General features: G+C 72.1%; 52 protein-coding genes and 1 rRNA gene. 17 read left to right on the top strand and 36 right to left on the bottom strand.

The window, feature by feature from the left end:
* Window positions 1–67: 67 nt before the first annotated feature.
* A complete protein-coding gene (sepF, locus tag AB0I54_RS15940) occupies window positions 68–508 on the top strand; it encodes a cell division protein SepF (RefSeq protein WP_363296580.1) in 441 nt (146 codons plus the stop codon).
* Window positions 509–551: 43 nt separating this feature from the next.
* Here sepF and AB0I54_RS15935 read toward each other — a convergent pair whose 3' ends face one another.
* The gene (locus AB0I54_RS15935) at window positions 552–1742 is read right to left on the bottom strand and encodes an acyl-CoA dehydrogenase family protein (protein ID WP_363296579.1); all 1191 of its coding nucleotides are present in this window, start codon (window positions 1740–1742) and stop codon (window positions 552–554) included.
* Between the two features lie 142 nt (window positions 1743–1884).
* On the bottom strand, window positions 1885–3519 hold the full coding sequence (locus AB0I54_RS15930) for an MFS transporter (protein WP_363296578.1): 1635 nt from the start codon (window positions 3517–3519) through the stop codon (window positions 1885–1887).
* A 261-nt stretch (window positions 3520–3780) separates the two neighbouring features.
* Between AB0I54_RS15930 and AB0I54_RS15925 the strand changes: the two genes are divergently transcribed.
* The gene (locus AB0I54_RS15925; RefSeq protein ID WP_363296577.1) at window positions 3781–5055 is read left to right on the top strand and encodes a glycosyltransferase family 39 protein; all 1275 of its coding nucleotides are present in this window, start codon (window positions 3781–3783) and stop codon (window positions 5053–5055) included.
* 238 nt (window positions 5056–5293) lie between these two features.
* A complete protein-coding gene (locus AB0I54_RS15920; RefSeq protein ID WP_363296576.1) occupies window positions 5294–6316 on the top strand; it encodes a phosphatase PAP2 family protein in 1023 nt (340 codons plus the stop codon).
* 101 nt (window positions 6317–6417) lie between these two features.
* Here AB0I54_RS15920 and AB0I54_RS15915 read toward each other — a convergent pair whose 3' ends face one another.
* The 4 genes from AB0I54_RS15915 to AB0I54_RS15900 all read right to left on the bottom strand — a co-directional run bounded on the left by AB0I54_RS15915 (window position 6418) and on the right by AB0I54_RS15900 (window position 9837).
* Window positions 6418–6633 (bottom strand): I78 family peptidase inhibitor, encoded by a 216-nt coding sequence (locus AB0I54_RS15915; protein ID WP_263207083.1) that lies wholly within the window; start codon window positions 6631–6633, stop codon window positions 6418–6420.
* 358 nt (window positions 6634–6991) lie between these two features.
* A complete protein-coding gene (locus AB0I54_RS15910) occupies window positions 6992–7960 on the bottom strand; it encodes a YafY family protein (protein ID WP_363296575.1) in 969 nt (322 codons plus the stop codon).
* 43 nt (window positions 7961–8003) lie between these two features.
* Window positions 8004–9296 carry an ABC transporter substrate-binding protein gene (locus AB0I54_RS15905; RefSeq protein WP_363296574.1) on the bottom strand — a complete coding sequence of 431 codons (1293 nt, stop codon included), beginning with the start codon at window positions 9294–9296 and terminating at the stop codon, window positions 8004–8006.
* On the bottom strand, window positions 9265–9837 hold the full coding sequence (locus AB0I54_RS15900; protein ID WP_363296573.1) for a hypothetical protein: 573 nt from the start codon (window positions 9835–9837) through the stop codon (window positions 9265–9267). Before AB0I54_RS15900 ends, AB0I54_RS15905 begins: the two co-directional genes overlap by 32 nt.
* A 123-nt stretch (window positions 9838–9960) precedes the next feature.
* On the opposite strand from AB0I54_RS15900, the gene AB0I54_RS15895 reads away from it, so the two are divergent.
* Genes AB0I54_RS15895 through AB0I54_RS15885 form a run of 3 tightly spaced genes read left to right on the top strand, consistent with a single transcriptional unit; the run spans window position 9961 to window position 13732 of the window.
* Window positions 9961–10449, top strand: coding sequence for a hypothetical protein (locus tag AB0I54_RS15895; protein ID WP_363296572.1), 489 nt, complete (start codon window positions 9961–9963; stop codon window positions 10447–10449).
* A complete protein-coding gene (locus tag AB0I54_RS15890; RefSeq protein ID WP_363296943.1) occupies window positions 10437–13091 on the top strand; it encodes an ATP-binding cassette domain-containing protein in 2655 nt (884 codons plus the stop codon). Before AB0I54_RS15895 ends, AB0I54_RS15890 begins: the two co-directional genes overlap by 13 nt.
* Window positions 13088–13732 (top strand): ATP-binding cassette domain-containing protein, encoded by a 645-nt coding sequence (locus AB0I54_RS15885; protein ID WP_363296571.1) that lies wholly within the window; start codon window positions 13088–13090, stop codon window positions 13730–13732. The genes AB0I54_RS15890 and AB0I54_RS15885 overlap by 4 nt, the downstream gene beginning before the upstream one ends.
* A gap of 79 nt (window positions 13733–13811) precedes the next feature.
* On the opposite strand, the gene AB0I54_RS15880 is transcribed toward AB0I54_RS15885, so the two are convergent.
* Window positions 13812–14513, bottom strand: a complete 702-nt coding sequence (locus AB0I54_RS15880; RefSeq protein ID WP_363296570.1) for a transglycosylase family protein — start codon at window positions 14511–14513, stop codon at window positions 13812–13814.
* Between the two features lie 542 nt (window positions 14514–15055).
* Here AB0I54_RS15880 and AB0I54_RS15875 point away from each other — a divergent pair.
* Entirely contained in the window at window positions 15056–15841 is a 786-nt protein-coding gene (locus AB0I54_RS15875) for a hypothetical protein (protein WP_363296569.1), read from the top strand.
* A gap of 76 nt (window positions 15842–15917) precedes the next feature.
* The gene (locus tag AB0I54_RS15870; protein WP_363296568.1) at window positions 15918–16334 is read left to right on the top strand and encodes a hypothetical protein; all 417 of its coding nucleotides are present in this window, start codon (window positions 15918–15920) and stop codon (window positions 16332–16334) included.
* A gap of 61 nt (window positions 16335–16395) precedes the next feature.
* Here AB0I54_RS15870 and der read toward each other — a convergent pair whose 3' ends face one another.
* The 5 genes from der to aroH form a co-directional block, all read right to left on the bottom strand.
* Window positions 16396–17874, bottom strand: a complete 1479-nt coding sequence (gene der / locus AB0I54_RS15865; RefSeq protein ID WP_363296567.1) for a ribosome biogenesis GTPase Der — start codon at window positions 17872–17874, stop codon at window positions 16396–16398.
* Between the two features lie 72 nt (window positions 17875–17946).
* On the bottom strand, window positions 17947–18594 hold the full coding sequence (locus AB0I54_RS15860; RefSeq protein WP_363296566.1) for a lysophospholipid acyltransferase family protein: 648 nt from the start codon (window positions 18592–18594) through the stop codon (window positions 17947–17949).
* Window positions 18591–19286, bottom strand: coding sequence for a (d)CMP kinase (gene cmk / locus AB0I54_RS15855; protein ID WP_363296565.1), 696 nt, complete (start codon window positions 19284–19286; stop codon window positions 18591–18593). Before cmk ends, AB0I54_RS15860 begins: the two co-directional genes overlap by 4 nt.
* Window positions 19287–19443: 157 nt before the next feature.
* Window positions 19444–20529 carry a prephenate dehydrogenase gene (locus AB0I54_RS15850; protein WP_363296564.1) on the bottom strand — a complete coding sequence of 362 codons (1086 nt, stop codon included), beginning with the start codon at window positions 20527–20529 and terminating at the stop codon, window positions 19444–19446.
* A complete protein-coding gene (aroH, locus tag AB0I54_RS15845) occupies window positions 20526–20888 on the bottom strand; it encodes a chorismate mutase (protein ID WP_363296563.1) in 363 nt (120 codons plus the stop codon). The genes AB0I54_RS15850 and aroH overlap by 4 nt, the downstream gene beginning before the upstream one ends.
* Window positions 20889–21127: 239 nt before the next feature.
* Here aroH and AB0I54_RS15840 point away from each other — a divergent pair, with 239 nt between their 5' ends.
* The 3 genes from AB0I54_RS15840 to AB0I54_RS15830 are packed head-to-tail and all read left to right on the top strand — an operon-like array spanning window position 21128 to window position 22605.
* On the top strand, window positions 21128–21562 hold the full coding sequence (locus AB0I54_RS15840; RefSeq protein WP_363296562.1) for a hypothetical protein: 435 nt from the start codon (window positions 21128–21130) through the stop codon (window positions 21560–21562).
* A 24-nt stretch (window positions 21563–21586) separates the two neighbouring features.
* Window positions 21587–22162 (top strand): DUF6529 family protein, encoded by a 576-nt coding sequence (locus AB0I54_RS15835; RefSeq protein WP_363296561.1) that lies wholly within the window; start codon window positions 21587–21589, stop codon window positions 22160–22162.
* Entirely contained in the window at window positions 22159–22605 is a 447-nt protein-coding gene (locus tag AB0I54_RS15830; protein ID WP_363296560.1) for a Rieske (2Fe-2S) protein, read from the top strand. Before AB0I54_RS15835 ends, AB0I54_RS15830 begins: the two co-directional genes overlap by 4 nt.
* Here AB0I54_RS15830 and AB0I54_RS15825 read toward each other — a convergent pair.
* The 12 genes from AB0I54_RS15825 to AB0I54_RS15770 form a co-directional block, all read right to left on the bottom strand.
* Window positions 22577–23350: a nucleotidyltransferase domain-containing protein gene (locus AB0I54_RS15825; RefSeq protein ID WP_363296559.1), complete on the bottom strand. Its 774-nt coding sequence runs from the start codon at window positions 23348–23350 to the stop codon at window positions 22577–22579. The two genes, AB0I54_RS15830 and AB0I54_RS15825, sit on opposite strands and share 29 nt — an antisense overlap.
* A 3-nt stretch (window positions 23351–23353) precedes the next feature.
* Window positions 23354–24373, bottom strand: a complete 1020-nt coding sequence (locus tag AB0I54_RS15820; protein ID WP_363296558.1) for an ADP-ribosylglycohydrolase family protein — start codon at window positions 24371–24373, stop codon at window positions 23354–23356.
* Window positions 24370–25119 carry an NUDIX domain-containing protein gene (locus AB0I54_RS15815; RefSeq protein WP_363296557.1) on the bottom strand — a complete coding sequence of 250 codons (750 nt, stop codon included), beginning with the start codon at window positions 25117–25119 and terminating at the stop codon, window positions 24370–24372. Before AB0I54_RS15815 ends, AB0I54_RS15820 begins: the two co-directional genes overlap by 4 nt.
* Window positions 25120–25269: 150 nt before the next feature.
* On the bottom strand, window positions 25270–26337 hold the full coding sequence (locus AB0I54_RS15810; protein WP_363296556.1) for a pseudouridine synthase: 1068 nt from the start codon (window positions 26335–26337) through the stop codon (window positions 25270–25272).
* Between the two features lie 12 nt (window positions 26338–26349).
* Window positions 26350–27000 carry an SMC-Scp complex subunit ScpB gene (gene scpB / locus AB0I54_RS15805; protein ID WP_363296555.1) on the bottom strand — a complete coding sequence of 217 codons (651 nt, stop codon included), beginning with the start codon at window positions 26998–27000 and terminating at the stop codon, window positions 26350–26352.
* A complete protein-coding gene (locus AB0I54_RS15800; RefSeq protein WP_363296942.1) occupies window positions 26997–28115 on the bottom strand; it encodes a segregation/condensation protein A in 1119 nt (372 codons plus the stop codon). Before AB0I54_RS15800 ends, scpB begins: the two co-directional genes overlap by 4 nt.
* A gap of 803 nt (window positions 28116–28918) precedes the next feature.
* Window positions 28919–29506 (bottom strand): hypothetical protein, encoded by a 588-nt coding sequence (locus AB0I54_RS15795; protein WP_363296554.1) that lies wholly within the window; start codon window positions 29504–29506, stop codon window positions 28919–28921.
* Window positions 29491–30666, bottom strand: coding sequence for a ParA family protein (locus tag AB0I54_RS15790; protein WP_363296553.1), 1176 nt, complete (start codon window positions 30664–30666; stop codon window positions 29491–29493). The genes AB0I54_RS15795 and AB0I54_RS15790 overlap by 16 nt, the downstream gene beginning before the upstream one ends.
* 370 nt (window positions 30667–31036) lie before the next feature.
* Complete coding sequence (gene ald, locus AB0I54_RS15785) at window positions 31037–32161, bottom strand: alanine dehydrogenase (protein ID WP_363296552.1); 1125 nt, start codon at window positions 32159–32161, stop codon at window positions 31037–31039.
* Between the two features lie 136 nt (window positions 32162–32297).
* Window positions 32298–34364 (bottom strand): tetratricopeptide repeat protein, encoded by a 2067-nt coding sequence (locus AB0I54_RS15780; protein WP_363296551.1) that lies wholly within the window; start codon window positions 34362–34364, stop codon window positions 32298–32300.
* A 205-nt stretch (window positions 34365–34569) separates the two neighbouring features.
* Window positions 34570–35196 (bottom strand): NUDIX hydrolase, encoded by a 627-nt coding sequence (locus AB0I54_RS15775; RefSeq protein ID WP_363296550.1) that lies wholly within the window; start codon window positions 35194–35196, stop codon window positions 34570–34572.
* Window positions 35197–35294: 98 nt separating this feature from the next.
* Window positions 35295–36983 (bottom strand): CTP synthase, encoded by a 1689-nt coding sequence (locus AB0I54_RS15770; protein ID WP_363296941.1) that lies wholly within the window; start codon window positions 36981–36983, stop codon window positions 35295–35297.
* Window positions 36984–37492: 509 nt separating this feature from the next.
* Between AB0I54_RS15770 and AB0I54_RS15765 the strand changes: the two genes are divergently transcribed.
* The 3 genes from AB0I54_RS15765 to AB0I54_RS15755 all read left to right on the top strand — a co-directional run bounded on the left by AB0I54_RS15765 (window position 37493) and on the right by AB0I54_RS15755 (window position 42500).
* Window positions 37493–39295 (top strand): glycoside hydrolase family 15 protein, encoded by a 1803-nt coding sequence (locus tag AB0I54_RS15765; RefSeq protein ID WP_363296940.1) that lies wholly within the window; start codon window positions 37493–37495, stop codon window positions 39293–39295.
* Window positions 39296–39426: 131 nt separating this feature from the next.
* Window positions 39427–40770 carry an FAD-binding oxidoreductase gene (locus AB0I54_RS15760; RefSeq protein WP_363296549.1) on the top strand — a complete coding sequence of 448 codons (1344 nt, stop codon included), beginning with the start codon at window positions 39427–39429 and terminating at the stop codon, window positions 40768–40770.
* A 50-nt stretch (window positions 40771–40820) separates the two neighbouring features.
* Window positions 40821–42500 (top strand): PucR family transcriptional regulator, encoded by a 1680-nt coding sequence (locus AB0I54_RS15755; RefSeq protein WP_363296548.1) that lies wholly within the window; start codon window positions 40821–40823, stop codon window positions 42498–42500.
* On the opposite strand, the gene AB0I54_RS15750 is transcribed toward AB0I54_RS15755, so the two are convergent.
* From AB0I54_RS15750 to AB0I54_RS15725, 6 genes are all read right to left on the bottom strand, one after another.
* Complete coding sequence (locus tag AB0I54_RS15750; protein WP_363296547.1) at window positions 42497–43633, bottom strand: glycosyltransferase family 4 protein; 1137 nt, start codon at window positions 43631–43633, stop codon at window positions 42497–42499. The genes AB0I54_RS15755 and AB0I54_RS15750 overlap by 4 nt on opposite strands.
* A gap of 272 nt (window positions 43634–43905) precedes the next feature.
* A complete protein-coding gene (locus AB0I54_RS15745; protein ID WP_363296546.1) occupies window positions 43906–44661 on the bottom strand; it encodes a hypothetical protein in 756 nt (251 codons plus the stop codon).
* Between the two features lie 25 nt (window positions 44662–44686).
* On the bottom strand, window positions 44687–46429 hold the full coding sequence (gene recN, locus AB0I54_RS15740) for a DNA repair protein RecN (protein WP_363296545.1): 1743 nt from the start codon (window positions 46427–46429) through the stop codon (window positions 44687–44689).
* Between the two features lie 108 nt (window positions 46430–46537).
* Complete coding sequence (locus AB0I54_RS15735; RefSeq protein ID WP_363296544.1) at window positions 46538–47443, bottom strand: NAD kinase; 906 nt, start codon at window positions 47441–47443, stop codon at window positions 46538–46540.
* Complete coding sequence (locus AB0I54_RS15730) at window positions 47440–48255, bottom strand: TlyA family RNA methyltransferase (protein WP_363296543.1); 816 nt, start codon at window positions 48253–48255, stop codon at window positions 47440–47442. Before AB0I54_RS15730 ends, AB0I54_RS15735 begins: the two co-directional genes overlap by 4 nt.
* A gap of 7 nt (window positions 48256–48262) precedes the next feature.
* Entirely contained in the window at window positions 48263–48568 is a 306-nt protein-coding gene (locus AB0I54_RS15725; RefSeq protein WP_363296542.1) for a hypothetical protein, read from the bottom strand.
* 42 nt (window positions 48569–48610) lie between these two features.
* On the opposite strand from AB0I54_RS15725, the gene AB0I54_RS15720 reads away from it, so the two are divergent.
* Window positions 48611–48958: a sterol-binding protein gene (locus AB0I54_RS15720; protein WP_363296541.1), complete on the top strand. Its 348-nt coding sequence runs from the start codon at window positions 48611–48613 to the stop codon at window positions 48956–48958.
* Here AB0I54_RS15720 and AB0I54_RS15715 read toward each other — a convergent pair.
* The 4 genes from AB0I54_RS15715 to AB0I54_RS15700 all read right to left on the bottom strand — a co-directional run bounded on the left by AB0I54_RS15715 (window position 48942) and on the right by AB0I54_RS15700 (window position 53072).
* The gene (locus AB0I54_RS15715) at window positions 48942–49802 is read right to left on the bottom strand and encodes an ABC transporter ATP-binding protein (RefSeq protein ID WP_363296540.1); all 861 of its coding nucleotides are present in this window, start codon (window positions 49800–49802) and stop codon (window positions 48942–48944) included. The genes AB0I54_RS15720 and AB0I54_RS15715 overlap by 17 nt on opposite strands.
* Complete coding sequence (locus tag AB0I54_RS15710) at window positions 49799–50887, bottom strand: iron chelate uptake ABC transporter family permease subunit (protein WP_363296539.1); 1089 nt, start codon at window positions 50885–50887, stop codon at window positions 49799–49801. The genes AB0I54_RS15715 and AB0I54_RS15710 overlap by 4 nt, the downstream gene beginning before the upstream one ends.
* Complete coding sequence (locus AB0I54_RS15705) at window positions 50884–51927, bottom strand: iron chelate uptake ABC transporter family permease subunit (RefSeq protein WP_363296538.1); 1044 nt, start codon at window positions 51925–51927, stop codon at window positions 50884–50886. Before AB0I54_RS15705 ends, AB0I54_RS15710 begins: the two co-directional genes overlap by 4 nt.
* Before the next feature lie 113 nt (window positions 51928–52040).
* Window positions 52041–53072, bottom strand: a complete 1032-nt coding sequence (locus AB0I54_RS15700; protein WP_363296537.1) for an HAD hydrolase-like protein — start codon at window positions 53070–53072, stop codon at window positions 52041–52043.
* A gap of 73 nt (window positions 53073–53145) precedes the next feature.
* On the opposite strand from AB0I54_RS15700, the gene AB0I54_RS15695 reads away from it, so the two are divergent.
* Complete coding sequence (locus AB0I54_RS15695; RefSeq protein ID WP_363296536.1) at window positions 53146–54429, top strand: DUF1015 domain-containing protein; 1284 nt, start codon at window positions 53146–53148, stop codon at window positions 54427–54429.
* 73 nt (window positions 54430–54502) lie between these two features.
* Here AB0I54_RS15695 and AB0I54_RS15690 read toward each other — a convergent pair whose 3' ends face one another.
* Complete coding sequence (locus tag AB0I54_RS15690; protein ID WP_363296939.1) at window positions 54503–55273, bottom strand: hypothetical protein; 771 nt, start codon at window positions 55271–55273, stop codon at window positions 54503–54505.
* Between AB0I54_RS15690 and AB0I54_RS15685 the strand changes: the two genes are divergently transcribed.
* Window positions 55262–56464, top strand: a complete 1203-nt coding sequence (locus AB0I54_RS15685) for a hypothetical protein (RefSeq protein WP_363296959.1) — start codon at window positions 55262–55264, stop codon at window positions 56462–56464. The two genes, AB0I54_RS15690 and AB0I54_RS15685, sit on opposite strands and share 12 nt — an antisense overlap.
* 57 nt (window positions 56465–56521) lie before the next feature.
* Here AB0I54_RS15685 and rrf read toward each other — a convergent pair.
* Window positions 56522–56638: ribosomal RNA gene (rrf, locus tag AB0I54_RS15680) — 5S ribosomal RNA — on the bottom strand.
* Window positions 56639–56818 lie beyond the last annotated feature (180 nt).

Here is a 56818-nt window from a genome sequence, read left to right as displayed (position 1 = left end):
CCATCCGCATCATGGACGACCATAGGGATGCGAAAAGCAAGAAGGACCGCTGTGAGAGGAGGCGTCCATGGGATCGGTACGCAAAGCGAGTGCCTGGCTTGGCCTCGTCGACGACAACGACGACGAGCGTTACTACGACGACGACTACTCCGAAGGGACCGAGCAGCCCGGGGATGCCTGGGTCACCGACCCGCGGGTCAAGGTGGCCACGGACGTCGCCGAGGAGAGAGGCCGCCGCATCGGCACGGTCACCCCGGACAGCTTCCGGGACGCACGTGCCATCGGCGAGCTGTTCCGGGAGGGGGTCCCGGTCATCATGAACCTCACGGCGATGGAGCCGGCCGACGCCAAGCGCGTGGTCGACTTCGCGGCCGGACTGACCTTCGGCCTGCGCGGCACGATCGAGCGGGTCGCCACCCGTGTCTTCCTGCTGACGCCGGCGAACACGGAGATCGTCAGCGGCGAGGCGTCGGCCCACCGCTCGGACGGCTTCTTCAACCAGAGCTGAGGCAGGGCCGCTCGCCGGCCCTGCCTCGGCCGAGGGGGCCGGGTCAGCGGAAGGCGTCGAGCCCGGTGAGCGCCTTGCCCAGCACGAGCTGGTGCATCTCGACGGTGCCCTCGTAGGTGAGCACCGATTCGAGGTTGGTCGCGTGCCGCATGACGGGGTATTCGAGCGAGATCCCGTTGGCACCGAGGATCGTCCGCGCCGTACGGCAGATCTCGATGGCCTCCCGTACGTTGTTGAGCTTGCCGAAGCTGACCTGCTCGGGACGCAGGCGGTCGGCGTCCATGCGCCGCCCCAGATGATGGGCGAGCAGGATCCCCTTGTGCAGTTCGACCGCCATGTCGGCGAGTTTGGCCTGGGTGAGCTGGAAGCCTCCGATGGGCCGCCCGAACTGCTCCCGCGTCTTCGCGTATTCGACAGCCGCCTCGAAAGAGCTGCGGGCCGCGCCCATGGCTCCCCAGACGATGCCGTACCGGGCGTGCGAGAGACAGCTGAGCGGACCGCGCAGCCCCACGACCTCCGGGAGCACGGCGTCGGCGGGCAGCCGTACGTCGTCGAGGACGAGTTCGCTGGTGACGCTGGCGCGCAGGGACCACTTGTGCTTGATCTCGGGCGCGGAGAATCCGGGGGCGTCGGTGGGCACGACGAAGCCGCGGATGCCGTCGTCGGTCTGCGCCCAGACGACGGCGACTCCCGCCACCGACCCGTTGGTGATCCACATCTTCCGCCCGTTGAGCACCCAGTCGCCGCCGTCGCGCTTGGCGTGGGTGCGCATGGAGGCGGGGTCGGAGCCGTGGTCGGGCTCGGTGAGCCCGAAGCAGCCGATGACCTCGCCGGCTGCCATGCGGGGCAGCCACTGCTGCTTCTGCTCTTCGCTCCCGAACCGGTGGATGGCGTACATGGCGAGGGATCCCTGTACGGAGACGAGGGACCGGATGCCCGAGTCGGCGGCCTCCAGCTCCAGACAGGCGAGTCCGTACTGCACGGCGGAGGCACCGGCGCAACCGTATCCGTCGAGGGACATCCCGAGCGCCCCGATCCCACCGAGCTCCCGGGCCAGCTCCCTGATGCCGGGCAGCTCGCCCTTCTCGTACCAGTCGGCGATGTACGGCAGGACGCGGTCCGCGGCCCAGCTCCGCACGGTGTCCCGGACGGCGAGGTCCTCCGGGTCCAGCAGGTCGTCGATCCCGAGGGGGTCGGCGGGGTCGAACGGGGGCAACTTCGAGGACGCGGACATGGAACACCCTCCGGCACGAGATAAAAACTAGCACCGCTAGTTACGACTCATCCCAGACGTTACGACGCAACCAACCGAACGTCCAGTGCACACTCTCCCACCCGTGGCCGACCAGCCGCCAACGGCGAACGACCCCCAGCGACTACGCCGAGACGCGCGTCCTCGCCGGCTCCCTGGGCGCCGGCACCTCCACCGCGGCCTCCGTCTCCGGCTCCGCGTCCGCCGCCGTCTCCTCCTCGCACTGCATGACCCGCGGCAACCGCACCGCCATCACCGCCCCGAGCAGCAACAGCCCCGCGCTCACCAGCAACGTGACATGCAGACCATGCACAAAGGAGTCCCGCGCCGCCCGGCGCAGAGCCACCCCGACCGACCCCCCGAGCCGCGCGGCGACGCCGTACGCCTCCCCCAGCGAGTGCCCCGCCGCCGCGGACGCCGACGCCGGCACACCCGGCACCGACGCGAGCCCGGGCGCGTACGCCGCGTTCATCACGCTCCCGAGAAGCGCGATCCCGATCCCCGCCCCCAGCTGGTACGAGGTCTCCCCGATCGCCGCCGCCCCACCTGCCTGCTCCGCGGGCGCCTCGCTCAGCATCGACTCGTACGCCCCGAAGAGCGTCGTCTCCAGCCCGAAGCCGAGCACGACGAAACCGGCCAGCAGCAGCCACGTGTTGTCCTCGCCGCCCATCGCCGTCAGCGTCAGCACCCCCGCGGCGGTGAGGAGGAACCCGAAGCACACCATCCGCCGCGGACCGAACCGGCGCAGCATGCGCGCGCCCGCGAGCCCCGCCGCCATCGCCGCGATCGTCAGCGGCAGCAGCCGCAGTCCCGTCTCCAGCGGCGACAGCCCGAGCACCAACTGCAGATACTGCGCCGCGATCAGTTCCAGACCCACCAGTGCGAGCATCGCCAGCACGATGCACCCCACCGACGTGCTGAACGCGGGCCGCGCGAACATCCGCAGATCCACCAGTGGATGCGGGCGCCGTCGCTGACGGCGGACGAACAGCGTCATCAGCAGCGCGCCGAGAACCAGCGGCACCAGCGTGAACACGCTCGCCACCGGCTCCCCGCCGCCGAGCCGCTTCACGCCCAGCACCAGACCGAACAGCCCGGCCGCCGCCATCAGCGCGCCGACCACGTCCCAGGGCCCGTTGCGCTCGCCCGTCGACTCGGGCAGCAGCAGTCGGCCCACCGGCAGGCTGACCAGCATCAGGGGGATGTTCACCAGGAACACCGAGCCCCACCAGAAGTGTTCGAGCAGGAAGCCGCCGAGCAGTGGACCGACCGCCGCGCCGACCGCCGCGACCGCGCTCCAGATGCCGATCGCCAGCGCGCGCTCCCGCCGGTCGGGAAAGACCTGGCGCAGGATCGACAGCGTGGCGGGCATGATCATCGCGCCGCCGACGCCGAGCAGCGCGCGGGCCAGGATCAGTACCTGGGCGCTCGGCGCGACGGCCGCCACGGCGGATGCGACGCCGAACAGGGCGTAACCGAGAAGGAGGATCCGTCTGCGGCCCACCCGGTCGCCGAGTGTGCCGAAGAGGATCAGCAGCGACGCGCAGACCAGCGGATAGGCGTCGACGATCCAGAGCAGTTCTATGGCGCCGGGCCTGAGGTCCTCGGTGACCGCGGGCACGGCCACGTGCAGCACGGTCGCGTCGAGGGCGACCAGGAGCAGGCTGGCGCAGAGGACGACGAGGACGACCCAGCGGTTGGCGCCCAGCCCGGCCGTCCGACGGCGCAGCCGAACGGCAGCCGTGGTCGTCACGGACATGCACGTACCTCCCAGATGAACCCCTCGCGTGCGGCGGACCGGCGGGTGGGGACTACCCGTCGTACGGCCGGAGAGGAGCGGTGTCTCCGGCCCGCGCATACCAACGCGAGTGACACGTCAGCGTACGCGAGTTCGTTCCGGCTGAGCGTGGCGGACCTCTCACACTCCACGCGGAACCCTTGTGGCGTACGCCACTGCCCGCCCCCCTTGACCACGCCCCGGTGAGCTGTCCGGTTCCGCCGCCGGTCGATAATCGAGCCCGTGACCGATCTTGAAACGCGCGTGGCACCCCGGTCCGCGCTCCTGCGCCGGGCGGCCCCGGCTCTGCTCGGGTACGCGGCCGTGCGCGTCCTGGGCCTGGTCGTGCTGGCGGTGTGGAGCGCGGCACGCGGCAAGAGCGCGCACACGCTGCTGACCGCGCGCTGGGACGCCCTCTGGTACACGCGGGTCGCGGAGCTGGGCTATGGCTACGAGGTGCGGCTGCCGAACGGCGACGTCCACTCCAACCTGGCCTTCTTCCCGCTGCTGCCCTGGCTGGAGCGGCTGGTGCACGCGCTCACGCCGCTGTCGTACGCGGACGCGGGGCTGGTCGTGAGCGTGGTCGCCTCGCTCGCCGCGGCCTGGGGGATCTTCGCGGTCGCGGACCATGTGTACGGGCGGCGGGCCGGGGTGTGCGCCGTACTGCTGTGGGCGGTGCTGCCGGTCGGGATCGTGCAGTCGATGGCGTACAGCGAGTCGTTGTTCACCGCCCTCGCCGCCTGGTCGCTGTACGCCGTGCTGACCGGCCGCTGGGTGGGTGCCGGTCTGCTGGCCGCGTTCGCCGGGCTGACCCGTCCGGTGGGGCTCGCCGTGGTGGCCGCGGTGTGGACGGCGGGCATTGCCTCGTTCGTGCGAGATCGGCGCGCGGCCGTGGCAGACGGCGCACGAGGCGACGAGCACGCCCCCGATGCCGCCAGCGCCGTCCGCGCCCCGCGCGTCGTGACAACCGACGGCGCGCCGGACGCAACACGCGCCCCGTCCATCTCTTCCGGCGCACCTGTCGCGCGCCGCGCCCTCGGCATGCTCCTCGCTCCCCTCGGTGCCGCCGCCTATGTCCTGTGGGTCGGCCATCGCACGGGCAAGGGCCCGCTCGGCTATCTGGACGTCCAGGCGGGCTGGCGCAACGGCTTCGACGGCGGATATGCCTTCGCCCGCTTCGTCGCCGACAAGTTCACGTCATTTCCGTCGGCCCTCGCCGGGTTGGGACTGATCGTCGGAGTGGGCCTGGTGATCTGGCTGTACGTGATCGGCGTACGGCAACGCCAGCCGCTTCCGCTGCTGGTGTACTCGGGTGTCGTCACCGCGCTCGCGCTGTGTGCGTCGAGTTACTTCGGCTCCAAGCCGCGCCTCCTGCTGCCTGCCTTCCCTCTGCTCCTGCCGCTCGCCCTGGCCCTGGCCCGGCTGCGCACGTCAAGAGCGGTGCTGGTCACGGCCGGTGTGGCGATGGCGTCGGCCGTCTACGGCGCGTTCTGGCTCAATGGATCCGGGCCGCCGTGATCATCTCGGAACGGCCGATGAGCGGACGGAAAAATCCACCCCATGCTTCGGTGAACGAATTCATAAGCGCGATAAAACCAACCCCCGGCATGATCAAAGGAATTGAAGGGAACGACCGACAGGGATTGCGGATTCCTCTGGAATATGGCGGCTGCTGAGAGGTTTCCCACATCACATCGTCATCACAAAGCCGGTGATTCGACCGGGGTCAGAGCTCACTCGCTGTAACGTCCTTTGGGTGCGTACCGAACGAAACCTCACCCGTCTGGACCGGGTGTTCGCCAGGCTGGACCGTGAGCCGGAACGACCGGCCCACATCGATGTGCCGAGGATGAGCCGGCACCGGGTCGTGCTGTTCACCGCGACCCTCGCCTTCTATCTGGCGATCGTGTGGGCCATCGTGATCACGTCCTGGCTGGTCCGGCTCGACTGGCAGGTCATGTTCTTCCGGCCGTACCAGCAGTGGCCGGAGATCCACGCCTTCCTCGACTACTACGTGGTGCTCGGCCAGCGCGGCCCCACCGCCGTGATGGTCGCCGCGTGGCTCGGCTGGCGCTCCTGGCGGCAGCACACGCTCCGCCCGCTGCTCACCCTCGGTGCGTCACTGCTGCTGCTCAACATCACGGTCGGCGCCGCCAAGCTCGGCATGGGCCGTCTCGGCCCGCACTACGCCACCACGATCGGTTCGAGCGAGATGGGTCTGGGCGGCGATATATTCCCCAGCGGCCACACCGCCAACGCGGTGGTGACCTGGGGAATCCTGGCCTATCTGGCCTCCACCCCGAGAGCGCGCCGCTGGCTGTCCGCGCTGTCGGCGGTCACCTCGCTCGGCGTCGGCCTCACCACCGTCTACCTCGGTACGCACTGGCTGAGCGACGTGCTGCTGGGCTGGGCCGCCGGCCTGCTGATCCTGCTCGCCCTGCCGTGGTGCGAACCGCTGATCGCCAAGGCCGAGATCGCGATCTTCGACCAGCGCGACCGTTGGCGCGCCCGCCGCGGCCGTACGGTGCCCGCACCGGCGCTCCCGGTCGCTCCCGTGGTGCTCAAGCCGCGGACCGTGCCCGCCGAGGAGCCGGCCCCGGAGCGCGAACCGGCCGCCTCGGTCCGCTCGCCCCGCGCGCCGATCCATCTGGCGCCGGGCCCGCACACGGCCCGCTCCGAGCGCACTCCCGTCACCCCGGCGGGCAGCCGCCGCCCGCCGCACTCGGACCGCGTACCGCGCGGCACCGCCCCGGCGGCCCGCCCGGTGGCGGGCGGCTGACCGCGACCGGCACAGCGGGGTCCGGTACGCACACCCAACCCCCGCCAGAGCGAAGGCCCCTGCTCCTCGATCCAGGAGCAGGGGCCTTCGCCGTGGTCGGTTCAGCCCTTCCAGGCCCGCGCCACCCGGCCGTCCCGCACCTCGAAGTTCAGCCGTCCCACCCGGTACTCCATGGTGATGATCGCGCCCGGCGGCAGGGACCGCACCGTCGACCACCCCCGCTCGCGCGCGAGCCGCTCGGCGCTCGCCGCGTCGAGGCCGACGTACCCTTCCGGACTGTCCTGGGGCTCCGCTGACGGAGTGGGAATCGGTGCCATGCGGCCACGCTAGGCCAGGTCCGGCGGCCACGGAAGTCACGAGCCGGAGAAGGCGCCCGTCCCCCTCCGGTCACACTTCTGTCACAGGATCACGACACGCGTTTTGGTTCGACCGCGTCACACGTCCGAGCGGTTGCGTGCGCCTTCCCGGCGCATTCGAGCGAAATTCCGCGCGTGTTGGGACGGCCCTTCGAAAAGCCGGACGGAAAGGAACCGAAGCGTGGGTCGCGGACGGTTGTCGGAGCCGATTCCATTCCGAATCCACAACGCGCGCGGGAGCTGACACCGCATAAGAGTTTCACCACTTCGACACAGATCCCCCGTACCGCCCGGGCCTCGGCTCACGGCCACGCGTCCCTCACACGGATCGCTCCAGAGCGCGCGACAGCCGGTCCCGGATCGCTCCGATCGACTCGGTGAGCTCGGCCGGCTCCAGCACCTGGAAGTCGAAGCCCGTCATCATCACGTGAATGACCATCACGTCGAGATTCGGGGCGCCGGCGCGCAGGACGCAGGCCTCGGCGCCGTCGGCCTCCAGCATCCCCGCCGAGGGTGAGATCCGCTGGGCGGCGACCTCCAGGGGCACCAGCAGGCGGACGGCGGCGTGGGCGGCGTACGCGCGCGTGGAGACGCCCCGGGAGACATAGGCGGCGAGGTCCTCGGCAGGGGGCTCGCGCGGAGTGAAACGCGGGCCGTGCGGCGGCTTCGGCGTGATGCGGTCGGCACGGAACGTGCGCCAGTCCTCGCGGTCGAGGTCCCAGGCGACCAGGTACCAGCGGTGCTCGGTGCACACCAGGCGGTGCGGTTCGACCGTACGGCGGGTGGAGGCACCGTCGTGGTCCCGGTACTCGAAGCGCAGACGTTCCGCGTCCCGGCACAGGTGGGCCAGTTCCGTGAGCACGGCCGGGTCGACGGTGGAGGGCTGCGGTCCGCGCAGCATCGGCACGGTGAAGGCGTTGAGGGCGCCCACGCGGCGGCGCAGCCGGCCGGGCAGCACCTGCTCCAGCTTCGCCAGGGCCCGCACGGAGCTCTCGCCGATGCCCTCGATGCCCTGCCCGGCGGCGGTGCGCAGGCCCACGGCGACGGCGACCGCCTCGTCGTCGTCCAGGAGCAGCGGCGGCAGTTCGGCCCCCGCGCCGAGCTGGTAGCCGCCGCCGGTGCCGGGGCTGGCGTTGACCGGGTAGCCGAGCTCGCGCAGCCGGTCCACGTCGCGGCGCACCGTGCGAGGGGTGACCCCCAGCCGTTCGGCCAGCTCGGGGCCGGACCACTCGCGGTGGGCCTGGAGGAGCGAGAGCAGGCGCAGCAGTCGTGCCGAGGTCTCCAACATGGCGCCGAGTCTGCCAGCCGTCGCGGACAACCACTGTCCGCGATCAGGGGGTGTAGGGCAGTTGCGGCACGTCGAAGCAGGTGTGGTTCATGTCCCCCTGCGACACCCAGCCCCTGCCGTCCTTCCAGCGGGCCACCGACAGGCATGCCCTGCGGGTCTTCGGCGGCTCGGGAAGCCGCTCGAACGACACCGGGATCAGCAGGCCGTCCGCGGTGTAGTCCCGCGCGCGGCCGACGAAGTCGTCGACGCACGCGCGCGTGATGCCCTTCGCCGCGCAGGCCCTGGCCGCGTCGGTGAACCACCTCGCGGCCGCCCAGCCCTCCAGCTGCCACTGGGAGTGCGTCCTCAGCCCCTTGGTCGCGTCCCGGAACTCCCGTACGGCCGCGTCGCCGGTGTCCTCGTAGTTGCGGCTGGCCCCGGTCACCCACAGGGCGTTGCGGCAGCGCGGGGAGTCCCTGTAGTCCCCGGGGACGTCGGACATCCAGTTCTGGACGTTGGTCACCTTGGCCACGACCCGGGCGCCGACGTCGTCCATCGCCCTGCACAGCTGGGCGTTGCCGTGCGTGTCGATGGCGTCGAAGACCAGGTCGGCGCCCTGTTCCTTCAGATCGGCGGCGACGGCACGGAAGTTGGGCAGCGCGAAGTCGACCTGCTCGGGGACCACCTTGTAGCCCTCGGCCTGCAGTCCCCGCTCGACGAGCCGGGCGTAGGCGGCGGACGCGGCCTGGTTGTAGGAGACGACCGCGGCCGTGCGGGCGCCCTTCTCCCGCTTGAAGTAGCGGTACACCTCCGTGCCGCCGTACAGCTGCCCGCCCCAGCCCGGTGTGCCGTCGCGGGGCGCCAGGCTGCCGTAGATGCCGTACAGGTGCGGCCAGGTGTCGTAGGCGGCGCCGATGGGCTGGCCGCCGATGTCGGGCACGCGCGCGTGGGAGACACGGGAGGCGCCCGCGTAGTCCAGGGACGCGGTGGCGACCAGGGCGACCACCCTGTCCTCGTCGATCAGCCGGTGCACGCACGTGTTGTTGCCGACCCCGCTGCCGCCGTCGTCGCACAGGCGCACCTCGACCCGGCGGCGGTCGATGCCCCCGCGCGCGTTGAGACGGTCGAAGTACGCCTTGGCGCCGTCGCGCGGACCGGTGAACGCGTTGCCGCCGACGGGGCTGGTGGCGCTGGTGATGATGCCGACGCGCAGGGGTGCTCCGCCGCCGGGCGCGGGCGCCCGCGAGTCGTGCTCGAAGTCGCTCTCGGGCAGCCGGCTGCCGCAGGCCGTGCCCACGAGGAGCAGCAGCGCCGCGGCAGCGGTCTCAGCAGCCCGGGTGCGCCGACTGCGAGGCATCGCCGCTCAACTGCACCAGCGCGCACAGCGTGTTGTCGGACACCTTCCAGGTGCCGTCCTGAAGGACGGCCGTCCCGGAGGCGTCGGGCAGTGCGGTGGCACCGTTCAGGGTCAGGCTGTACGTCACGGTCGCCTCGGCCGGCGCGGTGAACTCGACCTTGGTCACCTCGGCCGCGACCTGTCCGCCGCGCTTGTCGCCGTTGAAGCTCTTCAGCACGGCGGACATCCGCTCGCCGTTCTCCAAGACGGTCTGCTTGTCCTTCGTGGCGGTGGCCGGGTCGAAGAACTTCTTCCAGTTCTGCCTGATCTCCTTCTCGGCGGCCGCCGGATCGGCGGGCGCGGTCGCCGGGGCGCTGGTCGTCTGCTCCACGGAGGGCGTCGGGGGTGCGCTCTGGCTGCCACCGCTCTCGTCGCTGCATGCCGCCAGGGCCGGGGCGAGGACGAGGACCAGGGCGGCCGCCAGTGCCGTGACCCGTCCCGCCGCCCGTGGGCCGCGCCCTGTCGTCGTGTGTCCCCGCCTGACGTCGCTCCCGAGAACCATCTGGCTCACCACCGGGTGTCCGTCCGGGCCATGTGCGCCCGGAGCTTTCAGGGTCAGCTTCCAGAGGGCATAGTGCAAGCCATTGGCCGACATGGACAGATACATGACGTGTGGGAGCCGGCGATGCGGACAACGCGACCTCGGACCGTGCACCCCGTCCTCTGGGCCGGGTGGGCCGCGCTGGCCGCGGGCGCCGTGCTGTGCGTCATCGGCTGGTACGGCATCTCGGGCGAGCGGTACGCGGAGCGCCAACTACCCTATCTCGCCTCGTGCACGATACCCGGCGCGGCTCTGATCATCGCCGGATCGGTGCTGCTCACACACGGCAGGAGCGCGCTCGCCGCCGCGCGCGTGGACGAGTTGTACGGGCTGCTGGTGGCCGCCGAACCCATCGCCGCCGAGGAGGCGCAGCAGGCGGCGGCCACGCGCGTGGCGGTCGGCGGGGAGACGCTGATGGTGCCGGGCGGCACGCTGTACCACCGTGCGGACTGCCCGTTGGTGGCGGGAAAGCCGGGGGCGGTCCCGGTGGACGGCAAGCTGCTGGCGAGCGGTGCGCTCGGCCCGTGCCCGATCTGCGAGCCGGATTCCGCGGCGGACCCGTGTCCTCGCTGACGTACGACCTCACGCTCGCCGGTCTCTCCGTGGGCAGCGCCGCCGCGCTCACCGGGATCGGTCTGGTCGTGACGTACCGCGCGACCGGCGTGCTCAACTTCGCGCACGGGGCGATCGCGATGGTGTGCGCGTACGTGCTGCGGGAGTCGGTGGTGGAGTGGGGGTGGCCGCTGTGGCTCGGGGCGGTGGTGACGCTGCTCGTGCTGGCGCCGGGGATCGGTGTGGTGCTGGAACGTCTCGTGTTCCGGCCGCTGTCGGTGCTGGGCGGCGATCCGGCGCAGACCCTGGTGGCGTCCATCGGGGTGTTCGTGCTGCTGGTGGGCGGGGCGGCGCTGGTGTGGGGGCAGGGGGCACGGGACGACGCGCCGGAGCTGGTGTCGGCGGATCCGTGGGGTCAGTTGGCGGTGGCGCTGCTGCTCGCGGCGGGCGTCGGCGTGGTCGTCAGGTGGACCCGGTTCGGGCGGGAGCTGCGGGCGGTGGTGGACGACCGGCAGCTGGCGGTGCTGGGCGGCATCGACGCGGACCGGGTGGCCGCGGCGGGCTGGGCGTTCGGCTCGTTCACCGCGGGCCTGACGGGCGTGCTGCTCGCGCCGTACGTGCGTCTCGACCCGTACGGTCTGCCGCTGCTCGTCATGGAAGTGGTCGCGGTCGCGGTGGCCGCGCGGATGCGCAGCCTGTCCCTCGCGGTGCTGGTGGCGCTCGGCGTCGCGGTCGGGCAGAGCCAGTTGACGCGGCTGCACCCGGCGGGCTGGGAAGGGCAGCTGCTCCAGGCGGTCGGGGCGAATCTCTTCGTCGTGGCGCTCCTGGTCGCGGCCCTGGTCCTGCCGGGCATCGGTACGCGCGACGCCCTGCCGCGCTCGGCCACCGCGCGCGTGCCGACCCCGCCCGGCGCCTGGATCGTGGCCGTGGTGCTGTTCCTGCTGCCACTCGGCTTCGCGGGCTCGGACCTGCACACGTCGGTCCAGGTACCGGCGCTCGGCGTGATCCTGCTGTCCCTGGTGGTCGTCACCGGCCGCGGCGGACAGATCTCCCTGGGACAGGCGGCGTACGCGGGGCTGGGCGCCCTGTTCACGGCGCTGCTCGCGGCGGGCCGCTTCCCGGGTCTGCCACGGCTGCCCGAACTGGCGGCGCTGGCCGTGGCGGTGGTGCTGGTCGCACCGCTCGGTCTGCTGACCGGCCGGCCCGCCATCGGCCGCCACGGCCTGGCCCTGGCGCTGGCCACGTTCGCCGTGGGCGTCGGGGTGAGCCGCTTCGTCTTCGCGCAGCCTTACGCCACCGCCGGGCTGTCGCTGGACCGCCCGGCGGGCCTCGACGGGGACCGCGCGTACTACGTCCTGGAACTGGCCCTGCTGGCCGCCGCGCTGCTGGCGACCCACGCGCTGCGCCGGGGCCGCACCGGACGTGCCCTCGCCGCCATGCGGGACCACGAGGCGGGCGCGGCGGCGGCGGGCGTCCGGGTCCCGTCCCTGAAGCTCCTCGCCTTCGTCTCGGGCGCCGCCCTCGCCGCTCTCGGCGGCGGCATGCTCGGCATGGGGCAGCGCGCGTTCGACCCCGGCGCCTACGACCCCGTGCGCGGACTGCTGTGGTTCGCCGCGGTCGTGGTGCTGGGCGCGGACAGCGCTCTGGGTGCCCTGGCCGCCGCGGCCCTTCTGGTGGGGCTCGACGCGGGGGCCCGGGGCGGGGTGGCGGCGGCGCTGATCGGGGTGCTGGCGGTGCTGGTCGGACGGTTCCCCGGCGGGCCGTACGAGGCGTTGCGTACGGCGGGTCAGCGGCTGCGGCCGCGGCGCGGGGCCCGGCTCACGGCGGTGGGGACGAGGGCGCGCGAGAGACTGCGGCCGCCGGCCGCGCGGGCGGCGCCGCGCATCGGGCACTTCGGCCCGCGGCCGTCGCACGCCACCGCCGTGCCGCGCCCGACGGCCGAGGCGGCCGCACTCCCGCCCCCCGCGGTCCCGCTGCTCGCCGCCCGTCGCCTGCACGCCCGCTACGACGGCTTCACCGCACTCGACGGTGTCGATCTGGAGGTCAGGCCCGGACGGGTCACCGCCGTCGTCGGGCCCAACGGGGCCGGAAAGAGCACGCTGTTCCACTGTCTGGCCGGGACGCTGCGGCCCGCGCGCGGGCAGGTCGTGTTCGGCGGGCGGGACATCACCCGGCTGCCGGCCCACGCCCGCACCCGGCTCGGGATCGCGCGGACCTTCCAGCAGCTTGCCGTGTTCCCGTCGTTGACCGTGGCCGAGAACGTCCGGGTGGGTGCCGAGCAGGGGCGGCTCGCCGACCCCGGCGCGGTGGAGCGGGCGCTGCGGCTGGCCGGGCTCGACGGGTCGGTGCGGGCGCTGCCCGCCGCGGGGCTGCCCACCGGCACGCTGCGCCGGGTCGAGCTGGCCCGGGCGCTGGCCGGCGGCCCCTGCGTGCTGCTGCTCGACGAGCCCGCCGCGGGGCTGGACACCGTTGAAGTGGCCGCGCTGGCCAGGGTGCTGGACGCGCTGGCCGCCGACGGCACCGCCCTGCTGGTCGTCGAGCACGACCTCGACCTTGTCGCCGGTGTCGCCGACGTCGTGCACGTCATGACGGCGGGCCGCATCGTCGCGTCCGGCCCGCCCCGCCAGGTGCTGGACTCGCTCGAAGCGGCGGCGGGGCCATGACCGTCTCACTGCGCCACGCGCGCGTGCGCTACGGCCCCCTGGAGGCCCTGCACGGTGTCAGCCTCGCCGCGCCGGGCCCGGGGCTGACCGTGCTGCTGGGCCGCAACGGCTCCGGTCGCAGCACCGTGCTGCGCGCGCTCGCCGGAACCGTGCCGCTGTCCGGCGGGGCGGTGGTGTGGGACGGCGTCGACATGACCCGGGTGCCCGCGTACGAACGGGCCCGGCGCGGACTGTTCCTGGTCCCCGAGCGGCAGGCCGTGTTCGGGTCGCTGACCGTACGGGAGAACCTGGAACTCATGGCGCCCGCGTACGACTCCGCGCTCGACGCCTATCCGCGGCTGCGCCCCCTGCTCCCCCGCCGCGCGGGCACCCTGTCCGGCGGTGAGCAGCGGATGCTCGCTCTCTCCCGTGCCCTGCTGGCACGCGCGCGTGTGCTGCTCGTCGACGAGCCCGCGCAGGGCATGTCCCCTGCGGTGGCGGCGCGTACGTACGAGCTGCTGAGCGCGCTCGACGCGTGTGTCGTGGTCGCCGAGCAACGGCTGCCGCCGGTGCTGCGCGGGCGGCCCGTGTTCGTGTACGAACTGCGCCGCGGGGCTGTCGTGTTCGGCGGAGAGGCGGGCGAGCGGGCCGTCCGCCCTTGAGGCCGCGGTCGCCGTATGACAGCGCCCCACCCGGTCGGAGAACCGGGTGGGGCGTCATGCCCGGGACAGGGGGAGCGGCTCAGAGCGAGAGGCGCTGCCCGGGCACGATCAGGTCGGGATCACCGCCGATGACGGACTTGTTGGCGGAGTAGATCCGCTGCCAGGTGGTCCCGTGCCGGGCGGCGATGGCGCTCAGTGTGTCGCCCTCGCGGACGGTGTAGTTGCCGCCGGACGAGCCACGGGACGAGTCGCGGTTGGTGTGGCCGGTCGAACGCTTCGGCGCCTTCGACGGCTTGGCCGGGGCTGCCTTCGTGGTGTTCGTGCTGTTCGTGCTCTTGGTGCTTGCCGTACCGGAGGAGGCCGCCGCGGGTGCGGCGCCGTACGCTCCGGCCCGGGCCGAACAGGTCGGCCAGGCACCCCAGCCCTGGGCGTGCTGGACCTTGGTGGCCACGGCGATCTGCTGGGTCCTGCTGGCCCGGTCGGCGGTCGGCGCGTAGGCCGCGCCGCCGTAGGCACGCCAGGTGCCGGCGGAGAACTGGAGTCCGCCGTAGTAGCCGTTGCCGGTGTTGATGTGCCAGTTGCCGCCGCTCTCGCACTGGGCGATGCGGTCCCACACTCCGCCGTCCGCCGCCGCGGCGTTGCCGGTGGCGGCCAGCAGCCCCAGCGGAGCGAGCAGTGCCGCCCCGGCGAGGACCGCCGTCGTACGCGCCCTGCGGGCGGTCTCGCCGCGGGTGCTGTCGTCACGGACGTTGTTGCGAGTGGTATCGGCACATTCGGACATGTAATTCCCTCTCCACGGACCCGGGGTCCCCCACAGGCGGGGCGCGGTCGCCGCGCATGGACGCGGTCGCTCGCGCTCGCCCCGTCCGCCTGAGCCGGTGCTGCGATCTTGCTTGCCTGGTGCGCGGCCGGCGGACGTACCCGAGCGGTGCTCGTTGCACACGGCGGAGGAATGTACGGAGCGTGGCCACCCGCTATCAACCAACTCCTTGTCATTCCAGGCCAGTTCACCGTTACCCCAGGTATCGGCGATTTTCGGCCACCCACTTCATTCGCTGATTTCCTGATTTGTCGACCAGCTCCTCGGGTGATCTGTGACCCACTTCACCGATCCAAAGTCCTTTGCTGTTCGAAGAGTTGACTTTGAGTGGGCGATTCCGTACCGCATGTGACCCTGTGCGGTGGATGGTTCGATTCCGTTCCCCTCCGGGCGTGACCCCCGCCACAGATCGCCCGTTGTCTCCTTCATGAGCCCGGATCCCCCCGGGGCTCATGGACCGGGAGCCACCCGGCCCTTCACGCACGCATCCCGAGGGAGCCACCGTGCCGCGCATGCTCGACGTCAGCGACGCCGTACGCGCCGAGATCGGCGACGAAGAAGCCGACCGGCTGCTCGCCGGAGAGAACGCCCCGGGCAGTTACGACTGCACGTCCTGCCGCACCCCGGGCGACTCCGAGCAGGAGCGCACCAGCACCGTCCTGTTCATCGGGGACGAGACCGCCGTCCTCGCCTTCGCCCACGCCACCTGTCTGCCCTCGCAGGTCGTCCAGGTCACCGAGGAGCAGCTGCAGGGCGCGGTCCGCTCCATCAACGGGGACGGCGCCCCCGGCGGAGACGCGCACCGGGCCGTGCCCGAGCAGGCCGTGCTCGGCGTCACCAGCGGACTGGTGCTGATCGCCGGGGAGTTGCACCCGGCGCTCGTCGTGGAGCCGACCACGCCGATCGTGCGGCCCGGCACCACGGGCGTGGGCGACGACTTCCTGCCGCTGCTAATCGAGCAGGGGTACATGCCGGTGACCCAGATCAGCGCGGTGCCCCCGGTGCTGCACGGGTGGTCGGTGCTGCTGGCGGTGGGCCAGCTGCACGCGGTGCTCCAGCCCGGCACCCACGGCGGCCAGCCGGTCGCCTGGTGGCAGGCGCACCAGCCGCTGCAGGTCACGGACGGCTGGCGGGCGGCGGCGAACAAGCACCAGCAGGTGCTGCTGTTCGCGGCTCCGGTGGGCTCCATCGGGCGTCAGCCGCGCGAGGACCTGCTGCGGGACGCGCTCGACAAGGCGGCGGCCAACGGGAAGCTGGTCGCGGCGGCGCTGCCGCTCGCGGGTACCTGACGGCGAAGCGGCCCCATGCCCCCGAAGGGGCGCCCCACGACCGCATCTCTTCCCGCACACGGTCGTTTGGACATACGTGCACGCATACGACGTTCCTCCCCGCCGTCCGTCCTTCTCCTCGATCCCGTCCGCACGGGCGGCGCAGGAGAGCGCGGCCGTGTCATCGCCGACCCCCATCTACGACACGCTCTACGCGGAGTGGGTCAAGATGCTCCGGGCGCTGCCGGGCGACCGCAGCGGCGAGGAGGAACTGGGGTTCGTCGCCTTCGGGATCGCCCCGCACAACGCCGGCACCTATGGCACGGGAACGTACGGCACGGGGTCGCACGGCTCGAACTCGTACAGCGCGTACAGCGCGGGTGCGTACAGCGCCCGCCACGGCACCGGGCAGCAGCAGGCGCAGTGGCAGCGGGTCGGGACGATCGGGCGGCACGACACAGGGATGCACCATGTCCCCGCGGCGCTGCCACCGGGACCGCGCCGGGGCATGTGAGCCTGGGTGTGTGACATGCGAAAGGGCGGCCCTTCACCAAGGGCCGCCCTTTCGCCTGCCGTCACTTCTTCTTCGTACCGCGCTTCTCGCGCACCCGCACCGAGATATGGATCGGCGTCCCCTCGAAGCCGAACTCCTCGCGCAGCCGGCGCTCGATGAAGCGGCGGTAGCCCGCCTCGATGAAGCCGGAGGCGAACAGCACGAACCGCGGGGGCTTGGTGCCGGCCTGGGTGCCGAACAGGATGCGCGGCTGCTTGCCGCCCCGGACCGGGTGCGGGTGGGCCGAGACCAGTTCGCCGAGGAAGGCGTTGAGGCGGCCGGTCGGCACGCGTGTCTCCCAGCCCGCGAGCGCGGTCTCGATCGCCGGGACCAGCTTCTCCATGTGGCGGCCGGTGCGCGCGGAGACATTGACCCGCGGCGCCCAGGCGACCTGGCCGAGCTCGGTCTCGATCTCGCGCTCCAGGTAGTAGCGCCGCTCCTCGTCGAGGTTGTCCCACTTGTTGTAGGCGATGACCATCGCGCGGCCCGCCTCGACGGCCATGGTGATGATCCGCTGGTCCTGCACGGAGATGTTCTCGGAGGCGTCGATCAGGACGACCGCCACCTCGGCCTTCTCCACCGCCGCCGCGGTGCGCAGCGAGGCGTAGTAGTCGGCGCCCTGCTGGAGGTGGACCCGCTTGCGGATGCCGGCGGTGTCGACGAACTTCCAGGTGACGCCGCCCAGTTCGATCAGCTCGTCGACCGGGTCACGGGTGGTGCCCGCGAGTTCGTTGACGACGACGCGCTCCTCCCCCGCGACCTTGTTCAGCAGCGAGGACTTGCCCACGTTCGGGCGGCCGATCAGCGCGATGCGGCGCGGGCCGCCGACGGCGGTGCCGAAGGTCTGCTCGGGCGCGTCAGGCAGCACCTCCAGGACGGCGTCCAGCATGTCGCCGGTGCCGCGGCCGTGCAGCGCCGAGACGGGGTGCGGCTCACCGAGCCCGAGGGACCACAGGTACGCGGCATCCGCTTCGCCGCTCGGTCCGTCGACCTTGTTGGCGGCCAGCACCACGGGCTTGCCGGCCTTGCGCAGCAGACGTACGACGGCCTCGTCGGTGTCGGTCGCGCCGACCTTGGCGTCGACGACGAAGACGACCGCGTCGGCCGCCTCGATCGCGTACTCGGCCTGGGCGGCCACGGAGGCGTCGATGCCGAGGACGTCCTGCTCCCAGCCGCCGGTGTCGACGACCTTGAAGCGGCGGCCCGCCCACTCGGCCTCGTAGGTCACACGGTCGCGGGTGACGCCCGGCTTGTCCTCGACGACCGCCTCGCGGCGGCCGATGATCCGGTTCACCAGGGTCGACTTGCCGACGTTCGGCCGGCCGACGACGGCGAGCACGGGCAGCGGGCCGTGGCCCGCCGCCTCGATGGCGCCCTCGACGTCCGCGATGTCGAAGCCCTCTTCCGCGGCGAGCTCCATGAACTCCGCGTACTCGGCGTCGCCAAGCGCTCCGTGGTCATGCTCTTCGAGCGAACCCTCGGAGTGGATGTCGTCGTTCATGAAGTCCGTACCTCGTTCATCGTGGTGATCGGTGGAGCACCCTGTGGGGGCTGATCCACTACTCAGTGTCGCCTAGCGCCCGGTCAGGCGCCTGGCGTTTTCCAGGTGCTCGGTGAGCTGCTTCTGGATGCGCTCGGTCGCCTCGTCCAGCGCCCTGCGCGTGCGTCGTCCGCTGCCGTCGCCCGCCTCGAAGGGGTCGCCGAAGACGACGTCGACACGGGAGCGAAGCGGGGGCAGTCCCTTCATCAACCGTCCCTGCCGCTCGGAACTTCCCAGCACGGCCACGGGCACAATGGGGGCGCCGCTGCGGACCGCGAAGTAGGCGAGGCCCGCACGCAGCGAGGCGAAGTCGCCCTCGCCCCGGGTGCCCTCCGGGAAGATGCCGAGCACTTCCCCGGCCTCCAGCACGCCCAGCGCCCGCGCGATCGCCGTGCGGTCGGTGCTCTCGCGGTCCACCTTCACCTGGCCGATGCCGGTCAGGAACCGGCCGAGCGGACCGACGAACGCCTCCTTCTTGATCAGGAAGTGCGTCGGCCGGGGCGCCACGCCCATGACCATCGGGCCGTCGATGTTGTGGGAGTGGTTGACGGCGAAGATCACCGGGCCGGTCGCGGGCACCTTCCAGGCGCCGAGCACACGGGGCTTCCACAGCCCGTACATCAGGCCGACGCCGATGCGCCGCCCGACCTCGGCGCCTCTCGCCGAAGCAGCTTCGGTCACTTTCCGGCCCGCTTCTCCTCGACGAGGGTGACGACGCACTCGATGACCTGCGGCAGCGTGAGGTCGGTGGTGTCCACCTCGACCGCGTCACCCGCCTTGGCGAGCGGCGAGGCCTTACGGCTGGAGTCGGCCGCGTCACGCTTGATCAGCGCCTCGCGGGTGGCGTGGACGTCCGCGCCCTTGAGCTCACCGCTGCGGCGGGCGGCGCGGGCCTCCGGGGAGGCGGTCAGGAAGATCTTCAGGTCGGCGTCCGGCAGCACCGTGGTGCCGATGTCACGGCCCTCGACCACTATGCCGACCTCGGCGGTGGCGGCCAGCGTGCGCTGCAGCTCGGTGATCCGGGCGCGCACCTCGGGCACCGCGCTGACCGCGCTGACCTTGGAGGTGACGTCCTGGGTGCGGATCGGGCCGGCCACGTCGACGCCGTCGACCGTGATCGTGGGGTTGGCCGGGTCGGTGCCCGAGACGATCTCCGGCTTGCCCGCCACGGCGGCGATCGCGGTGGGGTCCTCCAGGTCGATGCCGTTGTTCACCATCCACCAGGTGATCGCCCGGTACTGGGCCCCGGTGTCCAGGTAGCTCAGGCCGAGCTTCGAGGCCACGGCCTTCGACGTGCTCGACTTGCCCGTGCCGGAGGGGCCGTCGATCGCGACGATCACGGGCAGGGCGGTCCGGGCGGCGCCGTTTTCCACGGGGGGACACCTTCCTGGTGCGGTGTGGTGGGTGTGCGGGACGCGAGGGCGCCCCGCACAAGGTTACTGGGTGCGGGTCACTCGTCCGGACGCGAGAGGTACGGGACCTCGCAGCATCGTGGCGCACACCACGGCCGCACCGGCGGCGCCGGGCGCCCTACTGCCGGATCGCCCAGCCCCGCTCCCTCAAGGCAGCGGCCAGCGCCACCGCCGCCTTCGGCTCCACCATCAGCTGCACCAGACCGGCCTGCTGCCCGGTCGCGTGCTCGATGCGTACGTCCTCGATGTTGACGCCGGCCCGTCCCGCGTCGGCGAAGATGCGGGCCAGCTGGCCGGGCTGGTCGTCGATGAGCACGGCGACCGTCTCGTAGATCCGCGGAGCGGACCCGTGCTTGCCGGGCACCCGGACCTGCCCCGCGTTCCCGCGCCGCAGCACGTCCTCGATCCCGGAGCTGCCCTCCTGCCGCTTGGCGTCGTCGGTCGACTGCAGGGCGCGCAGGGCCCGGACGGTCTCGTCGAGGTCGGCGGAGACGTCGGCGAGCAGATCGGCGACCGGACCGGGGTTCGCGGACAGGATGTCGATCCACATCCGGGGGTCGGACGCGGCGATCCGGGTCACGTCCCGAATGCCCTGGCCGCACAGCCGTACGGCCGTCTCCTCGGCGTGCTCCAGGCGCGCGGCGACCATGCTGGAGACCAGGTGGGGCATGTGGGAGACCAGGGCGACGGCACGGTCGTGGGCGTCGGCGTCCATGACCACCGGCACCGCCCGGCAGTGCGAGACCAGCTCCAGGGCGAGGTTCAGCACCTCGGTGTCCGTGTCACGGGTGGGCGTCAGCACCCAGGGGCGGCCCTCGAAGAGGTCGCCGCTCGCGGCCAGCGGGCCGGACTTCTCCCGGCCCGACATGGGGTGCGTGCCGATGTACGACGACAGGTCGAGGCCCAGCGACTCCAGCTCGCGGCGCGGACCGCCCTTGACGCTGGCCACGTCGAGATAGCCGCGGGCCGCGTTGCGGCGCATGGCGTCGGCGAGGACCGCGGACACATGTGCGGGCGGGGCGGCCACGACGGCGAGGTCGACGGTACCCTCCGGGGCCTCGTCCGTGCCGGCGCCCAGCGCGGCCGCCGTACGGGCCTGCTCGGGGTTGTAGTCGGCGAGGTGGACGGTCACGCCGCGCTGGGTCAGGGCGAGCGCGGCGGACGTGCCGATGAGGCCGGTGCCGATGACGAGAGCGGTCCTCACTGGGCGATGTCCTTGCGCAGGGCGGCCGCGGCGCCGAGGTAGACATGCGCGATGTCGGCGCGGGGCCGCTCCGACTCGATGTGGGCGAGGACGCGGACCACCCGGGGCATGCCGCCCTCGATGTCCAGCTCCTGGGCGCAGATCAGCGGCACGTCGACGATGCCGAGCTTGCGGGCGGCGGCCGCCGGGAAGTCGCTGTGCAGATCGGGAGTGGCCGTGAACCAGATGCTGATCAGGTCGTCCGCGCTCAGCCCGTTCCGCTCCAGGATGGCGGTGAGCAGGGCTCCGACCTGCTCGTCCATGTGGCCGGCCTCGTCCCGTTCCAGCTGGACGGCCCCCCGGACCGCTCGTACCGCCACGGCGCTGCTCCTTGCTGAGATGCGTATCGGCTGTTGGTCCGTCCAGCGTAGTCAGGGCGGGCCGGTGCGGTGGGCGGCGCCCGCCCGCTGAGACGGTCACCCCGAGCGGTGAACCTTCCCAATGTCACCCATATCGCCGTATCCGGCTACTTCGTGTGAGAACACCCCCGTGCGCCTCTTTACGTCGGGGCCGCCGGTCCGCTCTGATGTCAGCAAGCCCGCCTCGGGGGAGGCCCGTCATGAAACGTCCCGGACCTTTGCTGACCCTCCTCGCGGGTCTGCTGCTCGGCCTGTTCCTGCTGACGCTCGACGCGACGACGGGGTCGAGGCACACGGTGCCCACGTACAAGGAGCGGTCGCCCGTCCCGACGCCGGCCGGATCCGCCACGTCACCCGCTCCCACCCCGTCCCGCGCCCGGATCGCCGACGCCTCCTACGCGGGCCGCACCGACGACGACTCCTCCTCGGTGGCCGTGTCGATCCGCGGTGGCAAGGCGATCGCGTACTTGCGCGGCGCGAAGATCGACGGCGGCTGGATCGTGCTGTCCGACGGCCGGCAGGTCGGCATCCTCAGCCGCGACGGCAAGGCAGGCGCCGCGCCCCGCATCGACCCGGCGACCGGCGCGGTCACGGTCGACGGCGAGCGGCTGACGGCACGTCCTGTGACCCCGTGACCCCGTGACCGGAGGGAGCCGACCATGAACGTCGACCCGAACGCCGCCACTCAGGGCTTCCCCTCGCCCGAATCCCGCCCGCACCCGGCCCGCTATCTCGTCCCGGCGCTGGTGGCCGCCGCTGTCGCGGTCGCCCTCGGTGTGTACGGAAAGGTCCACCATCCGACGGGGACCGCCTTCAATCTCGCCGGGTTCAGCAGCACGGGCGCCGTGAAGTCGTGGCTGGCGACCACCGCGGTCTTCTTCGCGGTGATCCAGCTGGTATCGGCGCTGATGATGTACGGGAAGCTGCCCGGGCCGGGCTGGGCGCCGGTACTGCACCGCTGGTCGGGCCGGGTGGCGTTCCTGGTGGCGGTCCCGGTGGCGGTGCACTGTCTGTACGCGTTCGGCTATCAGACGTATGAAACACGCGTTTTGTGGCACTCCCTCCTGGGTTGCTTCTTCTTCGGTGCTTTCAGTGCCAAGATGCTGCTGCTCCGCTCGGAGCGTCTTCCCGGCTGGCTGCTGCCGGTCGTCGGCGGACTGGTGTTCGCCGTGCTCACGGTCATCTGGCTGACCTCGGCCTTCTGGTTCTTCCGCACGTTCGGAGTGACGACATGACGCACGACTCGACGCGGCGCACTGCTCTCGCGACCGGCGCGGCGGCGCTCGCGGCGGGTTGCGCGGGGTGCAGCAACTACGGCGAGAGCACGAACTCCAGCGAGAAGAAGGAGTCCGGGACCAAGGAGTCCGGACCGTCCGTGGCCGCCACCGCCGGGCAGGCGCTGGCGAAGACCAGCCAGATCCCGGTCGGCGGCGGCACGATCTTCAAGGAACAGAAGATCGTGGTCACCCAGCCGAGCCAGAACGAGTTCAAGGCCTTCTCGGCCGTCTGCACCCATCGGGGCTGCACCGTGGCCCAGGTCGCGGACCGCACGATCGACTGCCCCTGTCACGGCAGCAAGTTCGACATCAGCAACGGCGCGGTGGCCCACGGCCCGGCGACCGAGCCGCTGCCGCCGGAGAACATCAAGGTCAACGGGGATTCGATCCACCTGGCGTGACCCCGAGCCGGACGCGCACCACGAAGTCGTGCAGGGCGTCATGGGCGCTGGGCGCGTCGGGCAGCTCCGAGGCGCTCTGGGCCTCGTCGAGCACGGAGTGCAGGCGTTCCACGTCGGCCTCCACGCGCGCGTGGTCGACCTCGGCGGCCCCGTGCTCCCGCTCCGCCTTCGCCGCTATCAGCTCCGGCAGACAGGCGGGCGCGTCCGGTCCCGCGGCGAGCGTGGGCAGATGGGCCTGCACCTGTCCGCTGCGCATCAGATGGATGCCGGTGAGCAGCACCCGGAACGTGTAGAGCAGCGGCTTGAGTTCACCGGTCTTCTCGAAGAGCCGCCACTGCGTGACCGCGAACCCCCGGTAGTGGTGGGCGTGATGACGGGTCAGGACGCCGGCCGCGAGCTCGGCCAGCTCGCTGTGCGCGTCGGTGGTGTGCACGACCAGGGGTGAGAGCAGCTGCTCCAGGACGTAGCCGTTGCGGCGCAGCATCAGTCGTACGAACTTGCGCAGATCGTGGGTGACGAGGTCCAGCTCGACGCCGTGGCGCACCCAGGTCCGTGACCGCGTCTCGTCCGGCTCCCGCAGCCCCACCAGGTCGGCGGCGGGCAGCAGATGGACGCCCCGCAGGTCCAGGTCGGAGTCCTGCGAGGGGAAGCCGTACAGATGCGCGCCGGAGACGGTCGCGAACAGCAGGGGGTCGGGCTGCTCGGCGATGACGGGCGTCAGGTCCAGGTCGAGATCGTCGATCATGGGCTAAGCGTCCCAGAGCGCCCCCAGGGTGAGCAGGTCTCCCCCGTATTCGATGCGGTCCGCCCATGCGGTCGGCCAGGCGTCCGCGCCATGGTGGGCGCCCGCGAAGGCGCCGGTCAGACAGGCGATGGAGTCCGAGTCGCCGGAGCTGCACGCGGCCCGGCGCAGGGCGGTGACCGGTTCGTCGACGAAGAGCAGGAAGCACAGCAGGCCGGTCGCCAGGGCCTCTTCGGCGATCCAGCCCGCGCCCGTGGCCAGGCACGGGTCGGCCTCGGGCGCGGCGGTGCGCACGGCCTCCTGGAGGCGGCCCAGGATTTCCAGGCACTCGTCCCAGCCGCGCGCGATGAAGTGCTCGGGCGAAGGGTCCTGCGAGCGGGTCCACAGATCGCCGAGCCAGGTGTGGTGGTAGCGGGTGCGGTTGTCGAGGGCGTACGAGCGCAGCAGTCCGACCAGGCCGGTGGGCTCGGTGCCGTGGGCGAGCAGCCGTACGGCGCGGGCGGTGAGGTCGGAGGCGGCCAGTGCCGTCGGATGCCCGTGGGTCAGCGCGGACTGCAACTGGGCGGCGCCGGCGCGCTGTTCGTCGCTCAGGCCGGGGACGAGACCGATCGGGGCGACGCGCATGTTGGCGCCGCAGCCCTTGGAGCCGATCTGGCTGGCGTCCTGCCAGGCCCGCCCCTCCTCCTTGAGGAGGCTGCACGCGGTCAGGCAGGTGCGCCCGGGAGCCCGGTTGTTCTCCGGCGACTGGTACCAGTCCACGAACTCCTCGCGCAGCGGCCGCTCCAGCCGCTTGGGCGCGAGCACCCCGCGGTCCATGGCCGTGCGCAGCCCGCGGCCCAGCGCCAGCGTCATCTGGGTGTCGTCGGAGACGAAGGCGCGCTTCGGCAGCTCCATCTCCCGCCAGGGTCCGCACTTGGCGAGGATCGACGGGACGTCGTTGAACTCGGTGGGGAAGCCGAGCGCGTCCCCGAGGGCGAGGCCCAGCAGGGATCCGGTGGCGGCGCGCTTGTTCACGGTGGTGGTCATGCGGGGCGTCCTTCCCGGGACGGTCGGAGCAGGGGTGGGTGCAGGGCGGTGGCGGTGCCCGCGCGGTACAGGGCGGCCGGCTTGCCGCGGCCGCCGGTCAGCCGCGCGGCCCCGGGCACGGGCTCGACGAACCCCGGTGTGGCCAGCACCTTGCGGCGGAAGTTGGGGCGGTCGAGCGCCGTACCCCACACCGTCTCGTAGACCTGCTGCAGCTCGCCGAGGGTGAACTCGGGCGGGCAGAAGGCGGTGGCGAGGCAGGTGTATTCGAGCTTGGCGCCGACGCGTTCGTGGGCGTCGGCGAGGATCCGGTCGTGGTCGAAGGCGAGCGGCCGGGCGGCGTCGTACGGCAGCCAGCGGGCCTGGGCCGCGTCACCGCCGCCGTGCGGCTCGGGCGCGTCGGGCAGCAGCGCGGCGAACGCGACCGACACGACCCGCATCCGGGGGTCGCGGCCGGGCTCGCTGTAGGTGCGCAGCTGTTCCAGATGCAGTCCGGAGACGTCCGACAGGCCGGTCTCCTCGGCGAGTTCACGCCGGGCGGCCGTCTCGGCGGACTCGTCCGGCAGCACGAAACCGCCGGGCAGCGCCCAGTGGCCGGCGAAGGGTTCCTGGCCCCGCTCGACGAGCAGCACGTGCAACGCGTTCGCGCGCAGGGTGAGTACGGCGAGGTCGACGGTGACGGCGAAGGGTTCGTGCGCGTACTTGTCGTAGCCCTCCACGGTCTCGCCTCCTTCATGGTCGGGCCTCATGGCCAGGACGACTAATAGTCACTGCGACTATAAATGAGGCGCCCCGCCATCGCAAGCCCTCAGCTGCCCCCTGAGCGCCTTTCGCGCACACGGAAGCGGCCGGTACCGGGAAACCCGGTACCGGCCGCCACAGAGCCGCTGAGAGCCCTCCTAGAGGTCGACCTCCTTCATCAGCATGCCGACCTCGGTGTTCGACAGCCGCCGCAGCCAGCCCGACTTCTGGTCGCCCAGGGTGATCGGGCCGAAGGAGGTCCGCACCAGCTTCTCGACCGGGAAGCCGGCCTCGGCGAGCATGCGGCGCACGATGTGCTTGCGGCCCTCGTGGAGGGTCACCTCGACGAGGTAGTTCTTGCCGGTCTGCTCGACGACCCGGAAGTGGTCCGCGCGCGCGTAGCCGTCCTCCAGCTGGATGCCGTCCTTCAGGCGCTTGCCGAGGTCGCGCGGGATCGGGCCCACGATGGCCGCGAGATAGGTCTTCTTCACGCCGTACTTGGGGTGGGTCAGACGGTGGGCCAGCTCGCCGTGGTTGGTGAGCAGGATGACGCCCTCGGTCTCGGTGTCGAGCCGGCCGACGTGGAAGAGCCGCGTCTCGCGGTTGGTGACGTAGTCGCCGAGGCACTGGCGCCCCTCGGGGTCCTCCATCGTCGACACGACACCGGCGGGCTTGTTCAGCGAGAAGAACTGGTACGACTGGGTCGCCACCGTCAGGCCGTCGACCTTGACCTCGTCCTTCTCCGGGTCGACACGGCGGCCCTGCTCCAGGACGATCTCGCCGTTGATCTCGACGCGCGCCTGCTCGATGAGCTCCTCGCAGGCACGCCGGGAGCCGTAGCCCGCGCGCGCGAGGACCTTCTGCAGCCGCTCGCCCTCCTGCTCGGCGCCCGGGAAGGTCTTGGGCAGCTTGACGTCCTTCTTGCCCGCGTACCGCTCGCGGTTGCGCTCCTCGGCCCGCGCCTCGTACTCGCGGGAGCGACCCGGAGCCGTACGCCCGCCGCCGCTCTGCTGGGACTGCTTGGGGCCGCCCTTGGCACCGCCGCGGGCGGCGCCGCCGCGCCCCGCCTTGGGGCCGTCCTTCGTGGCGCCGGGGCCCACGTCGTAGCGGCGCTCCTCGGGACGGGGCTTGCGGGGACGGCCCTGCCCCTGCCGCTCGTCCCTGTTGTTGCCGGCACCGCGGTAGTTCCCGCGCCCGCCGCTCTTGCCGCTGCCGCTGCTTCGCATCAAGTTTCCGTCTTAGTCGTCTGCGTCCTGACCGCCGGGCGCGTCGGGCGCGTCCGGGTCGAACGACGGTACGCCCTCCTGGGTCTCGGCCTCGATCGCCTCCGCCTCCGGGAGGAAGGGCGCGAGCTCCGGGAGCTCGTCCAGACCGCGCAGGCCCATCCGCTCCAGGAAGTAGTTCGTCGTCCTGTACAGGATCGCACCTGTTTCGGGTTCCGTGCCCGCCTCCTCGACCAGACCGCGCTGCAGGAGGGTGCGCATCACACCGTCGCAGTTCACTCCGCGTACGGCCGAGACACGGCTGCGGCTCACCGGCTGGCGGTAGGCGACGACGGCCAGGGTCTCCAGCGCGGCCTGGGTGAGACGGGCCTGCTGGCCGTCCAGGACGAAGCCCTCGACGGCGGCGGCGTACTCGGGGCGGGTGTAGAAACGCCAGCCGCCGGCGATGAGCCGCAACTCGAATCCCCGTCCCTGGACGGTGTACTCGTCGGCCAGCTCGCGCAGCGCGTCCGCGATCTGCCGCCTCGGCCGCTGGAGGATCTTCGAGAGGTGCTCCTCGGTCGCGGGTTCGTCCACGACCATGAGGACCGCCTCCAGGGCGGGCTTGAGGTCGAGGTCGGCGACGGTGCGCAGACCCGCCGGGACGTCGGTGAACTCCTCGCTCACGCCTTCTTCTCCTCCTTGGGCTCCTCGGGCGGCCGATCGAACTCGTCGGTCACCCGCGGTGTCTCGTCGCTGTCCCCACCGGTCCACCGCACGATCAGGTCCCCGAGGGCGGTCTCCTGATCCAGCGCGACGGCCTTCTCGCGGTACAGCTCCAGCAGGGCCAGGAAACGGGCCACGACGGTCAGGGTGTCGTCGGTGTCCTCGACAAGGACCCGGAAGCTGGCCTCTCCCATCTCCCTGAGCCGCGCGACGACGATCCCGGCCTGCTCCTGCACGCTGACCAGCGGGGCGTGGATGTGGTCGACGTACACCTGGGGCTTGGCCTTGGGCTGCATCGCCTTGACGGCGAGCTTGGCGAACCCCTCGGGTCCGATGCTGATGACGACCTCGGGCAGCAGCTCGGCGTGGTGCGGTTCGAGGCCGACGGTACGGGGGTAGCGGCGGGCCTCCTGATCGAGGCGGTGATTGAAGATGTCCGCGATCTGTTTGTACGCCCGGTACTGCAGCAGCCGCGCGAACAGCAGGTCCCGGGCCTCCAGCAGGGCCAGGTCGGCCTCGTCCTCGACCTCGGCGGCGGGCAGCAGCCGGGCGGCCTTGAGGTCGAGCAGGGTGGCGGCGACGACGAGGAACTCGGTCGTCTGATCCAGGTCCCAGTCCGGCCCCATCGCCCGGATGTGCGCCATGAACTCGTCGGTCACCTTGGAGAGGGCGACCTCGGTGACGTCCAGCTTGTGCTTCGAGATCAACTGGAGAAGCAGATCAAAGGGCCCCTCGAAGTTGGCAAGCCGCACCTTGAACACACCGTCGACGACGGCGGCATCCTCCCCGGAGGAGACACCTGCCGACCGCGACTCCGCAGACTCCACCCCGACCGCGCCAAGACCCGGCCCGGCCCCGGGGAGCCCCGGCTCACGTCCCGGCACCACGGAGCCGGCCTCGGCGAGAAGACCCGCAAACTCGGAGCCCGGGGGGACAGTCCCGGTCACGGAGATCCCCGTCCCGACCGACGATCCCTCCGCCCCGGCCCCAGGAAGAACCGCCCCGGGCCGGGCGAGCCCCGCCTCGTGGCCCGGAAGCGCAGCCGCAGGCTCGGACGTCCCCGGCTTGCCGCCCAAGACCACGGTCTCTGACTCGGAGATCCCGCGCCCTGACACGACGGAACCGGACCGCGAGTCATCCGACTCGGGCTCGGAAAGAAGGCTCACACGCCCGGAGCCCGGGGGGACAGTCCCGGCTACGGAAATCCCCGGCTCTACCGCCGAGCCCTCCGACTCAGGCCCAGGAAGGACCGCCTCGGGCCGGGCACGCCCCGCCTCCGACACAACGGACCCAGACCGCGAACCCTCCGGCTCGGGCTCAAGCCCCGGACGCGCAGCCCCGGACTCGGAGATCCCCGGCTCTGCCGCCGAGCCCTCCGACTCAGGCCCAGGACGGACCGCCCCGGGCCGAGCACGCCCCGCCTCCGACACAACGGACCCAGACCGCGAACCCTCCGGCTCGGGCTCAAGCCCCGGACGCGCAGCCCCGGACTCGGAAATCCCCGGCTCTGCCGCCGAGCCCTCCGACTCAGGCCCAGGACGGACCGCCCCGGGCCGAGCACGCCCCGCCTCCGACACAACGGGCCCAGACCGCGAACCCTCCGGCTCGGGCTCAGGGAAGGTCGCCTCGGGGGCGGGAGACGGGCTTCGAGGCGGTGTGGACGGGTCGGATTCCGTGGGCGGGGTGGGTGGCTCGGGGTTTGGGTTCGGGTGGGTCGTGGGGGCCCCTGGCTGAGCTGCCTGCCCGGCATCCGGCGGCGACGGAGCCGTGCCCGGTCCCCGCCCCAGGGCACGTCTGCGGCCGGCCGGGGGGCCGGAGGCGGGAACGTCGTTCGAGGTCATGGCCGTCGCAGGCTATCGCTTGGCGCCCACCGAGCCGACTACCGGCCGCGCAGCCGCCGTACCAGGATGCTCGCTTCTCCCCGGGACTCCAGGTCGGCCAGCACCACCGCGACCGCCTCGCGGACGATGCGTCCGCGGTCGACGGCCAGCCCGTGCTCGCCACGGAGCACCAGTCGGGCGTGCTCCAGGTCCATCAGTTCCTCGGCCGACACATACACGGTGATCTTCTCGTCGTGCCGCTCGCGCCCGCTGGGGCGCCGCGCCGCCGCCGCCCGGCTCCCGCGCTTGCGGGGCTGCGCGCCGGCGGAGGAGGCGGCAGAACCTTCCTGCGCCGCCTGCCGCCGTGCCGACCGCTCCGCCGAGGCGGCCCGGCTGCGGGACTCGCCCGCGTCGGTCGGCTCGGCCTCCGCGGCCACATGCTCCGCGCCGTCGCCGTCACCGCCCTGCACGGGCACCGACGGCGGCACATCCTCCGACGCGGCGGCCGCCGCGTCGCTCTCCCCCGCGGGAGCCGGCACCCGGGCCTCGCCGTTGGCGGGGCGCCGGGGAGTGGACGGCTGGAGCGCCATTCCCCCTGTCGTACGGAACAGTTCGTCGGCCCCCGGCAGACTCACTCGGCGTGACACCGGGCGAGCACCTCCCTGGCGAGCTGGCGATAGGCGGCGGCACCGACGGAGTTGGAGGCGTACGTGGTGATCGGCTCACCGGCGACCGTGGTCTCCGGGAAGCGGACCGTGCGGCCGATGACCGTGTGGTAGACGTGGTCGTCGAACGCCTCGACCACACGGGCCAGCACCTCACGGCTGTGGACCGTGCGCGAGTCGTACATCGTCGCGAGGATCCCGTCGAGCTCCAGCTCCGGGTTGAGCCGCTCCTGGACCTTCTCGATGGTCTCGGTGAGCAGCGCGACACCACGCAGGGCGAAGAACTCGCACTCCAGCGGCACGATCACCTTGTGCGCGGCCGTCAGCGCGTTGACGGTGAGCAGACCGAGCGAGGGCTGGCAGTCGATCACGATGTAGTCGTAGTCGTCCATCAGCGGCTTGAGCGCACGCTGGAGCGTGGACTCGCGCGCGACCTCGGAGACCAGCTGGACCTCGGCGGCCGACAGGTCGATGTTGCTGGGCAGCAGGTCCATGTTGGGGACCGCCGTCTTCAGGAGGACCTCGTCCGCGGACATGCCCCGCTCCATGAGCAGGTTGTAGACGGTGAGGTCGAGCTCCATCGGGTTGACGCCGAGACCCACCGACAGCGCGCCCTGCGGGTCGAAGTCCACGAGCAGCACGCGTCGGCCGTACTCCGCGAGCGCGGCACCCAGGTTGATGGTCGACGTCGTCTTGCCGACGCCGCCCTTCTGGTTGCACATCGCGATGATCTTCGCGGGGCCGTGGTCGGTCAGCGGGCCCGGGATCGGGAAGTACGGCAGCGGGCGCCCGGTCGGGCCGATGCGCTCGCGGCGCTGGCGGGCAGCGTCGGGCGCGAGCGTGGCCGCGTACTCCGGGTCCGGCTCGTATTCGGCGTCGGGGTCGTAGAAGTGCCCCTCGGGCAGTTCGTCGTAGTCGGCGAGTTGGTTGTGGGGCGCGCCACTTCCGTCGCCGGCCATGGCGTTCACGTGATGGCCATCCATGCTCTGGTGTGCTGAGTGAGTCACCCCTGCGGACCGGTGACTCTGTTGGGCGAAGGTACGCACCGCGACGGAGCCGACAGCCTCGAACCCCGCGGGGCCCTGGGCCCGTACCGGCGTTCCTGGTTGACCACCCCCGGGAGAAAATGTCGACTCATTCACAAGTCGTCTTACCTCCTTGGTGACCAGGAAACTTCTAGACAGGTCAGCGTGGCACCATGCCGACGGTTGGCGACTCTATGGCGTGTCGGCGGTCCGCAGCAACACAATCCGCCGGACCCGGCAGGATGTGTCGGCAATGAAACATCCCTCTGTCAAGGGCGTACGGCCGTCGCACGGCAGGTTTCACCGGTGTGCGAATCGGTCGAAGAGTTACGTTCGAGGCGAGTTGACCGAGCGTCGCAAAGTGACCATACACACATCCGGCCGGACCTTGTCGGGCAAGGTCCGGCCGGGTACGCGCGGTTGACGAGGCGTGTTGACGTATCGCCTTTACCGTATGGTGACTTAGCGGAGCGGCTCGGCGGCCGGCTCAGCCGAGCAGGGTCTCCAGGTCCAGGTGCTCCAGGCCGTGGGCCTCGGCGACCTCCTTGTAAACGACCTTGCCGTCATGCGTGTTGAGACCCTTGGCCAGCGCGGCGTCGCGGCGCAGCGCCTCGACCCAGCCGTTGTTGGCGACCGAGACGATGTACGGCAGCGTGGCGTTGGTCAGCGCGTAGGTGGAGGTGTTGGGCACCGCGCCGGGCATGTTGGCCACGCAGTAGAAGACCGAGTTGTGGACCTTGAAGGTCGGCTCGGCGTGCGTGGTCGCGTGGGAGTCCTCGAAGCAGCCGCCCTGGTCGATCGCGATGTCGACAAGGACACTTCCCGCCTTCATCCGGGACACCAGCTCGTTGGTGACCAGCTTCGGGGCCTTGGCGCCCGGGATCAGGACCGCACCGACGACGAGGTCGGCCTCCAGGCAGGCCTTCTCCAGCTCGAAGGCGTTGGAGACGACGGTCTGGATCTTCGTGCCGAAGATCTTGTCGGCTTCCTTGAGCTTGTTGATGTCCTTGTCGAGCAGGGTCACGTGGAAGCCCAGGCCGATGGCGATCTGCGCGGCGTTCCAGCCGGAGACGCCGCCGCCGATGATGACGGCCTTGCCGGCCGGCACGCCCGGGACACCGCCGGGCAGCACACCGCGGCCGCCGGCCGCGGCCATCAGGTGGTAGGCGCCGACCTGCGGGGCGAGCCGGCCCGCGACCTCGGACATCGGGGCGAGCAGCGGGAGCGCGCGGTTGGGCAGCTCGACCGTCTCGTAGGCGATCGCCGTGGTGCCGGACTCCAGGAGGGCGTCCGTGCACTCCTTGGAGGCGGCCAGGTGCAGGTAGGTGAAGAGGATCTGGTCCTTGCGGAGGCGGTGGTACTCCTCGGCGATGGGCTCCTTGACCTTCAGCAGCAGGTCGGCGGTGGCCCAGACCTCGTCCGCGGTCTCCAGGATCTCGGCGCCGGCCGCCACGTACTCCTCGTCCGGGATCGAGGAGCCGACGCCGGCGTTCCGCTCGACGACGACCTGGTGGCCGTTGCGCACCAGCTCGTGCACGCCGGCGGGGGTGATGGCCACCCGGAACTCGTTGTTCTTGACCTCGCGGGGGATGCCGACCTTCACGTCGATCACGGTCCTTGGCTCAGGGGGGTGTGGGGGCATTGCAAGACATACCCGGCATGCAGGGGCACACCAGGATGCACCGCAGGAGAACGTGCGGCAGAGCCAGTTTAATGAAGGTGTTCCGGCTGTCTAGCCTTTCATTGCATCAATCTTCGATGGATGTGCTGCGGATTTCGCAGGCATCAGAGCCGGGGGCTGCTTCTGTGTCGCTCTCGTGGCTCTCCTGGAGTTCCTCTCCCAGCATGCGCTCGGCGGCCCCACGGTGCAGTCGAGCGGCGGCGGAGTCGCCCAGCCGCTCCAGGGTGTCCGCGAGCCGCAGCTGCAGCGCGGCCTGCAGCCGGACGTCGTCGGCGCGGCGCGCCCACTCCACCGCCTCCTGGCAGGTGTACAGCGACTCCTCGGGCCGCCCGGCGTACTCCTGGACCCGGGCCAGTTCGCTCAACGCCCGTGCCTGAGCGGCGACATCACCGCTCTTGCGGTGCCCGGCAACGGCCGCGCGCCAGTTCCGCAGCGCCTCGCCGTAGCGGCCCGCATAGGTGTGGGCGGTGCCGATACGGCCGTACAGCCGGGCGGCGTCCGCGCGCTCGTCGCGGGCCAGGCGCTGGGCGAGGGCCCGGCCGAACCAGTCCGCGGCCCGGTCGTAGTCCCCCAGCTCCTGATGCGTGCCGCCTACGGATTCCATCGCGCGGCCGGTGGCGTACGGGTCGTTCGCCTCGCGTCCGGCCTCCAGCGCCGCCCGGTAGCGGACCAGCGCCTCGCTCGTCCGGCCGGTCCGGGCGTCCAGGTCGCCCAGGTTCAGCAGGGCGGCGGCCTTCTCGCGGGGCAGTCCGCGGCGCTCGGCCACATCGAGGACGAGGCGGTGGATGCCGTACAGGTCGGGCGCGGCCGCCTGGGTTCCGACATGCGCCACCATCGCCCTGACCAGCTGGGACATCAGCCGGCGGGCCAGTGTGTCCAGCTCCCCGTCGGCGACCGCGAGGCGGGCCGCGGCCAGCAGGGCGGGACGGCGGATGTCGAGCCAGTCGGCGGCCGCCCTGGGGCTGGGGAAGCGCAGGGAGCGGGGCAGGCCCTGGAGCTTCTCGCGCGCCTCGGGGTTGTCCGTCTCGGTGATCGCCCGGCAGGACTGCAGCAGCCGTACGGTCCGCTCCAGCATGCGGGCGCGGGCCAGCTGGAGCTCGCCGGGGCGGTCATGGCTCTCGGCGAGGGCGTGCAGCAGGGGGTGGAGGCAGCCGGGGACCTCGTACTGCGGCAGCGGGGAGTCCACGGCCCGCAGCAGGTTGAGGGCGACGAAGTCGTCCAGGGCGGTGCGGGCGGTGCTCACCGAGCAGCCGGCCAGCGCGGAGGCGGTGTGCGGGTCGACCAGTCCGGCGGGGGCCAGGGAGAGCAGTCGCAGTATCCGGGCGGCCGGGGCCGGCAGCTGCTCGTGGACGAGCCGGAAGGCCCGGCTGAGCGGCGTCCCCTCGTCGGCCTCGGCATGCAGACGTTTGGCCAGGTCGGAGACGCCCGCCTGGGGCCGCGCGGCGAGCCAGCCACCGGCCAGGGCCAGCGCGGCGGGCTGACCCTGGCACACCTCGACGAGGCTCTCGGCGGCGCGCGGGTCCACGGTGATGCGGACGGAGCCGGTGTACCGGGTCAGCAGTTCCAGGGCCGACTTGGTGTCGAGGCCGCCCAGGGTGCAGGGCCGGACGTCCGTGATCCCGGTGAGCGGGCCCTGGGACACGGCGACGGCCAGGCAGTCCGGGGAGTCCGGCAGCAGCGCGTCGACCTGCTCGGCGCCCGCCGCGTCGTCCAGCAGGAGCAGCACCCGCCGCTCGGCCAGGGCCGCGCGCAGCGCCTCGCTGAGCTCGTCCTCGCCGGCTCCGGGCGGGGTGGGCAGGTCCAGGGCGGTGAGCAGTTCGCGGGCGGCACGCTCGACCGGCACCGGGGTGCCGTCGGGTTCGCCGAGCCGGACGCGCAGCACTCCGTCGGCATAGCGGTCGGCGACCTGTCGTACGAGCTCCTCGGCGAGTGCCGTACGGCCGGAGCCGGGCCGGCCCGCGATGAGGAGCACGCGCGCGCGTGGGGCCTTGCGGCCGGAGAGGGTGTCCAGGCCCGCTCGCTCGATGTCGGCCCGGAGTTCCTTCAACTCCCTTGTACGGCCCAGGAAATGGCTCTTCGCCGACGCGTCGCCCGACGGCCCCGCTCCGTCCGTGTCCACCGCCTGATCCGTCACGGGCCACACTCCCGTCCCACCGAACGTGCAAGCCCGCCGGGACTCCGGTTCGGGCGTGAGTCGAGCCTAGTTCACGCTCTGCGACGATCCGTGCGGAGCACGGCGGGCGGGTCCCTCGATCGGATCAGGCGATCGTCACACCGGTGGCGGGGTGGTCGACTTCAGGACCGGAGGTGGCCGGTGTCAGGAGTCGAGGTGGCCGGGTTCAGGACTCGAAGGGACGCGCGGGCCACGGTGCCTCGGCCGGGCGCAGGGCGTCGAGGCCGTCGCCGTTGCGGGCGGCGACCAGGGAAAGGATCCCCACGACGAGGCAGTTGTTGTGCAGCTCGCCGGCGAGCACACCCCGGACGAGCTCCGCCACGGGCACGCGCGCGTGCTCCATGTCGGCCTCCTCGTCCTCGACCTCGAAGCGCTGCCCGTCGGCCTCGGACAGATCACGGGCGAGGAAGATCCGTACGGACTCGTCGCAGCCGCCGGGGGTGGTGTACACGTCGGTCAGGACCCGCCAGTCCTCGGCCTTGACGTGCGCCTCCTCGTACAGCTCGCGCTGGGCGGCGTGCAGCGGGTTCTCGCCGGGCACGTCGAGCAGTCCGGCCGGGATCTCCCACAGCTTGTGCCGGACCGGGTGGCGGTACTGGCGGATGAGATGAACGCGGTCCTCCTCGTCGAGGGCGACGACCGCCACCGAACCGGGGTGGACCTGGTAGTCGCGGCGGACCACCGAACCGCCGGGCATGACCACCTCGTCCGTGCGGACGGAGGTCTTGTTCCCCACGAAGGGGGTCTCCGTGGCCCGGATCTCCCACTCCTCGGGGGTGTCCTTGATCGTCATGCCCTGTCCTTCCACACGCTTCACAAAAGACCGGTCGGCTGAAACCGGGGTGCCCACCTTTTGAAGGTATGCGCCCCGGCAACCGTACAACTGGTGTGTTACTTCGAATTCTCCTGCGCGCCCGCTGCCTGCTGACGCTCGACAGCCGCCTTCACGAGCCCGGCGAACAGCGGGTGCGGACGGGTCGGACGCGAGCGCAGCTCCGGGTGCGCCTGCGTGGCGACCAGGTAGGGGTGGACATCGCGCGGGTACTCGACGTACTCGACGAGCTTGCCGTCCGGGGAGGTGCCCGAGAAGAGGATGCCGGCCTTCTTCTCCAGCTCCGCGCGGTAGGCGTTGTTCACCTCGTAGCGGTGCCGGTGCCGCTCCTCGACGTACTCCTTGCCGTCGTACACCTCGCGCACGATGGAGCCCTCGGCCAGCTTGGCCGGGTACATGCCCAGCCGCATCGTTCCGCCCATGTCGCCCTCACCGGCGACGATGTCCAGCTGCTCGGCCATGGTGGAGATGACCGGGTGGCCGGTGGCGGCGTCGAACTCGGTGGAGTTGGCGTCGGGGATGTCGGCCAGGTTGCGCGCGGCCTCGATCACGATGCACTGCAGGCCCAGACAGAGACCGAGCAGCGGGATCCTGTTCTCGCGGGCGTAGCGGATGGCGCCGACCTTGCCGAGCACACCGCGGTCGCCGAAGCCGCCCGGGATGCAGATGCCGTCCACGTCGCCCAGCTGCGCCTTGGCGCCCGCCGGGGTCTTGCAGTCGTCCGAGGTGACCCACTTGATCTTGACGCGGGCCTTGTTGGCGAAGCCGCCGGCGCGCAGCGCCTCGGTGACCGAGAGATAGGCGTCGGGCAGGTCGATGTACTTGCCGACCAGGGCGAGGGTGATCTCGTGGTCGGGGTTGTGGACGCGGTCGAGCAGGTCGTCCCAGGTCGTCCAGTCCACGTCACGGAAGGGCAGGTCGAGCTTGCGGACGACGTAGGCGTCCAGGCCCTCGCCGTGCACCGTCTTCGGGATGTCGTAGATCGAGCGGGCGTCGGGGCAGGCGACCACGGCGGCCTCGTCGACGTCGCACATCAGCGAGATCTTGCGCTTGATCGCGGTGGGCACCTCGCGGTCGCAGCGCAGCACGATCGCGTCCGGCTGGATACCGATGTTCCGCAGGGCCGCAACCGAGTGCTGGGTCGGCTTCGTCTTCAGCTCTCCCGAAGGGCCGATGTACGGCAGGAGCGAGATGTGGACGACGAAGACGTTGTCACGGCCGACCTCGTGCCGGACCTGGCGGACCGTCTCCAGGAACGGCAGCGACTCGATGTCGCCGACCGTGCCGCCGACCTCGGTGATCACGACGTCCACCTCGTCGGTGGCCATACGGCGGATGCGGTGCTTGATCTCGTTGGTGATGTGCGGGATGACCTGCACCGTGTCGCCCAGGTACTCACCGCGCCGCTCCTTGGCGATGACGGTCGAGTACACCTGGCCTGTAGTGACGTTGGCGGAGCCGTCCAAGTCGCGGTCGAGGAAGCGCTCGTAGTGTCCGATGTCCAGGTCGGTCTCGGCGCCGTCGTTGGTGACGAACACCTCACCGTGCTGGAACGGGTTCATCGTGCCCGGATCGACGTTCAGGTACGGGTCGAGCTTCTGCATCACGACGCGCAGTCCCCGGGCCTTGAGCAGCATGCCGAGGCTGGAGGCCGTGAGGCCCTTGCCGAGAGAGGAGGCGACACCCCCGGTGACGAAGATGTGCTTGGTCGTCGTGGCTGTGACGTGTCGAAAAGCCGTGGGCGGCATGGCCAAGAGGGGGCTCCCGTGGTCGCGATCTGTGGTGCGGTACGACTCCCCGCCCGGAGGTTTCCGGGGGTGCCGTCGCTGCGGTTCGGGGGTTTCTTGCCCACCGGTCCACGGGCTACCAGGGTATCAGCGCCGCGAGGAGATGGCTTCCGGCCACGCTCCGCGCACGGGCCGACACGGGCGCGCACGCCTTACGGTGTTCTCACCCGGTGCTCACTCGTTCGGCCCACACGGGTTGCCGGGAGCGGCACGCAGATCATCTACGTGCGTCGTATCCTGCTCGGACACTCGCTGCAGAGCCCGGCCGGAAGAAGACGGCACACCCCCGCTCGTACCAACCGGAACAACGAGAGCTCGGCAGTTCGTTGAGCTATGACTGTCGTTTTGCCTCAGGGCGGGGCGGCTGCTTTGCTTCACCGCTCAACGACGCACAACAACGACCCCTTGACCGCACTAGCGAAAGCCCCCTTTTCCCTGGGGGCGACGTGGCCGTTCGACTGGAGTTGCACGTGGCCGGGCGCATCGAAGACTACGCACTCATCGGAGACATGCAGACCGCGGCGCTGGTCTGCCGGGACGGCACAGTCGACTGGCTGTGCCTGCCCCGCTTCGACTCGCACGCCATCTTCGCCGGTCTGCTGGGCACCGAGGAGCACGGATTCTGGCGGCTCGGACCCGCCCACGCGGCCGACTCGGAGCCGCCCACGGCGGCGCGGCGCACCTACCGGGGCGACTCGCTGATCCTGGAGTCGGAGTGGGACACCCCGCGCGGCACGGTGCGCGTGACCGACTTCATGCCGCCGCGTGACGGTGCCCCGCAGCTGATCCGGATCGTCGAGGGCGTCACCGGGCGGGTGCCGATGCGCTCGGCGCTGCGGATGCGGTTCTCGTACGGGCGGGTCGTGCCGTGGGTGCACAAGCACGAGGGCCGGACGGTGGCGGTCGCCGGTCCCGACTCGGTGTGGTTCGACACCGAGGCCGAGACCTACGGAAAGTCGCTGACCACCTACGCCGACTTCACGGTGGCCCCGGGTGACCGGATCGCGTTCACGATCTCCTGGCAGCCCTCGCACAAGGAGCCGCCGCCGCTGCCGGAGCCGGAGACCTCGCTGGAGGCGACCGAGGAGTTCTGGCGCGAGTGGGTCGAGCACTGTACGTACCACGGCCCGTACCGTGAGGCGGTGATCCGCTCCCTGATCACCCTGAAGGCGCTGACGTACGCCCCGACCGGCGGCATCGTCGCCGCGCCCACCACCTCCCTGCCCGAGGACATCGGCGGCGTCCGCAACTGGGACTACCGCTACACCTGGCTGCGCGACGCGGCGATCACCCTGTCCTCGCTGCTGCGCACCGGCTACCGCGAGGAGGCCCGCGCATGGCGTGAGTGGCTGCTGCGGGCGGTCGCCGGCGACCCGGAGAACCTGCAGATCATGTACGGCATCGCGGGCGAGCGCGAGCTGGGCGAGGCCGAGCTGGACTGGCTGCCCGGCTACGAGAACTCGGCCCCGGTCCGGGTCGGCAACGGCGCCGCGCACCAGCTCCAGCTGGATGTGTACGGCGAGGTCACCGAGGCCCTGCACCTGGCCCATATGACCGGGCTCGCCCGCAACGACTACGCCTCCCTCCTCCAGCTGAAGCTGATCCGCTACCTGGAGGACCACTGGGACGAGCCGGACGAGGGCATCTGGGAGGTGCGCGGTCCGCGCCGGCACTTCGTGCACTCCAAGGTCATGGCCTGGGTCGCGGTGGACCGCACCATCAAGCTGATCGAGTCCGGTGACGCGGACGGCCCGCTGGAGCGGTGGCGCGAGCTGCGCGACGACATCCACCGGGACGTGTGCGAGAAGGGCTACGACAAGGAGCGCAACACCTTCACGCAGTCGTACGGCTCCAAGGAGCTGGACGCCTCGCTCCTGCTGATCCCGCAGATGGGCTTCCTGCCGCCGGACGACAAGCGGGTCATCGGCACCATCGAGGCGATCCAGCGCGAGCTGTCCACGGCGGACGGCTTCATCCTGCGCTACCCGACGGAGGGCGAGCACGAGGGCGTCGACGGTCTCCCCGGCGACGAGGGCGCCTTCCTGGCGTGCTCGTTCTGGATGGCGGACGACCTCGCGATGATCGGCCGCGTGGACGAGGCCCGCAAGCTGTTCGAGAAGCTGCTGTCACTGCGCAACGACCTGGGCCTGCTCGCGGAGGAATGGGACCCGGGCCGCCAACGCCAGGTCGGCAACTTCCCCCAGGCCTTCAGCCACGTCCCCCTGATCGACACGGCACTCCGCCTGACGGCCTCCGGCGCGTACGGGGGCTGAGCCCTCCGGGGGGTTGGCGGAGCGAGCGGGGTTGGCTCGGGCTCGGGCGGAGCGTGGTCGGCGGCGCGACCCGGTGGGCCTGCCCGCCTAGGCTGGAAGGGACGGACCGGCCCTCTTCGGAAGGGGGCGGCATGGCTTCCCTCTCCAAGGCGCGCGCGGCCCTCGGCGCGCTGCGCGAGGATCTGGTCGGCGAGGTGTTCGCCCCCGGGGATCCGGGCTACGACGAGGCCCGGACCGTGTTCAGCGGGACGATCGACCTGCGCCCGGCCGTGATCGCGCGGTGCGCGGACGAGGGCGACGTCGTCCGGGCCGTGCGCTTCGCGAGGGACCTCGATCTGCGCATCGCCGTACGCGGCGGCGGCCACGGCCTGGCCGGCACGGCGCCGACCGAGGGCGCGCTCCTGGTGGATCTGCGCCGGATGCACGAGGTGACCGTCGATCCCGCCGGGGAGGCCGCACGGGTCGAGGGCGGCACCACGATGGGCCGGCTGCACCGGGCCACGCGGCCCTACGGCCTGGCCGCAGGCGGCACCGCGGCCGCGGCCGTCGGCGTCGCCGGGTTCGTCCTGGGCGGTGGCACCGGACTGCTGGACCGGGCCTTCGGCCTCACGGTGGACAGCCTGATCGCCGTCGAGCTGGTCACCGCCGACGCCGAACGCATCCATGCCAGCCCCGACGAGAACCCGGAGCTGTTCTGGGCCCTGCACGGCGGCGGCGGCAACTTCGGCATCGCCACCGCGCTGACCCTGGAGCTGCACGAGCTGCCGGAGTTCTCCGTCGCGCTGCTGCTGTACCGCCCCGAGTACGGCCGCGAGGTGGTCCGTACCTTCCGCGAGATCATCCGAACGGGACCCGACCAGGCGAGCGGAGCCATGACGTACCCGGCCTCGGGCAGGCCGGTGTACGGCGCCCTGCTGACGTACACGGGCGGTGAGGCGGACCTGCGCAAGGTGGCCGAGCCCCTGCTGGCACTGCCGTACGAGGCGCTGCTGCCGGGCGCCGAGGCGCTGCGCCTGCTGGACTGTTTCCCCGGACTGCGCGCCCACTGGTCCGCGGAGTGCCTGACCGATCTGCCCGATGAACTGGTGGACGCCTTCTGCGCCCGCGCGGAGGCCGTTCCCGTACCCGTGCCCAGCGGGTCCCGGTACACGCTCTTCCCGGGTGGTGGCGCCGCGGCCACCGGACCCGCCCGGTACCCGGTTCCGTACCGGGACACGTCCTGGACGGCGCACCCCTTCGCCCGATGGGCCGACCCGGCCGATGACGAGCGGGCCCTGGCCTGGGTCCGGGACGCCCGCGCCGACGTCCGTCCCTGGACCACCGGTGCCGTCTGCCTCGGCCTCGTCGGGGACGAGGGCCCCGAGCGGGTCGGCGCGGGGCTGGGCGCCGGGAACCTGCTGCGGCTGGAGAAGGTGAAGCGGACGTACGACCCCGACAACGTCTTCCGCTGCAACCACAACATCCGGCCCGTCTAGCCCGCCGCCGGAGCTGACGCCATGGCATTCCCGCAGGTAGCGTCCGCTGCATGGACAGCGGTGCGGACAGCAGAACGGGCAGCGGTACGGACAGCAGAGCCGGCGGCGGATTCGACACGCAGGGCGCGGGGATCACCGTTCAGCGGGCGCTGGAGCTGCCCGGGCTGCGCAGTGGGCTCCCGGAGATCATCGCGGGCGCCGACCGGCTGGGGCGCACCGTGCGCTGGGTGCACGCGGGCGAGGTGCCGAACATCGCCTCGCTGCTGAAGGGCGGCGAGCTGCTGCTCACCACCGGCTACGGTCTGGGCACCCGCCCGGCCGACCAGCGGGCGTTCGTGCGCACCCTCGCGGAGCGCGGTATCGCGGCCCTGGTCGTGGAGCTCGGCCCGCGCTTCACCCGGCTGCCCGCCGCCCTCGTCGACACCGCGAGGGCGACCGGTCTGCCGCTCGTCCAGCTGCACCGCGAGGTGCCGTTCGTGACGGTCACCGAGGAGATCCACACCGAGATCGTCAACGGCCACTACGCGCTGCTCCAGCGGGCCGAGGAGGTGCACCGCCGCTGCACCGAGGCCCTGCTGGGCGGCGGCGGGGTCCCGCAGGTGCTGAGCATCCTGGCGGACTTCAGCGGCAACCCGGTGTTCCTGGAGACGACCGACGGCCAGCTCCTGTACGCGGCCGGGTCCGGGCCCGAGGGTGCGGACCCGCTGCAGGTGTGGGAGGGGCTGCGCGGCCAGCACAAGGACGCGCCGCCGCCGGCCGGTTCGGTGCTGGTGGACGTGCCGGGCGGCGGACCGGGCACGGGGTCGGTGCGCGCCCGGCTGGTCCTGCTGCCGGTGCGGAATCCGCTGGCTCCCGTGCACCGGATCGCCGCCGAGCGGGCCGCCGGCATCCTGGCCGTCGTGCTGATGCAGGCCCGTCAGGAGGAGGAGCTCGCGGCACGCGGGCGCGGTGACTTCCTGACCGACCTCGCCGAGGGGCGCATCGCGGCCGAGGACGCGCCCGCGCAGGCCCGGGTGCTGGGCTTCAAGCCGGGCAACAGCCCGCTGCTGCCGGTGGTGATGCGGCTGGGCGACACCCTCTCACCGGGCGGCGGCTGGGCCGTCCTTGCGCGCGCGGTCGCGGAGGAGCTGGCCTCGGTGGGGGTGCCGGTCCTGCTGGGCGTGCGGCCCGTGGAGGGGCGGGTGCCGCTGCTGCTCGGACTGCGGTCGGAGTCGGAGCGCTCGGCCGTGGCCGACCGGGTCGCGGCGGCGCTGCGGGCGGGGGTGGAGCGGGCCGGGATGCAGCGGCCGGGAGCGCAGCCGCCCGTCGTGGTCGTCGGGGTGGCCGGCGGCTGGGCTGCGGCGTCGGCCGGGCTGCGGCACGCGGCGGAGACCGCGACGGCGGCGCAGGGCCTGTCGGACCGCCCCTGGTACGACGCGCGCCGCCTCGACATTGACCTCCTGCTGTGGCGGCTGCGCGACCACCCGGACCTGGCGGCCTTCGTGGAACGCGCCATCGGCCCGCTGCGGGACCACGACAACCGCTCCAAGCCGCCGCTGCTGCCCACGCTGCAGACCTATCTGGCCCACGCGGGCCGCAAGGCCGAGACGGCCCGCGAGCTGCACCTCAACCGGCAGACGCTCTACAACCGGCTCGCCCGCATCGGGGAGTTGCTGGGCACGGACCTCGACGACCCGCAGACGGTACTGGCGTTGAGCCTGGCCCTGCGCGCCCGTCGGCACGTGCCCTAGGAGAAGGCGCGCGGCTGGGTCAACTCGTCGTACACACTGAGGACTTGGGCCACGGTCTCGTCCTCGGTCGGCCAGCCGGCCGCCTGCCGTACGCCTCTGTCCCTGAGCAGTTCGCAGCGTTCGGGATCGCCGAGCAGTCGTACGACGGCTTCGGCGAGCGCCGCCGGGTCGCCGTACGGTACGAGTTCGGCCGCGTCGCCGACGAGGTCCGGGATGCCGCCGACGGCGGTCGCGACGAGCGGCACGCGCGCGTGCAGGGCTTCCTGGGCGAGGACGGAGCGGGGCTCCCACCTGCTGGTCAGCAGCGCGAGATCGGCGGCGTCGAGCAGCTCGCGCGCGTCTTCGCGCCGCCCGATGAGCCGGACCGGAAGTTCCTCGTCCTCGATGCGCCGCTGCAGTTCCGGGCGCAGCGGTCCCTCCCCCGCGATCACGAGCAGCGGAGAAGGATCGAGGCGGCGCCAGGCGCGGGCCGCGTCCAGCAGGACGTCATAGCCGCGGTGCCGGTCGAGGGAGCCGACGGCGATGAGCAACGGGCGTCCGGTGGCACCGAGTTCGGCCCGCACCTTGGGAGGTTGCCGGTCGGGGTCGTCCACCTCGGCGGGCGGGCGCGAGCCGGGCAGCGCGACGGCGGCGAGCCGGGCGTCCCGGGCGCCGGTGCGGCGTGCCCGGTCCACCAGGTCCGAGGTGGTGCCGAGCACCACGGCCGCCGTCCGCACGACCCGCCGCTCCAGCAGCCGCAGCAGATGCCCGCGGGCCCCCTCGGCGTGCGCCCGGTTGTGCCAGGTGACGACCAGCGGGGTGTCCCGGCCACTGAGCGCGAGCACGGTACGGAAGGAGGCGTGCAGCCCGTGCGCATGCACCAGGTCGGCGTCCGCACAGACCGCTCGCAGCGCGGCGACCGAACCCGGGTCGCTGCTGCGCGGGATGTGGACGTGCTCGGCGCCGACACCGGTGAAGTCATAGGCGCGGTCGGCCTCGGCGGGGGCGCACACCGTGACGCGCACGCCCCGGGCGACCAGTCCGGCGGCCAGGGAGCGCACGTGCGCGCTGCTGCCGGCGTTGCCTCCGCCCAGCACCTGCACGGTGCGCAGCGGCGACTGACCGTGCGGCGAGTTGCTGCTCACGTGGCTCACGTGGCCGGGGCTCCTGGTTCGGCGTCGGGCGGTCACGAAGAAACGTACAGAAGGTATCGGGCGAGGGGATGACCCCGCGCGCGCCTCCTACGCGTACCGCGTTCCCTGCCAAGGATGCCAGGACTGAGGGGTGTTCCGGGAACCGGGAGGAGGCGCACGCTGCTCGGCCCCGCCTCGCCGCGCGGGGATCGCCTCACCCACACGGGTGTCGAAAATCCCGGACCGGACGAACACCCCGGAGTGTCTGTACGAAGGTCAGACCCCGTGACGCGTCACAACGAACGGGCCAACTCGCTCACCCGGTCGCCGCACACGGCCGCGGCCACCACCGCGACGGCGTGCGCGAGCAGTCCGGCGCGCCCGTTGCCCGCGACGACAGCACTGCCGAGAGTCGCGCCCAGGGCGTGCGCCCCCATGTCACCGATCATCACACGCTCACCGACATCCCCGGGCAGCACGGCCCCCGCGGCCCCCATCGCGACGGCGGCCAGCTCGGCTCCCGGCCCCTTTCGCAGCAGGCCCGGCGCCCCGAGCGCGAGCACCGCGCCGGCGGCCCGACCGGGCCGTACGTCCACGAGGTTGACGAAGTGCGCGGCCCCGGCGATCACCACCCCCGCGAGCACCTTGTCGAGGAACCGCTCCTTCAGCACCGCCCCCGCGACCAGCCCGGCGGCCGAGACACCGACCAACTTGACCGCGCCGCTGGTGACTTCGCCCTCGCGCAGCGCGGCCAGATGCGCCCGGAAGCCGCGCCGTGGGTCACCGGCCCCGGCCACGTCGTCATAGGCCCTGCACGCCCCGGCGGCCAGCACCGCGAACCCAGCGGCGGGGTGTGTGCGCCAGGCCGCCACCGCGGTGGCCCCGGCGGACGCGGCACCCGCGTACAGCCCAACGGTCCGACCCGCGTGGTTCTTCCGCTCCCAACGCTCCCGTCCGCCCGGCGCCTTGGCGCGCAGAGCGGCGGCCGCGGCAGCGGTGAGCGCGGAGGCGAGTACGAACGAGCCGGTCCTTCGAGTACGGGTGATCATCCGGCCACCCTGGAAGGCGGCCCCCTCAGCCGTCCGCGCGGGCCGCGGCCAGCAGTTCCTCGGCGTGTGCCCGGGCCGTCTGCGAGTCCTCCTGACCCGCGAGCATCCGGGACAGTTCACGGACCCGTTCCTCACCCTCGAGGACCTTCACGCCGGAGCGGGTGACCGACCCGTCGTTGGTCTTCTCCACGAGCAGCTGCCGGTCCGCGAACGCGGCGACCTGGGGAAGGTGGGTGACCACGACGACCTGCGCGGTCTTCGCCAGCCGTGCCAGCCGTCGGCCGATCTCGACGGCGGCCTTGCCGCCGACACCGGCGTCGACCTCGTCGAAGAGATACGTCGGCACCGGATCGGTCCCCGCGAACACGACCTCCACGGCGAGCATCACGCGCGAGAGCTCACCGCCGGACGCGCCCTTGGCGATGGGCCGCGGCGGCGCGCCCGGATGCGGCGCGAGCAGCAGCTCGACCTCGTCGGCGCCCGCCGGGCCGTAGGCGACCGTGCGCCCGCCGACCTCGACGCCCTCGGGGTCCTCGGTCTGCCGGATGTCGAAGGACACGCGCGCGTGCGGCATCGCGAGGGAGGCCAGTTCGGCGGTCACGGCGGCGGCGAACCGCTCGGCGGCCTCCATGCGCGCGTCCGTCAGCGCCTGGGCGAGACCGCTCAGCTCGGTACGGAGCGCGTCCCGTTCGGCGGTCAGCTCGCCGATCCGCCCGTCGTCGCCGTCGAGTTCGGCCAGCCGCGCGGCGCCCTGCTCGGCCCAGGCCAGCACGGCGTTGATGTCCTCGCCGTACTTGCGGGTGAGCGCGGTGAGCGCGGCCCGCCGCTCCTCCACGGCCGCCAGCCGCAGCGGATCGGCGTCCAGGTCGTCGGCGTACCCGGCGAGCTCGCCCGCCACGTCGCCGAGCAGGATCCCGATCTCGCCGATGCGGTCGGCGAGCGAGGCCAGCGCCGGGTCGTGGGAGCGCACGGCCTCCAGGGCCCGGTGCGCGCCCGCGACGAGGGTCGCCGCGTCGATGCCCTCGGGGTCCTCGGGGTTGCCCGCGAGAGCGGCGTGCGCGGCGGTCGCGGCGGACGACAGCGCCTCCGCGTGGCCGAGCCGCTCGGCCTCCTCGGCCAGCTCCACGTCCTCGCCGGCCCGTGGCTCGACGCCCGCGACCTCGTCGAGCCCGTACCGCAGGATGTCGGCTTCCTGCGCCCGCTCACGCGCGCGCGTGACGATCTCCTCCAGCTCGGCGGAGACGGCACGCAGCCGCCGGTAGGCCTCCGTGTACTTGGCCAGCGGCCCGGCGACCGTGTCGCCCGCGTACCGGTCGAGGGCCTGCCGCTGCCGGGACAGCTTGAGCAGACCCTGCTGGTCGGTCTGCCCGTGCACGGCAACGAGTTCGTCGGCGAGTTCGGCGAGCACCCCCACGGGCACGCTGCGCCCGCCCAGATGGGCCCGTGACCGTCCCTCGGCGGAAACGGTACGGCTGATCAGCAGCGCCCCGTCGTCCAGCTCGGCACCGGCCTCCTCCGCCCGTACGACCACGGCGGCACCCGAGGGCACGGTGATCCGCCCCTCGACGACCGCCTTGCCGGCGCCGATCCGTACGAGCGCCGGGTCCGCCCGCCCGCCCAGCAACAGCCCCAGGCTGGTGACCACCATGGTCTTGCCCGCACCCGTCTCACCGGTGACGGCGGTGAACCCGGGCGACAGCTCGACGACGGCATCGTCGATGACTCCGAGCGACCGTATCCGCATCTCTTCCAGCACGCACAAGACCATACGAGGTCGGGGCGGGGAAGTGCGACGGCCCCCGCCCCCATCGTGTGAAGGTGCAGGTGACGATTGCGTATCTAGCATCCGATGTCACCCGCGCGAGCTAGCCGCGAGCTAGTGGGGCGCGCCCCGCCACCCGGAGACCGGCAGCGCGAACTTCGCCACCAGCCGGTCCGTGAAGGAGGCGTGGTGCAGCCGGGCCAGTCGCACCGGCACCGCTCCCCGCCGCACCTCGACCCGCGCTCCGGGCGGCAGCTCGACGGTGCGCCTGCCGTCGCACCACAGCACGCCCGGCGGAATGTGCGGCAGCACCTCCACGGCGAGCACCGACTCCGGTGAGGTGACGAGCGGCTTCGCGAACAGCGCGTGGGCCGAGATCGGCACCATCAGCAGTGCCTCTACCTCGGGCCACACCACGGGCCCGCCCGCGGAGAAGGCGTAGGCCGTCGACCCGGTCGGAGTCGACAGTACGATCCCGTCGCACCCGAAGCCCGTCACCGGCCGTCCGTCGATCTCCAGCACGACTTCGAGGAGCTTCTCGGCGCCCGCCTTCTGCACCGCCGCCTCGTTCAGCGCCCAGTCGGTGTGCACGATGTCGCCGTTGCGGTGCACGACGACGTCGACGGTCATCCGCTCCTCGACCTCGTAGGCCTTGCTGACCACCCGGTCGACGACCTTGTCGAGGTCGTCGCGCTCGGCCTCCGCGAGGAACCCGACGCTGCCGAGGTTGACGCCGAGCATCGGCACGCCGGACGCGCGGGCGAACTCGGCGCCGCGCAGCAGCGTGCCGTCACCGCCGAGCACGATCAGCAGCTCGCAGCCGTCGAGGCTCTGCGGAGTCGCCTCCTCGACGAGCTCCACCTCCTCGGGCAGCGGCAGATCGCGCGCCTCGTACTCCAGGACCCGTACGCCGACGCCGGACCGCAGCAGCCCCTTGACCACGAGTTCGGCGCTGCGGATCGCCGCGGGCCGCCCGGTGTGGGCGAGCAGGAAAACAGTACGAGCTCGGTTCTGTGTCAACGCGGCCCCTCCGCCACTGCACGGTCAACATCGGCCGGGTCCAGTTCCGGTGCTCCGGCCCGCAGCCACAGAAAGTATTCGACATTGCCGGACGGTCCGGGCAGTGGGCTGGCGGTGACCCCGCGCACACCGAGCCCCAGTTCCCACGCCTTGTCGGCCACGCCCCGTACGGCCTCCGCCCGCAGTTGCGGACTCCGTACGACTCCCCCGCTCCCCAGCCTTTCCTTCCCCACCTCGAACTGCGGCTTGACCATCATCACCAGGTCGGCGTCCGGCTGCACGCACCGCTTCAGGGCGGGCAGCACCAGGCCGAGCGGGATGAAGGACAGATCACCCACGACAAGATCCACAGGTTCCCCATCGATCGCTTCAAGCGTCAACTCGCGTACGTTCGTACGGTCCTTGACGGTGACGCGTTCATCGTTCTGGAGAGACCAGGCGAGTTGGCCGTAACCGACGTCGACGGCGACGACATGCGCGGCGCCCGCCCGCAGCAGGACATCGGTGAAGCCGCCGGTGGACGCGCCGGCGTCCAGCGCCCGCCGCCCCTGGACGACGAGTCCCTGGGGCACGAAGGCCGCAAGCGCGCCGGCCAGCTTGTGGCCGCCGCGGGACACATAATCCGGGTCGCTGTCGTCGTCCCGGACCAGGATCGCGGCGGCGGTCTCCACCTGTGTGGCCGGCTTCGTCGCGACGGTCTTGCCGACGGTGACCCGTCCGGCGGCGATCAGCTGGCTGGCGTGCTCGCGCGAGCGCGCGAGCTTCCGGCGGACCAGCTCCGCGTCCAGACGACGGCGTGCGACTCCTGCCACGTTCGGTTCAGCTCCTGCTCTGATACGACGACGGGGGCGCCGGAGGTCCCGGGCGGGCGTCGAGCGCGGTGAGCGCGTCGCGCAGCCCCCGATGTACATCCTCGTACACCTCGATGTGACCGTCGGTGGCGAGGTGGTCCGCGTCGGCCAGCCGCTCCAGCAGGGCGTCGACCTCGGCGTTGCCGGTGGGGGTGCGCGGGACCTCCAGCGGGGCGGGCGCGGCGGGGTCGTACTCGGCGCCGTACGCGGCGTCGTACTCGGGTTCGACCACCGCTTCCTGCGGGCCCTCGGTCTCCGGCGCTGCGTCGTTCATGCCCAGACGCTACCGCGAACCACTGAGGTAACGTCGATCGCGATGGCCACGATCGAGGAGTGCCGCGACGCACTCGAAAAGCTTTCGGACAACATGCAGGACGCCGAGGGCGGCGTCCGCGAGGCCGCCGCCCTGGACCGCTCGGTGAGCTGCTACGTCACCGACCTGGACGTCACCTTCCTCGGCCGGATGACCGACGGCCGGATGGTGGTCGACGAGACCCTTCCGGGACCGCCGCCCAGGAAGGCCCAGATCCGGCTCACCATGGCCGGCGACGACATGGTGGCCCTGGTCGACGGCGAACTGAACTTCGCCAAGGCCTGGGGCTCGGGCCGGGTGAGGCTGGAGGCGAGCCTGCTCGACCTGTTCCGCCTCAGGAAGCTTCTGTAGCGGCGACCTTCGCTCCCGCACGGGCACCGCGCGCCGCGGGCACCACCAGGGGCGTGCCCGTCTCCGGGTCGTCGATGACCTGGCAGCGCAGTCCGAAGACCTCCTCGACCAGCTCCGCGGTGACGATGTCGTTCGGGGCGCCCTCGGCGATGACCCGACCGCTCCTGAGCGCGATCAGATGCGTGGCGTAACGCGCCGCGTGGTTGAGGTCGTGCAGCACGGCGACCAGCGTCCGCCCCTGCTCCTCGTGCAGTTCCGCGCACAGGTCGAGGACGTCGATCTGGTGCTGGATGTCCAGATACGTCGTCGGCTCGTCGAGGAGCAGCAGCGGGGTCTGCTGGGCGAGCGCCATGGCGATCCAGACGCGCTGGCGCTGACCGCCGGACAGCTCGTCGACGTACCGGTCGGCGAGTTCGGCGACCCTCGTCCGGGCCATCGCCTCCTGGACGACCCGCTCGTCCTCGGCGGACCACTGGCGCAGGAGGCCCTGGTGCGGATAGCGGCCGCGGCCCACCAGGTCGCCGACGGTGATCCCGTCGGGCGCGATGGACGACTGCGGCAGCAGACCGAGCGTCCGCGCGACCTTCTTCGCGGGCATCGACTGGATGACCTGTCCGTCGAGCAGCACCCGGCCGCGGCTGGGCTTCAGCATCCGGGACAGCGCCCGCAGAAGCGTCGACTTGCCGCACGCGTTCGGGCCGACGATCACCGTGAAGGAGTTGTCGGGGATCTCCACCGACAACTGCTCGGCGATGACGCGCTGGTCGTAGGCAAGGGTGACGTCCTCGGCGGACAGGCGGTTCACAGTGCTCCTTCGGTTGTTCGACGCGCCGGTCGCGGTCATATCCGGCCTGCCTTGCGCTCGGTGACAAGGAGCCAGAGCAGATACACACCGCCCAGGACACCGGTGACCACGCCCACGGGCAGCTGGTCGGCGCCGAAGACGCGCTGCGCGGCCCAGTCGGCGGTGACCAGCAGGGCGGCGCCCATGCACAGGGAGGGCACCAGGTTCGGGCCCGGCATGGGGGCACCTCCCGCGCCCTTGAGGCAGCGGGGGAGGGTCAGACGCCGGGCGAGCTGCGGCGCGGTGAGCGCCACGAAGCTGACGGGGCCCGCGGCGGCGGTGGCGGCCGCGGTGAGCAGGACGGCCGAGACCAGCATCAGCAGCCGTACGCGCTCCACGCGCACCCCGAGGGCGTACGCGACGTCGTCGCCCATCTCCAGCATCCTGAGGCCGCGCGCGTTCACGAGGACGAGCGGTACGAGGACGGCGCACAGCGCGAGCAGCGGCCACACCTGGCTCCAGTCGCGGCCGCCCAGGGACCCCGTCATCCACACGACCGCGCGGGTCGCGTCGACGAGGTCGGCCTTGGTGAGCAGATAGCCGTTGACGGCGGTGACGACGGCGGAGACACCGATGCCGACCAGGACCAGCCGGTATCCGTGCACGCCCTGCTTCCAGGCGAGCAGATAGATGGCGAGCCCGGTGACCAGGCCGCCGATGAGGGCGCCGACGGTGACCGCGTCGGCGGAGCCGGACGTCAGCACGATCACGACGAGCGCGCCGGCCGTCGAGCCCTGGGAGAGACCGAGCACGTCGGGGCTGCCCAGCGGATTGCGCGAGACGGACTGGAACAGGGCGCCGCCGAGGCCCAGCGAGGCGCCGACGAGGAGGCCGACCAGGACACGCGGCAGCCGCAGTTCGTTGACGATGAAGTCCTGGAACGCCGTGCCGTGCCCGGCCAGCGTCCTGAGGACGTCGGCGGCCGGGATCTCGGCGTCGCCGGTGCCGATCAGCAGCACGCTCGCGCTGAGCGCGGCCACCAGCAGCAGAACGACGACGACCAGCGTGCGGACGTCCAGCCGGACGGAGAGCCCGCCGGGCGTGCGCAGGGCGCGGCCCGCGCGGCTCGTCTGGGGGGTCTTCACAGCTGCGCCGTCCTCCGCCGTCGTACGAGAAAGATGAAGACCGGACCGCCGAGGATCGCGGTGACGATGCCGACCTGGAGTTCCGAGGGCCGGGCGACGATCCGGCCGACGACGTCGGCGCCGAGCAGCAGCACCGGCGACAGGACGGTCGCGTAGGGCAGGATCCAGCGCAGGTCGGGGCCGGTGAAGGAGCGCACGACGTGCGGGACCATCAGGCCGACGAACACGATGGGCCCGCAGGCCGCGGTCGCGGCGCCGCACAGCACGGTGGCGGCGAGCATCGCCAGGGCCCGGGTGCGGTTGAGGTCGGCGCCGAGGGCGCGGGCGGTGTCGTCGCCCATCGCCACGGCGTTCAGCGGCCGGGCGAGCCCGAGCGCGAGGAGGGTGCCGACCGCGAGGAAGGGCAGCACCTCCAGGATGGTCGAGTCGCTCGCCGAGGCCAGTGAACCGACCGTCCAGAAGCGCATCTTGCCCAGCGCCGCGCCGTCCATGATCATCACGGCCTGGAGATAGCCGTACAGCGCGGCGCTGACGGCCGTGCCGGCGAGCGCGAGGCGCACCGGTGTGGCGCCCCGGCTGCCGCCGAGGAACCAGACCAGCGCGCCGACCGCCGCCGCGCCGGCGAACGCGAACCACACGTACCCGCTCAGGCTCGTGACGCCGAAGTAGGTGATGGCGGTGACAACGGCGGCGGAGGCGCCCGCGTTGATGCCGAGCAGCCCCGGGTCGGCCAGCGGATTGCGCGTGAGCGCCTGCAGCACCGCGCCCGAGAGGCCGAGCGCGGCGCCGGCGAGCAGGCCGAGGACGGTGCGCGACAGCCGCTCGTCGACGACGACGTCGCCGTATGTCCCCGAGTCGTGGAACAGGCCGTGCCAGACCTGGTCCAGCGGGAGCGCCTTCGCGCCGATCGCGATGCTCGCCAGGGCGACGAGCACCAGGATCGCCACGGCGGCGACGAGCCCAACGGCCCGTATCGCCCGGCGGGTTGGGGGCGCGGGGGCGGTCTCCGCGCGCTGTTCGGGAGGACTGTCGACCAACACGAGGTTAGGTTAGCCTACCCTCGCATACGATCTCGATGCCGAGGCGGGGGTGGGGGCGGGGCGCACAGGTTCACGCGCCCGTGGGCCCACCCACCCACGGCACTCAGAGCCACTCAGAGCCCGAGCCGCGCCAGCGCCTTCCCTCCGTCCAGCTCGCACGAGCCTTCCCCGGCCGCCGTCCAGGCCGCCGCGCACAGGGCCCGCAGACCGTCGAGGGCCTCGCCGTCGCCCTCCAGGTCCAGCCTCCCCACGCTCCCCGCGGTGGCCGTCCAGCCGCCGCACCGGAAGCCTTCACCCTCCCGGGTGATCTCCGGCTGACCGGTGAGCAGCCCGCGCAGATCGGCATCCACATACGTCGGCCGGTGCCGCGGCGGCGCGGCGAGCAGCTGGGCGCCGTCGGTGACGCCGGTCAGCACGAGCAGCGAGTCGACCTCGCCGTTGAACGCGCCCTCGATGTCCGTGTCCAGCCGGTCCCCGACCACCAGCGGCCGCCTCGCACCCGTCCGCAGGACCGTCTCCCGGTGCATGGGCGGCAGCGGCTTGCCCGCCACCTGCGGCTCGGCCCCCGTGGTGATCCGTACGACCTCCACCGCCGCGCCGTTGCCCGGCGCGATCCCGCGCCCGCTCGGAATCGTCAGATCGGTGTTGGAGACGAACCACGGCACCCCGCGCGCGACCGCGTACGACGCCTCGGCGAACCGTCCCCAGGTCAGCTCGGGCCCGCCGTAGCCCTGCACCACCGCCGCCGGGTCGTCGTCCGCCGACTCCACCGGAACGAGACCGCGCTCGCGCAGGGCCACCCGCAGACCCTCACCGCCGATCACCAGCACCCGCGCGCCCGCCGGCACCTGCTCGCTGATCAGCCGCGCCACCGCCTGTGCGGAGGTGATGACATCACCGGCGCCCGTCGGTATCCCCAGCTCGCTCAGGTGCTCGGCCACCGCGTCGGGGGTCCGCAGCGCGTTGTTGGTGACGTACGCCAGATGCATACCTCCCGCGCGCGCCACGGCCAGCGACTCGACCGCGTGCACGATCGCGTTCCCGCCCGCGTACACCACCCCGTCGAGATCGAGCAGCGCCGTGTCGTACGCCTCGCTCAGGGGCCGGCCACTGCCCTCGGGCCTCGTCCTGACACCCTGGCTCATTCCACATCGCTCCTCGTTCGCTCGCTCACCCACCGATCATCCCGCATGCCACCGGCACACGTACGATGCCGGGATGAACACTGCAGGTCACTCGGAAGCAATGGCGCGCCGAGGCCTGGAACTGACCCCGTTCCGAGGCCTTCGCTACGACCCCGACCGGGTCGGCAGCCTGGCCGCCGTGACATCCCCGCCCTACGACGTCGTCGTCCGCCCCGACGGCCTGCACCACCTCCAATCGGCCGATCCGCACAACATCGTCCGGCTGATCCTTCCGCAGGCCGGCACCCCCAGCGCAGGCAACGAGCAGGCGGCCGACACCCTGCGCCGCTGGCTGGACGAGGGCGTCCTGACCACCGACCCCGAGCCGGGCCTGTACATCTACGAGCAGAGCGACGGCAACGGCATGCTGCAACGCGGCATCATCGGCGCCCTGCGCGTCTCGGAGCCCGAGGAGGGCGTGGTCCTGCCGCACGAGGACGTCATGCCGCCCATCGTCGCCGACCGCGCCGCCCTGATGCGCGCCACCTCGGCGAACCTGGAGCCCCTGCTCCTGACCTACCGCGGCAACGGATTCGCGTCCGACGTTGTCGAACGCACCGCCGAACAGCCCCCGCTGCTCTCGACGACCACCGAGGACGGCTTCCACCATCGCCTGTGGTCGGTCACCGACCGCGCCGAAGTGGCCCGCGTCCAGTCGGACCTGTCCCAGCGTCAGGCCCTGATCGCCGACGGACACCACCGCTGGGCCACATATCTGCGTCTACGCGCGGAGCATCCCTCCCCCAGCCCTTGGGACTACGGCCTGGTCCTGCTGGTGGACACCGTCCGCTATCCGCTCCGCGTCCGGGCCATCCACCGTCTGCTGCACGCCCTGCCGGTCGCGGACGCGCTCGCGTCCCTGGACGGCCTGTTCCGGGTACGGCACCTCGACGTGCCGCTGCCCGAGGCCCTGGCGGTCCTGGCGGACGCGGCCTGCGCCGGCAACGCCTTCCTGCTGGCCGGCGACGGCGCCTTCCATCTGATCGACCGCCCGGACCCGGATCTCCTGACCCGCACGGTCCCGGCCGACCGTCCCGTCGCCTGGCGCACCCTGGACGCCACGGTCCTGCACGCGGCGCTCCTCGAACACGTCTGGCACATCCCCGAGGACTCCTCCGCACACATCGCCTACATCCACGACGCGGCCGCCACGGTCGAGAAGGCGGAGCGCAACGGCGGCACGGCGGTCCTGCTGCACCCGGTCCGCGAGGAGGTCGTACTCGACCTGGCCCGCGAGGGCGTGACGATGCCCCGCAAGTCGACGTCGTTCGGCCCGAAGCCGGCGTCGGGGCTTGTGCTGCGCGCGCTGGACCTCTGACGCGAAGAGGGCGGGATTCCGGTTTCCCGGGATCCCGCCCCCTCTCACTCGATCACTCTCTCACTGACGGACGTCAGTCCTTGTCGCCGTCCTCCTCGGTGGCGTCCTGGGACTCGGCGTCGCTGTCGTCGCCGTCGCCGTCGTGATCGGCGTCGTTCTCGCCCTCGTCCAGGGCGTCGACGAACTCCACACCGTCCATCTCGGCCAGCCGGTCGGAGGCGTCAGTGCTGCCGTCGCGGTCGGCCTCGACGGCCTTCGCGAACCACTCACGGGCCTCGCTGTCACGCCCGGCGGCCAGCAGCGCGTCGGCGTAGGCGTAGCGCAGGCGAGCGGTCCAGGGCTGCACGGAGTTGGAGGCCAGCTCGGGGCTCTGCAGCGTCACGATCGCCGCGTCCAGCTGCCCCATGTCACGCCGGGCGCCGGCGGCGACGAGCCGCATCTCGACCTGACCGGCCTTGTCCAGCTTGTGCACCTCGGCGGCGCCCGCCATGTCCAGCGCCTTCTCCGGCCGCCCGAGCCCGCGCTCGCAGTCGGCCATGACCGGCCACAGCTCCACGTTGCCGGTCATACGCCGCGCGGCCCGGAACTCGGCGAGCGCCTCGCTGTACTTCTGGTTCGCGTACGCGGCGAACCCGGCCGCCTCGCGGACTGCGGCGACACGCGACGCCAGGCGCAGGGCCACCTTGGAGTACCCGTACGCGCGCTCGGGGTCCTCGTCGATGAGCCGCGCGACCATCACCAGGTTCTTGGCGACGTCCTCCGCGAGGGTCTTCGGGAGGCTCAGCAGTTCCTGCCGTACGTCCTTGTCGATCTCGTCGCCCGTGACGTCCTCGTGGATCGGCAGCCGCTTGATCGGTTCACGGTCGCGGTCCCGCTCGCGCTCCTCACGGAAGCGGCCGCCACCGCCGCGCCGGTCGTCACCGGGCCGGCCACGGAAGCCACCGGGGCGGCCGCCGCGGTCGTCACGACGGCCACCGCCGTAGCCACCGCGATCGCCGCCGTAGCCACCGCGGTCACCGCCGTATCCGCCGCGGTCACCGCCGTATCCGCCGCGGTCGTCACGGCGGTCGTCACGGCGGAAGCCGCCACGCTCGCCGCGATCGGTGCGCTCGGCGCGGTCACCACGGTCGTCACGGCGGGTGTAGCCGGCACGGCTGTCGTCACGCCGGAAACCGCCGCGCTCGCCGCGGTCCTCACCGCGGCGGTCGTCCCGGCGGTCGTCACGACGGCCGTAGCCACCGCGGTCGCCACGGTCGTCCCGACGCGGCCCACCGGAACGGTCGTCGCGACGGTACGCGGGACGGGGCCCACGGTCGCCGTCCCGCCGATCGCCACGGTCGTCGCGACGGTAACCGCCCCGGTCACCGTCACGGCGGTCATCACGGCGGTCATCGCGGCGATCGTCCCTGCGGTCATCCCGGCGGTCGTCGCGACGACCATAGCCACCGCGATGGTCGTCACGGCGGTAGCCGCCGCGGTCGTCGTCCCGGCGCTCGCCACGGTCATCACGGCGGTCATCGCGACGGTAGGAGGGACGGTCGCCGCGGTCACCGCGGTCGTCACGACGGAAGCCACGGTCACGGTCGTCCCGACGCGGCCCACCGGAACGGTCGTCACGGCGGTACGCGGGACGAGGCCCACGGTCGCCGTCCCGACGGTCGTCCCGCCGATCGTCCCGACGGTCGTCCCGACGGTCGTCCCGCCGATCGTCCCGACGGTCGTCGCGGCGGTCGTCACGACGGCCGTAGCCACCACGGCTGTCGTCGCGACGGAAGCCACCGCGGTCACCACGGTCGTCACCGCGGCGGTCGTCCCTGCGGTCGTCACCACGCCGGTCGTCGCGACGGCCGTAGCCACTACGGTCGTTGTCCCGGCGGTAGCCACCGCGGTCGCCACGGTCCCCGCGGTCGCCTCGGTACCCGCCACGGTCACCGCGGTCACCACTGTCCCGTCGCCGCTGATCGCGCTCCGGTCGGTCGTCGGGAGAGTTGGTGGACATGGTGACTCCTGTCTTCGGTACTACAAGTCAGTCTAAAAACAAAAGGACCCCTGGTCCCAGCTGAACGCTGGGACCAGGGGTCCTCCAAAGATTGTTCGGCGGTGTCCTACTCTCCCACAGGGTCCCCCCTGCAGTACCATCGGCGCTGTGAGGCTTAGCTTCCGGGTTCGGAATGTAACCGGGCGTTTCCCTCACGCTATGACCACCGAAACCCTAATGGTTTCGAGCGAACAAGCACACTTTTTATTTGTCTGTTCGGCTCTGAAGCCGGCAACTGTTCGTTGCCTCAGAACATACACAGTGGACGCGAGCAACTGAGGACAAGCCCTCGGCCTATTAGTACCGGTCAACTCCACCAGTTACCTGGCTTCCATATCCGGCCTATCAACC

This window comes from Streptomyces sp. NPDC050625 (assembly GCF_040654755.1).
Lineage (GTDB): Bacteria > Actinomycetota > Actinomycetes > Streptomycetales > Streptomycetaceae > Streptomyces.
This window is presented reverse-complemented; position numbering and strand designations above follow the sequence as displayed.

What these genes read in the sequence shown, in the direction of transcription:
- sepF (WP_363296580.1), top strand. Translation starts at nt 68, where the DNA reads ATGGGATCGGTACGCAAAGCGAGTGCCTGGCTTGGCCTCGTCGACGAC.
- AB0I54_RS15935 (WP_363296579.1), bottom strand. Translation starts at nt 1,742, where the DNA reads ATGTCCGCGTCCTCGAAGTTGCCCCCGTTCGACCCCGCCGACCCCCTC.
- AB0I54_RS15930 (WP_363296578.1), bottom strand. Translation starts at nt 3,519, where the DNA reads ATGTCCGTGACGACCACGGCTGCCGTTCGGCTGCGCCGTCGGACGGCC.
- AB0I54_RS15915 (WP_263207083.1), bottom strand. Translation starts at nt 6,633, where the DNA reads ATGGCACCGATTCCCACTCCGTCAGCGGAGCCCCAGGACAGTCCGGAA.
- AB0I54_RS15910 (WP_363296575.1), bottom strand. Translation starts at nt 7,960, where the DNA reads ATGTTGGAGACCTCGGCACGACTGCTGCGCCTGCTCTCGCTCCTCCAG.
- AB0I54_RS15905 (WP_363296574.1), bottom strand. Translation starts at nt 9,296, where the DNA reads ATGCCTCGCAGTCGGCGCACCCGGGCTGCTGAGACCGCTGCCGCGGCG.
- AB0I54_RS15900 (WP_363296573.1), bottom strand. Translation starts at nt 9,837, where the DNA reads ATGGTTCTCGGGAGCGACGTCAGGCGGGGACACACGACGACAGGGCGC.
- AB0I54_RS15895 (WP_363296572.1), top strand. Translation starts at nt 9,961, where the DNA reads ATGCGGACAACGCGACCTCGGACCGTGCACCCCGTCCTCTGGGCCGGG.
- AB0I54_RS15885 (WP_363296571.1), top strand. Translation starts at nt 13,088, where the DNA reads ATGACCGTCTCACTGCGCCACGCGCGCGTGCGCTACGGCCCCCTGGAG.
- AB0I54_RS15880 (WP_363296570.1), bottom strand. Translation starts at nt 14,513, where the DNA reads ATGTCCGAATGTGCCGATACCACTCGCAACAACGTCCGTGACGACAGC.
- der (WP_363296567.1), bottom strand. Translation starts at nt 17,874, where the DNA reads ATGAACGACGACATCCACTCCGAGGGTTCGCTCGAAGAGCATGACCAC.
- AB0I54_RS15840 (WP_363296562.1), top strand. Translation starts at nt 21,128, where the DNA reads ATGAAACGTCCCGGACCTTTGCTGACCCTCCTCGCGGGTCTGCTGCTC.
- AB0I54_RS15835 (WP_363296561.1), top strand. Translation starts at nt 21,587, where the DNA reads ATGAACGTCGACCCGAACGCCGCCACTCAGGGCTTCCCCTCGCCCGAA.
- AB0I54_RS15830 (WP_363296560.1), top strand. Translation starts at nt 22,159, where the DNA reads ATGACGCACGACTCGACGCGGCGCACTGCTCTCGCGACCGGCGCGGCG.
- AB0I54_RS15825 (WP_363296559.1), bottom strand. Translation starts at nt 23,350, where the DNA reads ATGATCGACGATCTCGACCTGGACCTGACGCCCGTCATCGCCGAGCAG.
- AB0I54_RS15820 (WP_363296558.1), bottom strand. Translation starts at nt 24,373, where the DNA reads ATGACCACCACCGTGAACAAGCGCGCCGCCACCGGATCCCTGCTGGGC.
- AB0I54_RS15815 (WP_363296557.1), bottom strand. Translation starts at nt 25,119, where the DNA reads ATGAGGCCCGACCATGAAGGAGGCGAGACCGTGGAGGGCTACGACAAG.
- AB0I54_RS15810 (WP_363296556.1), bottom strand. Translation starts at nt 26,337, where the DNA reads ATGCGAAGCAGCGGCAGCGGCAAGAGCGGCGGGCGCGGGAACTACCGC.
- AB0I54_RS15775 (WP_363296550.1), bottom strand. Translation starts at nt 35,196, where the DNA reads ATGACGATCAAGGACACCCCCGAGGAGTGGGAGATCCGGGCCACGGAG.
- AB0I54_RS15770 (WP_363296941.1), bottom strand. Translation starts at nt 36,983, where the DNA reads ATGCCGCCCACGGCTTTTCGACACGTCACAGCCACGACGACCAAGCAC.
- AB0I54_RS15760 (WP_363296549.1), top strand. Translation starts at nt 39,427, where the DNA reads ATGGCTTCCCTCTCCAAGGCGCGCGCGGCCCTCGGCGCGCTGCGCGAG.
- AB0I54_RS15755 (WP_363296548.1), top strand. Translation starts at nt 40,821, where the DNA reads ATGGACAGCGGTGCGGACAGCAGAACGGGCAGCGGTACGGACAGCAGA.
- AB0I54_RS15745 (WP_363296546.1), bottom strand. Translation starts at nt 44,661, where the DNA reads ATGATCACCCGTACTCGAAGGACCGGCTCGTTCGTACTCGCCTCCGCG.
- recN (WP_363296545.1), bottom strand. Translation starts at nt 46,429, where the DNA reads ATGGTCTTGTGCGTGCTGGAAGAGATGCGGATACGGTCGCTCGGAGTC.
- AB0I54_RS15725 (WP_363296542.1), bottom strand. Translation starts at nt 48,568, where the DNA reads ATGAACGACGCAGCGCCGGAGACCGAGGGCCCGCAGGAAGCGGTGGTC.
- AB0I54_RS15720 (WP_363296541.1), top strand. Translation starts at nt 48,611, where the DNA reads ATGGCCACGATCGAGGAGTGCCGCGACGCACTCGAAAAGCTTTCGGAC.
- AB0I54_RS15715 (WP_363296540.1), bottom strand. Translation starts at nt 49,802, where the DNA reads ATGACCGCGACCGGCGCGTCGAACAACCGAAGGAGCACTGTGAACCGC.
- AB0I54_RS15700 (WP_363296537.1), bottom strand. Translation starts at nt 53,072, where the DNA reads ATGAGCCAGGGTGTCAGGACGAGGCCCGAGGGCAGTGGCCGGCCCCTG.
- AB0I54_RS15695 (WP_363296536.1), top strand. Translation starts at nt 53,146, where the DNA reads ATGAACACTGCAGGTCACTCGGAAGCAATGGCGCGCCGAGGCCTGGAA.